This window comes from Methylobacterium goesingense, assembly GCF_022179225.1.
GTDB classification, from domain to species: domain Bacteria; phylum Pseudomonadota; class Alphaproteobacteria; order Rhizobiales; family Beijerinckiaceae; genus Methylobacterium; species Methylobacterium goesingense.
Genome location: NZ_BPQL01000117.1, coordinates 1 through 45,072, shown reverse-complemented (window position 1 = coordinate 45,072; position 45,072 = coordinate 1). Strand labels below are relative to the sequence as shown.

At 67.2% G+C, this 45,072-nt stretch carries 32 protein-coding genes; 14 read left to right on the top strand and 18 right to left on the bottom strand.

Annotated elements, in window-relative coordinates:
• Positions 1–44: 44 nt before the first annotated feature.
• Positions 45–1,550 carry a glycogen synthase GlgA gene (gene glgA / locus MFF30_RS19360; RefSeq protein WP_238281227.1) on the bottom strand — a complete coding sequence of 502 codons (1,506 nt, stop codon included), beginning with the start codon at positions 1,548–1,550 and terminating at the stop codon, positions 45–47.
• 158 nt (positions 1,551–1,708) lie between these two features.
• A complete protein-coding gene (locus MFF30_RS19355) occupies positions 1,709–3,307 on the bottom strand; it encodes an alpha-amylase family glycosyl hydrolase (protein ID WP_238281225.1) in 1,599 nt (532 codons plus the stop codon).
• A gap of 475 nt (positions 3,308–3,782) precedes the next feature.
• Here MFF30_RS19355 and MFF30_RS19350 point away from each other — a divergent pair, with 475 nt between their 5' ends.
• On the top strand, positions 3,783–6,341 hold the full coding sequence (locus tag MFF30_RS19350; protein WP_238281222.1) for a glycogen/starch/alpha-glucan phosphorylase: 2,559 nt from the start codon (positions 3,783–3,785) through the stop codon (positions 6,339–6,341).
• 108 nt (positions 6,342–6,449) lie between these two features.
• Here the strand turns inward: MFF30_RS19350 and MFF30_RS19345 are convergent, their stop codons facing one another.
• The 14 genes from MFF30_RS19345 to coxB form a co-directional block, all read right to left on the bottom strand.
• A complete protein-coding gene (locus MFF30_RS19345; RefSeq protein ID WP_238281220.1) occupies positions 6,450–7,394 on the bottom strand; it encodes a ferredoxin reductase domain-containing protein in 945 nt (314 codons plus the stop codon).
• A 64-nt stretch (positions 7,395–7,458) separates the two neighbouring features.
• Positions 7,459–7,800, bottom strand: coding sequence for a hypothetical protein (locus tag MFF30_RS19340; protein ID WP_238281218.1), 342 nt, complete (start codon positions 7,798–7,800; stop codon positions 7,459–7,461).
• 133 nt (positions 7,801–7,933) lie between these two features.
• Positions 7,934–10,753 carry an EAL domain-containing protein gene (locus MFF30_RS19335; RefSeq protein WP_238281234.1) on the bottom strand — a complete coding sequence of 940 codons (2,820 nt, stop codon included), beginning with the start codon at positions 10,751–10,753 and terminating at the stop codon, positions 7,934–7,936.
• A gap of 407 nt (positions 10,754–11,160) precedes the next feature.
• Complete coding sequence (locus MFF30_RS19330; protein WP_238281216.1) at positions 11,161–12,456, bottom strand: M16 family metallopeptidase; 1,296 nt, start codon at positions 12,454–12,456, stop codon at positions 11,161–11,163.
• 6 nt (positions 12,457–12,462) lie between these two features.
• On the bottom strand, positions 12,463–13,875 hold the full coding sequence (thrC, locus tag MFF30_RS19325) for a threonine synthase (protein ID WP_238281214.1): 1,413 nt from the start codon (positions 13,873–13,875) through the stop codon (positions 12,463–12,465).
• A 66-nt stretch (positions 13,876–13,941) separates the two neighbouring features.
• Positions 13,942–14,355: a DUF4864 domain-containing protein gene (locus MFF30_RS19320; RefSeq protein WP_238281213.1), complete on the bottom strand. Its 414-nt coding sequence runs from the start codon at positions 14,353–14,355 to the stop codon at positions 13,942–13,944.
• An 82-nt stretch (positions 14,356–14,437) separates the two neighbouring features.
• Entirely contained in the window at positions 14,438–15,226 is a 789-nt protein-coding gene (locus tag MFF30_RS19315) for an SURF1 family protein (RefSeq protein WP_238281211.1), read from the bottom strand.
• A gap of 2 nt (positions 15,227–15,228) precedes the next feature.
• Positions 15,229–15,597, bottom strand: coding sequence for a DUF983 domain-containing protein (locus MFF30_RS19310; protein WP_238281209.1), 369 nt, complete (start codon positions 15,595–15,597; stop codon positions 15,229–15,231).
• A 135-nt stretch (positions 15,598–15,732) separates the two neighbouring features.
• Entirely contained in the window at positions 15,733–16,590 is an 858-nt protein-coding gene (locus MFF30_RS19305) for a cytochrome c oxidase subunit 3 (protein WP_238281207.1), read from the bottom strand.
• Between the two features lie 137 nt (positions 16,591–16,727).
• The gene (locus tag MFF30_RS19300; protein WP_238281184.1) at positions 16,728–17,381 is read right to left on the bottom strand and encodes a cytochrome c oxidase assembly protein; all 654 of its coding nucleotides are present in this window, start codon (positions 17,379–17,381) and stop codon (positions 16,728–16,730) included.
• Between the two features lie 27 nt (positions 17,382–17,408).
• Positions 17,409–17,573 (bottom strand): cytochrome c oxidase system small membrane protein, encoded by a 165-nt coding sequence (locus MFF30_RS19295; protein ID WP_238281171.1) that lies wholly within the window; start codon positions 17,571–17,573, stop codon positions 17,409–17,411.
• Positions 17,570–18,520, bottom strand: a complete 951-nt coding sequence (locus tag MFF30_RS19290) for a heme o synthase (protein WP_238281169.1) — start codon at positions 18,518–18,520, stop codon at positions 17,570–17,572. The genes MFF30_RS19295 and MFF30_RS19290 overlap by 4 nt, the downstream gene beginning before the upstream one ends.
• Positions 18,521–18,687: 167 nt before the next feature.
• Entirely contained in the window at positions 18,688–20,319 is a 1,632-nt protein-coding gene (ctaD, locus tag MFF30_RS19285) for a cytochrome c oxidase subunit I (RefSeq protein ID WP_238281156.1), read from the bottom strand.
• Between the two features lie 90 nt (positions 20,320–20,409).
• Positions 20,410–21,249, bottom strand: coding sequence for a cytochrome c oxidase subunit II (coxB, locus tag MFF30_RS19280; RefSeq protein ID WP_238281145.1), 840 nt, complete (start codon positions 21,247–21,249; stop codon positions 20,410–20,412).
• Positions 21,250–21,572: 323 nt separating this feature from the next.
• On the opposite strand from coxB, the gene MFF30_RS19275 reads away from it, so the two are divergent.
• The 6 genes from MFF30_RS19275 (at position 21,573) to MFF30_RS19250 (ending at position 28,743) form a co-directional block, all read left to right on the top strand.
• On the top strand, positions 21,573–22,481 hold the full coding sequence (locus MFF30_RS19275) for a LysR family transcriptional regulator (RefSeq protein WP_238281134.1): 909 nt from the start codon (positions 21,573–21,575) through the stop codon (positions 22,479–22,481).
• Positions 22,482–22,648: 167 nt separating this feature from the next.
• Positions 22,649–23,122 (top strand): formate dehydrogenase subunit gamma, encoded by a 474-nt coding sequence (locus MFF30_RS19270; protein ID WP_238281132.1) that lies wholly within the window; start codon positions 22,649–22,651, stop codon positions 23,120–23,122.
• Positions 23,119–24,678 (top strand): formate dehydrogenase beta subunit, encoded by a 1,560-nt coding sequence (locus tag MFF30_RS19265; RefSeq protein WP_238281130.1) that lies wholly within the window; start codon positions 23,119–23,121, stop codon positions 24,676–24,678. Before MFF30_RS19270 ends, MFF30_RS19265 begins: the two co-directional genes overlap by 4 nt.
• A 13-nt stretch (positions 24,679–24,691) precedes the next feature.
• Complete coding sequence (gene fdhF / locus MFF30_RS19260; protein ID WP_238281128.1) at positions 24,692–27,553, top strand: formate dehydrogenase subunit alpha; 2,862 nt, start codon at positions 24,692–24,694, stop codon at positions 27,551–27,553.
• Positions 27,540–28,409 (top strand): formate dehydrogenase accessory sulfurtransferase FdhD, encoded by an 870-nt coding sequence (fdhD, locus tag MFF30_RS19255; RefSeq protein ID WP_238281126.1) that lies wholly within the window; start codon positions 27,540–27,542, stop codon positions 28,407–28,409. The genes fdhF and fdhD overlap by 14 nt, the downstream gene beginning before the upstream one ends.
• A gap of 43 nt (positions 28,410–28,452) precedes the next feature.
• A complete protein-coding gene (locus MFF30_RS19250; RefSeq protein WP_238281116.1) occupies positions 28,453–28,743 on the top strand; it encodes a formate dehydrogenase subunit delta in 291 nt (96 codons plus the stop codon).
• An 80-nt stretch (positions 28,744–28,823) separates the two neighbouring features.
• On the opposite strand, the gene MFF30_RS19245 is transcribed toward MFF30_RS19250, so the two are convergent.
• The gene (locus MFF30_RS19245) at positions 28,824–29,753 is read right to left on the bottom strand and encodes a hypothetical protein (RefSeq protein ID WP_238281114.1); all 930 of its coding nucleotides are present in this window, start codon (positions 29,751–29,753) and stop codon (positions 28,824–28,826) included.
• 722 nt (positions 29,754–30,475) lie between these two features.
• Between MFF30_RS19245 and gltB the strand changes: the two genes are divergently transcribed.
• The 5 genes from gltB to MFF30_RS19220 all read left to right on the top strand — a co-directional run bounded on the left by gltB (position 30,476) and on the right by MFF30_RS19220 (position 41,037).
• Positions 30,476–35,092 carry a glutamate synthase large subunit gene (gene gltB / locus MFF30_RS19240; RefSeq protein ID WP_238281232.1) on the top strand — a complete coding sequence of 1,539 codons (4,617 nt, stop codon included), beginning with the start codon at positions 30,476–30,478 and terminating at the stop codon, positions 35,090–35,092.
• 126 nt (positions 35,093–35,218) lie between these two features.
• Positions 35,219–36,649, top strand: a complete 1,431-nt coding sequence (locus MFF30_RS19235; protein WP_238281112.1) for a glutamate synthase subunit beta — start codon at positions 35,219–35,221, stop codon at positions 36,647–36,649.
• A gap of 115 nt (positions 36,650–36,764) precedes the next feature.
• Positions 36,765–39,068, top strand: coding sequence for an FdhF/YdeP family oxidoreductase (locus MFF30_RS19230; protein ID WP_238281230.1), 2,304 nt, complete (start codon positions 36,765–36,767; stop codon positions 39,066–39,068).
• 64 nt (positions 39,069–39,132) lie between these two features.
• A complete protein-coding gene (locus MFF30_RS19225; protein ID WP_238281110.1) occupies positions 39,133–39,453 on the top strand; it encodes an RNA polymerase sigma factor region1.1 domain-containing protein in 321 nt (106 codons plus the stop codon).
• A gap of 201 nt (positions 39,454–39,654) precedes the next feature.
• Positions 39,655–41,037, top strand: a complete 1,383-nt coding sequence (locus tag MFF30_RS19220) for a class II 3-deoxy-7-phosphoheptulonate synthase (RefSeq protein ID WP_238281108.1) — start codon at positions 39,655–39,657, stop codon at positions 41,035–41,037.
• Positions 41,038–41,100: 63 nt separating this feature from the next.
• Here MFF30_RS19220 and MFF30_RS19215 read toward each other — a convergent pair whose 3' ends face one another.
• Positions 41,101–42,156 (bottom strand): HD-GYP domain-containing protein, encoded by a 1,056-nt coding sequence (locus tag MFF30_RS19215; RefSeq protein WP_373320944.1) that lies wholly within the window; start codon positions 42,154–42,156, stop codon positions 41,101–41,103.
• A gap of 1,092 nt (positions 42,157–43,248) precedes the next feature.
• On the opposite strand from MFF30_RS19215, the gene MFF30_RS19210 reads away from it, so the two are divergent.
• Both MFF30_RS19210 and MFF30_RS19205 read left to right on the top strand, forming a co-directional pair.
• Positions 43,249–44,331 (top strand): glycosyltransferase family 4 protein, encoded by a 1,083-nt coding sequence (locus MFF30_RS19210; RefSeq protein ID WP_306424594.1) that lies wholly within the window; start codon positions 43,249–43,251, stop codon positions 44,329–44,331.
• Positions 44,324–45,072: glycosyltransferase family 2 protein (locus MFF30_RS19205; RefSeq protein ID WP_238281091.1), on the top strand; the 749-nt coding region annotated here is incomplete at its 3' end. The genes MFF30_RS19210 and MFF30_RS19205, both read left to right, overlap by 8 nt.

The window sequence follows — 45,072 nt, the reverse complement described above, 5'->3', positions numbered from 1 at the left end:
CGCGCCGGCGTCTTTCGTTTGCGCACAAATGTCGTCGCCTGGGTTCAGGCGGCACGCATCCGGAGGCCGGGCATGTTGCCGAAGGCGCGGGCGTAGAGAGCGGAGTAGTTCAGGGCCGCTTCGTTCCAGCCGAAGTTCCGCGACATCGCGTGGCGCCGCATGGCGTTCAGGCGCTTCTTCTGGCCGAAGGTCTCGAAGGCCCGGCGGATCGCTTGGGAAAAGCCGCGGGGCGAAGCCTCGCCGAACGTGAAACCGGTGACGCCATCCTCCACCGTGTCCGCGAGACCGCCGGTCCGGTGGACGATCGGCAGGGAGCCGAAGCGCTGGGCATACATTTGCGCGAGGCCGCAGGGCTCGAAGCGCGAGGGCATCAGCAGGAAGTCGCTGCCCGCGAACATCCGTCGGGCATCCTTCTCCTCGAAGCCCACATGGACGCCGATGGAGGCGGGGTTGCGCCGTGCGAGGTCGCGCAGGGCCCCCTCGAAGCGACCCTCGCCCCGGCCGATCACCACGAGTTGCCCCCCCTCGGCCACGATCGTTTCGGCGGCACCGATGCTCAGATCGATGCCCTTTTGGTGGACGAGGCGAGAGACGATGGCGAAGAGCGGGCCGCGCGAGACCGCGAGGCCGAACTGGCGCCGCACCGTCTCGGCATTGGCACGCTTGCCCTTCCAATCGTCGATCTCGAAGCGCGCGGCGAGGTGCGCGTCCGTGCTGGGGTCCCAGCTCTCGTCGATGCCGTTGAGAATACCGGCGAGGCGCCCTTGGGCCGCCCGGGTGCGCAGCAAACCGTCGAGGCCGCAGCCGGCTTCCGGCGTCGTGATCTCGCGCGCGTAGGTTTCGCTGACCGTCGTGACGTGCGAGGCGTAGTACAGACCCGCCTTCAGGAACGACATCTGGCCGTAGAACTCGACGCCGTCCATCTGGAAAGCATCCTCCGGCACGCCAAGATGGCCGAGGGATTCGCGCGGAAACACCCCCTGATAGGCGAGGTTGTGAACCGTGAGGATGCTCGGCACCCGCAGGCCGCTCCAAGCAAGGTAGGCCGGCGCCAGAGCCGCCTGCCAGTCGTTGAGATGCAGCAGGTCGGCGCTCCAGGCCGGATCGATGCCACAGGCGATCTCCGCTGCGGCGAGGCTGAGGCGGGCGAAGCGGATGTCGTTGTCGCCGAAATCACCCTGGGCGTTGCCGTAGGGGGTCCCGTCGCGCTGATACAGCTCCGCGTTCAGGATCACGTAGACCTGAAGGCCGTCGCTGAGTTCGACGAGCCCCAAGTCGCACGGGGGTACACCGGCCTTGCCGGCGAATTGTGCGACGACCGGGATGTGGTCGAACTGCTCGACCACTTGCCGGTAACCCGGGATCAGGATGCGAACGTCGTAGTGCCTGCGCAGGGCCCGGGGGAGGGAGGCGGCTACCTCGCCGAGACCACCGGTCTTGACGAAGTCCGCCATCTCGGGGGTTGCGAAAAGAACGCGGGGCTGAAGAGTGTGACGGGATCGAAAGGTGTGCGGCGCGTCGAGGTGATCGGTCTGATCCGCCAGGCTCATGAAATCGTCCCCACGTCGCGCGAGGGGCAGGGACGGGAAACGTTGGCCCAGCATCGACGTCGACATCGTGAACGCCTTAGTTCAATCGCGGTTCCTTTGCGACGCACAATCCAAGCCACGCTCACGAAGATTTTGGCGTGTTGCCGATTTTTCGCGGATCAGGTGGGCAGCCGGAGCAGAATCACGCCCTCATCGGACAAGAGGACGAACGATTCGCCGATTTGCGCCCCCTGTCGCTCCGGATGTGTCGAGAGAAGTACAGACCACGACCAGCCTTCCTGCCCGCCCATCCGGATGTCTTGTTGCACTGCGCTGAAATTCAGCACGACGCGGAGCGTCGCGTCGGCATCGTGCCGTTCGTAGGCCAGGACCGCTTCCGGGCAACCCGGCCAGACGCGATAGGCACCGATCGACAGGGCCGCGTAGTCGCGCCGGAGACGCAACAGGCGACGATAGAGCGTGAGAAGCGAGGTCGCGTCGTCGCATAAGGCCTCGACGTTTCGGGTCGCCGCGTCCGCGCTGACCGGCAGCCAGGGCTCGGCGGTGCTGAAGCCGGCATGGACGGTCTCGTCCCACTGCATGGGCGTCCGCTCCGGGTCGCGGCCATGGCCGGGTTCGTTGCGCTCCCAGGGGTCCTGGACCCGCTCGGGCGGGATGGGTACTTGGGCAAGCCCGATCTCGTCGCCGTAATAGAGGGTCGGCGTGCCACGCAGGGTCAGCAGCAGGATCGCCGCCACGGCTGCCTGCCGAGCGCCGACACGGGCCGCGATGCGCGGCTGGTCGTGGTTGCCCAGCACCCAGTTCGGCCAGCCCCCCGGCGGCAGCGCCTCCTCGTAGGCATCGACGAGGTCGCCCACCGAGCGGGCGTTCCAGGGGGTCTGGATGAGCTGGAAGTTGAAGGGGAGATCGACGCCGTTACGATCGGGACCGTAATAGGCGACCAGCCGCTCAACCGGCAGGTAGATCTCCCCGATCAGCACGCGCTCGGGGTAAGGTGCCAGCACGGCCCGCAACTCCGCGATGATATCGAACACCTCAGGACGGTCGGCCGAATAGACCTGGGCGAAGCGGTTGATCTCCGGCTGTCCGGACGCGAAGGCCGGATTCTCCGGGTTGTCGCGAAAGCCCTCGTCCTTGATCAGGTGCCAGATCACGTCGACGCGAAATCCGTCCACGCCCCGGTCGAGCCAGAAGCGCAGGGCGTCGTGCATCGCCGCGCGGACCTCGGGGTTGCGCCAGTTCAGGTCCGGCTGCTCCCGCAGGAAGGCGTGGTAGTAGTACTGGCCGCTCTCCGCGTCGCGGGTCCAGGCCGGGCCGCCGAAATTGCTGATCCAATTGTTGGGCGGACCACCGTCGGGGGCGGGATCGCGCCAGATGTACCAGTCCCGCTTCGGGCTGGTGCGCGAAGAGCGACTCTCCGCGAACCAGGGGTGCGCGATCGAGGTGTGATTCGGGACGAAATCCAGGATGACCTTGAGCCGGCGGAAATGGGCTTCCGCCACGAGGGCGTCGAAATCCGCCAGCGTGCCGAAGAGCGGGTCGACGCCGCAATAATCGGCGACGTCGTAGCCGAAATCCGCCATCGGCGACGGATAGAACGGCGAGATCCAGACCGCGTCGACGCCGAGCCAGGCGAGATAGTCCAGGCGCCGCGTGATCCCCGCCAAGTCGCCGATGCCGTCGCCGTCGCTGTCCTGGAACGAGCGGGGATAGACCTGATAGACGGTGCCGCGCTTCCACCAGACCGTATCCGCCATACAATGCCCTCCACGGCCCGCTCCGCTCGGCCGGGGCGGACCCTAGCGGGAGAACGCGCGCTCCGCGACCCGCCGATGACCGTCTGCGTTCAGACAATATTCCAACGTCATGCGGTCTCATTCCCGTGCACTTTGGTCCACACGGACCGTCAGTGTGACGCGGCACGCATGATTGTGCAGTGCAGCGTTGCCGTGGAGGGCATGCTCGGGCAAGCAACCGCGCGCAATGCTCATTGTCTGGATTGGCCGGTGGGCGGGTTCGCGGCGACACCGCGGCGGGTGTGCTGACCGGGTCGAACGATGCATTGCTTGATAGAGAGTCTTAACGAATCCGATCTCCTGAGAGTGATTGAATAGCGCGACCAAGATGGCTGGACCGAACGAAGAACAGGAATGCTGCACTGGACGGACCCGGCGGGTCGACGGTCCGGTTCGCGTATCCAGGTTCCGCGGTTGAGAAGGGGGGACTTGAGACGTGTTGAACGAAAAACTGATCAGACGGGATGGGCGCGATGAGGCTTCCGCAGCGACGGGTCCGGACATGACGGCGCAGCGTGACGCGAGCGCCGCGCCCGCGCAGGTCCGCCAGGGCCGGGTGAGCCCGGAACGGACGATTTCGGGCAATGCCGTCGCCGAACTGCGCGAGGCGATCGTCGCCAAGCTCGCCTACGCGATCGGACGAACCCCCGCTAATGCCCGCGAGCGCGATTGGTTCGCCGCGACCGCGCTGGCCTTGCGCGACCGGATCGTGGACGCCTGCATGGACAGCGAGCGCTCCATACCCAACAAGCGGGTCTACTACCTGTCCCTCGAGTTTTTGATCGGACGGCTCCTTTCCGACGCCATGAACAACCTCGGGCTCGTCGAGACGACGCGCGCGGCCCTGCGCGAACTCGGCGTCGACCTTGGTGACGTGGAGGCCGCCGAGCCGGACGCCGCCCTCGGGAACGGCGGCCTCGGCCGCCTCGCCGCCTGCTTCATGGAAAGCATGGCGAGCCTGTCGATCCCGGCCATCGGCTACGGCATCCGATACGATCACGGCCTGTTCCGGCAATCGCTGGAAGACGGCTGGCAGAAAGAAGCGCCGGAGACCTGGCTCGCCGAGGGGAATCCCTGGGAGTTCGTCCGGCCCGAGGCCACCTACAGCGTCGGCTTCGGCGGGCACGTCACCATGTCGTCCGTGTCCGAGGGCGTCATCCGCCGCCACTGGCATCCGGCCGAGACGGTACGGGCCGTCGCGCACGACGTGCCGGTGGTCGGCTGGCGCGGGCGCCACGTCAACACCCTGCGCCTGTGGAAGGCGGAGGCCGAGGCCCCCGTCGATCTGGCGCGCTTCAACGGCGGCGACCATGTCGGGGCCCTCGCGGGCCGGGCCCGGGCCGAGGCGATCTCGCGGGTGCTCTACCCGAGCGACTCGTCGGCCGAGGGCCAGGAGCTGCGCCTGCGGCAGGAATACTTCTTCACCTCCGCCTCGCTTCAGGACCTCGTGCGGCGCCACATGGCCGAGCGCGGCGACCTGCGCTCCCTGGCCGACCACGCCGCGATTCAGCTCAACGACACCCATCCGGCCATCGCGGTCCCGGAGCTGATGCGCCTCCTGCTGGAGGATCACGGCCTGAACTGGGAGGATGCCTGGCACATCACCACCAACACCCTCGGCTACACCAACCACACGCTCCTGCCCGAGGCGCTGGAGACCTGGCCGGTGGAGCTGATGGAGCGGGTGCTCCCCCGCCACATGCAGATCATCTACCTGATCAACTGGATGCACCTGGAGGAGCAGGGCAAGCACGGGCGGGGCAATGCCGCCCAGCTCGCCTCCGTCTCCCTGATCGACGAGAGCCACGGCAAGCGGGTGCGCATGGGGCATCTCGCCTTCCTGGGCGCGCGGCGCGTCAATGGCGTCTCGGCCCTGCACACCGATCTCATGCGCTCGACGGTGTTCAAGGACCTGCACGCCCTCGACACCGACAAGATCGTCAACAAGACCAACGGCATCACCTTCCGGCGCTGGCTTCACAACGCGAATCCGGAACTCACCGCGCTCGCCATCGAGGCGGTGGGACCCGAGGTGCTGGATACGCCGGAGCTCCTCACCGGCCTCGCCGATGTGGCCTCGGACCCGAACTTCCAGTCGCGCTACGCCGCCATGCGGCGCTCCCGCAAGGCGGCGCTGGCCAACGTCGTGACCGAGCGGACCGGCATCGCGATCGACCCCTCCGCCCTGTTCGACGTGCAAATCAAGCGCATCCACGAGTACAAGCGCCAGCTTCTCAATGTCATCGAGACGGTGGCGCTTTATCAGGCGATCAAGGCGGACCCGAAGCGGGACTGGACGCCCCGCGTCAAGATCTTTGGCGGCAAGGCGGCGCCGAGCTACGTGCAGGCCAAGCTCATCATCAAGCTCGCTTGCGACGTCGCCAAGGTGGTCAATGCCGATCCGGACGTCGCCGGGCGCCTGACCGTGGCCTTCCTGCCGAACTATTCGGTCAGTCTGGCCGAGGCGATCATCCCGGCCGCCGACCTCTCGGAGCAGATTTCCACGGCCGGCATGGAGGCGTCGGGTACCGGCAATATGAAGCTCGCCCTTAACGGCGCGCTGACCATCGGCACCCTGGACGGCGCGAATATCGAGATCCGCGACCATGTCGGCCCGGAGAACATCTTCATCTTCGGCCTGGATGCCGCCGGGGTGCAGGCCCGGATGGCGGAGCCCAACTACGCCGAGGCCGCCATTGCCGCCTCGCCGCGCCTGAAGGCCGCCCTCGATCTCATCGAATCTGGCCGGTTCTCGCCGGAGGAGCCCGGGCGCTTCCGGCCTATCGTCGACGACCTGCGCCACAACGACCGCTACCTGCTCACCGTCGATTTCGACGATTACTGGCGCGCCCAGCGCGCGGTCGATGCCGCCTGGAACGACCCGACGGCATGGTGGCGCGCGGCGATCCTCAACACGGCGCGGATGGCGTGGTTCTCGTCGGACCGCTCGATGCGCGAATACGCCGAGGAGATCTGGCGGGTCCGCGTCGGCTGACGTCAGGAGCGCCCGGCCCCGAGGGGCCGGGCCTCACCGGGACGGCAAACAATTTGCGGCGCGTCCCTACCGGGGACGCGCCGCAAATCGTTCGCACGGGTGGATCGTTCAGATCCCGGGCTCGATCAGCACCGGATAGCAGCGGGCGCCGGACGCGGCGGCCAGGACCTCCACGGCGCCGACCGTCGAGGCGTCGCCCGCCACATGGACCACGTCGGTGCTGCGCAGCGAGGGCAGATGCGCCGTCAGCGGACCCGGGCGGACCTCGGGGGGGCGCTGACGGGTACGGTCGGAGACCATGACGATGCGTGTCACGCCGGTGGCGCGCAGCCAGTCAAGGGCGGGGCGCATGTAGAGGTCGAGGGGATCGCGCGCGCCGACCATCAGGGTGACCTCGCGGGCCGGATCGATGTAGCGGGCGGCCCGGGCGATCGACCAGATCGGCGCGAAGCCGGTCTCGGCCGCGAGCAGAACGAGACGTCCGCCCCCCGGCCGGTAGAAGCCGCGGCCGACCGGACCCTTCACTTTGACGGGATGATCGAGATCGATCGCCTCGCCGAGGGCATGCCCGAGCCCACGTCCATCGGAGCTCAGGCGCAGGTGGAAGACGAGTTCGTTGAGTTCGGCCGAGCCGTCGACCCGCAGGGTCGGGCTGAGGGTCACAGGCTCGAACCCCTCGAAGGTCGCCACGACCTGATGACCGGGTTCCAGCACCAAGCGGCGGGTCAGCGTCACCACCACCTCGACTGTATGCGGTCCGAGCGGACTGATCTCCGTCACGGTCCCGGTCCGCTTCTGGGTTGCGGCGTTCCGGGCGGGGAGGGGATGGGGGCGGGGCGCTTCGATGCTGGCCGGGCGCGGCAGAGCGAGCTTCACCGACTCGCTGCGATGCGAACGGCTCTGGGCGCGGCGCGGGGCCGGCGCAGACCCCTGTCCGTTCAATCCGGTGGCGGGGGTGATCATCCCATCGGCGAGGGCGGCCTCCAGCGGGGTATCGCCGGTGGAGATGCGCACGGACTTGCCGTTGACGACGAGCGAGCAGCGGGCGCTCATGGTCGTCCTTCGAATGGTGGGGAGGCGGGAAAGGATGAGTAGGCCGCGACGCGATTTCGGCGCGTCAGCGCGGGCCGTCGAGGATCATGTCGACCAAGGCCGCCCAGCGGTCGCGGACGATCCGCGCCTCGGGCGTCAGCGTCTCGGGGACTTCCATCCGGGTCAGGCAGTCCCGCAGGCGTTCCGTCTCGCGGCGCTCGGCGCCGAGGACCGCCTTCATCACCTGGATTTCCGCGCGAAGGCGGGACACCTCGGCATTCGTCTGATCGGGGCGGGCCTGCACGGGCGCCGGTTCCTCACTCACCGGAACCGGGGCGGGAACGACGTGGAGCGGCCGCGCCATCAGGCGCCGGACGATGCTGGTGTCGATCTCGTCGTCTGCGATCCGCAACGCGGCCTGCGCCATCACACCATCTCCTGCCGGCCGGCGCTCACGCCCGCCGCTCGCACCCGTTCTGAGGTTGAACGATGCAGGATCATGGTTAAGGGAAGTTTAAACCGATCGTCAGGACTCCGGTGGATCGGTTCGGCGTTTCGCCTCAAGCTGCCTCGGGGGCTGCCCCGAGAAGTTGCCGAGCCTGCAGCATCGACATCGGTTCGCCGAAAGCAAATCCTTGCGCATAATCGCAGCCGAGCTCGAAGAGAGCCTGGGTATCGCCCTCGGATTCTGCGCCCTCGGCGATGATCGACAGTCCGAGTTCCTGGGCCATCTTCACGATGGACCGCAGGATCGCGGTTTGGCCCGTCCCGATCTGGCGCACGAAGGAGCGGTCGATCTTGATCGCGTCGAAGGGGAAGCGCTGCAGATAGGACAGGGCCGAGTAGCCGGTGCCGAAATTGTCGAGGGAGAGTCCGGCGCCGAGATCACGGATGCGGTGGAGCATCTGCGCGGCGTATTCCGGGTTCTCCATCACGAGGCTCTCGCTCATCTCGAGCTTGAGCGAACCCGGGATCACGCCGGAGCGCGCCAGGATCGTCTTCACGTCGTGCAGCAGGTCGTGCCGCAGGAGCTGGCGCGAGGACACGTTGACGGAGGCGAAGATCGGCGGATCGACGTCGAGGGAGCGCTGCCAGGCGGCGAGTTCCAGGGCGGTGCGCTCCAAGGCGAAGATGCCCAGGTTGACGATAAATCCGCTCTCCTCCGCGATGGGCAGGAAGGTCGACGGGGTGATGCGGCCGAGTTTCGGATGGTCCCAGCGCAGCAGCGTCTCGAAGCCCGCCACGGTGCGGTCCTCCAGGCGGACGATGGGCTGGAACAGGACCTTCATCTCGTTGCGCTCGATAGACCGGCGCAGGTCCGCCTCCAGCATCAGCCGGTCGCCGCGCTCGTTGCGCATGGTGACGCGGAAAACCTCGATGCGATCGCCGCCGCCGCGCTTGGCCTGGATCATGGCCATCTCGGCGTTCTTGAAGACCTCGTCCCGCTTCAAGGCCGTGCCGCCCTCGTGCAGGGTGATGCCGATGGAGACGGTGAGGAAGATCTCGCGGTCCGCGTAGGTGATCGGCGTGGCGATCGCCTTGCGGATCATCTCTGCGAAAGCGAGGATCCGGTCGGGCTCGCGCTCCGAGAGAAGGATCAGGGCGAACTCGTCGCCCGCCACCCGGGCCAGGGTGTCCTGCGGCCGCAGGAGCCGGCCGAGGCGCCGCGACAGGGTCAGCAGGATGGAATCGCCCGCCGAGAGGCCGATGACCTCGTTGATCCCCTTGAAGCGGTCGATGTCGAGGACGATCGTCGTGGGCTTCAGGCGCGGATCCTGGCTGGCGAAGGCCAGGGCGGCATCGAGGCGGTCGTAGAAGAGCTCGCGGTTCGGCAGGCCGGTCAGACTGTCGTGGACCGCGTCGTGCAGCAGGCGCTCCTCGGCGGTCTTCACCTCCGTGACATCGCTGATCGTGCCGACGACGCGGATCACCTCGCCGTCCGAGCCGATGACCGGGCGCGCCTTCAGGCGATACCAGAAATACGGTCCCACCGTGGAGCGAAGGCGGAAATCGTGGACGATGCGACCGCGCCGCTCCTCGATCACGGTATCGAGTGCGGCCGAGTATCGCTCGACGTCGAAGGGATGGAGGAGGGCGAGCCAGTTCGCCGCTGGCCCTTCAAGGGTGCCGCGCTTGAGGCCGAGCTGGCTCTCGATCTCCTGGCCCGCGAAGACCCGGTCGCCGGGCACGTCCCAGTCGAACACCACGTCTCCGGCCCCCGTCAGAGCGAGTGCCCGCCGCTCGGTGTCCGACACGAGGGCGTGGGTGAGGCCACCGCCCGCGAAGGCATGCTGCATCACCGTGAAACCGATCAGCATGACGATGAGCACGAGGCCGCCGATCAGCGCCGGCTGGACGAGGTCGCTGCCGATCTGGCCGGTAATGGCGAAGCCCGCCGCCACAACCCAGACCAGGAGCAGGCACCAGGTCGGGACCAGCAGGATGGCGCGGTCGTAACCGTTATGGGCCGCGAGGTAGACGATCAGCAGGAGGCCGACCCCCGCCACCGCCGCCACGGAGATGCGCGCCACGCCCGCCGCCACCGGCGGATCGAATACCGCGAGTCCGACGAGGCAGGCGAGGAACAGGAGCCAGATGATGGCCACGTGGCTGTAGCGGACGTGCCAGCGGCTGAGATTGAGATAGGCGAACAGGAAGACGAGGAGCGTCGCTCCCAGAACCGCCTCTGTGGAGGCACGGTAGACCCGTTCGGCCACTTCGGTGATCGGGAAGATGCGCTGCAGGAAGCCGAAGTCGATGCACGCATAGGCCAGGACCGCCCAGGCGAGGGAGGCGGCTGCCGGGAAGATGATCGCGCCCTTGACCACGAAGATGATCGTCAGGAACAGCGCCAGCAGGCCCGCGATGCCGATGATGATGCCTTTGTAGAGCGTCAGCCCGGTCGACTTCTTGCGATAGGCTTCCTGGTCCCAGAGATAGACCTGCGGAATGTTCGGGCCGCGCAGCTCGGCCACGTAGGTGACGGTGGCACCCGGATCGAGGGTGATGACGAACTGGTCGGAATCCGGGTTCTCATCGCGCTCGGGACGGATGCCCTGGCTCGCCGTGATGGCGGCGATCCGCGAGCCGCCGAGGTCGGGCCAGATCACGCCCGAGCCGACGAGGCGGAAATGCGGGGCGACGAGGACGCGGTCGACCTGCTCGTCGGTATCGTTGGTGAGCGCGAAAACCATCCAGTCGGGCCGGGCCCCAGCATCGCGGGCCTTGACCACGATGCGGCGGACGATGCCGTCCTTGCCCGGGGCGGTCGAGATCTGGATGAGATCGCCGTCCGAGCGATACCGCTCGATCATCGGGGTCAGGTCGATCGCCGGAGCATCGAGCGTGACTCGCACGGCCTCGACGGCCCGGGCCGGCATGCTTCCGGCCAGGATGCCAAGCAGCGTGGCGACGAGGGCCGACAGGACGACGGCGATGACGGGGGCGATTCTGCGCAACGGGCGAGTGTTCCGGCCGGGCGGGGCGTCGTCGGAGAGAAGGGGTCGAGAAGATACGTCTGAGCCGGCGGCTCAGTCGTATCGGCGGGTTCCTCCGCGAGCAAGGCGGGCGGACGCCGCGCGGACGGGCATTCACCGTTTCCTAACCGTGGCGCGGAGGCGCCTCGATCGCCCGCCTTTGCGGCCAAAACAAGCCGGGCGGTACCGGGCCTTACCGGATCCGGCGGATCCCCTCCGGGGATCCCGGCGGGATCGCGGATCGTGGCTTCGCTCGGACGCCGCGCGGGCTCGACCGATACGGGCTTCGCGGCGGTCGCGCGGAGGCGATATCAGGCGGCGCGGAGGGTCGCGGCGATCCGGTCGAGGCCCGGCAACTTCTTGATCGGCCCGATCGCCGCCAGGGTGGGCGCGCCGGAAAGCAGGCGCTTACCGGCGGCGCGGACGTGGTCCACCGTGACGGCATCGACCTTGGCGATGACTTCGCTCGCCGGGATGACGCGGCCCCAGGCCAGGATCTGGCGGGCGTTGCGCTCGATGCGTCCACCCGGCGTCTCCAGGGCGGAGAGCAGCGCCACCTTCAGCTGCGCCTTGGCGCGGGCGACCTCCACCGTGTCGGCGTCCGCCGCCGCCCGGATCGTCGCCTCCAGGGTCACATCCATCAGTTCTGCGAGATCCCCACCGGACGTGCCGGCGCCGATACCGAACAGGCCGCAATCGTGGAACGACCAGTGGAAGGACTGGATCTCGTAGGCGAGACCGCGGGTCTCGCGCACCTCGTGCCAGAGGCGAGAGGTCAGGCCGCCCCCGAGAACCTGCGCGAAGATGTGCAGGGCGTAGTAATTCTCGTCGCGGAACGAGAGGCCCGGCAGGCCGAGCACGACGTTCGCCTGTTCGAGCTTCTTGGGCAGGCGCTTCTCGCCGCCACCATAGAGGCCCGGGACCGTCTCGGGCGCCTGCACGGGCGCGAGGCCGCCGAAGTGCCGGGTCGCGGAGGCGACGATGCGCTCGTGCTCGATGGCGCCGGCGGCAGCCAGCACGATGCGATCCGGGGTGTATTCCCGCGCGATATAGGCCTGGATGGCGTCGCGGTCGAAGCTGTTGATGGTCTGCGGCGTTCCGATGATTGGCCGGCCCATGGGCTGGTTCGGGAAGGCCGCCTCGGTGAAGGCCTCATAGACGACGTCGTCGGGCGTATCCTCGATGGCCGCGTGCTCCTGCAGGATCACGCTCTTCTCGCGGGCGAGCTCACCGGCATCGAAGACCGAATCCGTGAGGATGTCGCCGATCACGTCCAGGGCGATTCCCGCGTCCTCGCCCAGCACCCGCGCCGTGTAGCTCGTGCCCTCGGCGCTGGTGGCGGCGTTGATGTCGCCGCCGACATTCTCGATGTCCTCCGCGATGCGGCGCGCCGAGCGTGTCTTCGTGCCCTTGAAGGCCATGTGCTCGATGAGGTGGCTGAGGCCGCCTTCGTCCGCGCGCTCGTGGCGCGAGCCCGCTCCGACCCAGACTCCGAGGGTCGCCGTCGCCACGCCCGGCATGGCCTCACTGACCACGGTGACCCCGTTGTCGAGCTTGGTGATCTTCAGGTCGGGGGAGGCCCCGTGAGTCGCGAAATGCTGGTTCATGGGCGCTCACGCTCCCCTGGTGATGCGGGCGCGCTCGCGGATGAAGGTCTCGACGGCCGCCTGGTCGTTGGCGACCCGCGAGAAGGTCTCGGGCCGGTCCATCAGGTCGGCGAGGTGCGGCGGCAGTTCCGGACGCCGCCCGCCGATCGCCTTCGCCACCGCGTCCGGGAACTTGGCCGCGTGCGCGGTGGCGAGCGCCACCACGGGCGTGTGCGGGTCCTTGGCGAGCAGCTTGCGGGCCGCATGCACGCCGATGGCGCTGTGGGGATCGATGACGTGCCCGGTCTCGGCGTGGGTGCGGGCGATCTCCGCAACGACCTCGGGCTCGGAGACCGCGGTGGCGTCGAACTCGGAGCGCACGGTGTCGAGCACGGCGGCGTCGAGGTGGAAGCCCCCCGACTGCTTCAGGCCCGCCATCAGGCGGCCGAGGCTGGTGGCGTCGCGGCCGAGGGCCTCGAACAGCAGGCGCTCGAAGTTCGAGGAGATCTGGATGTCCATGGATGGTGAGGTGGTGGGCTGCACGCCGCGCACCTCGTAGGCCCCGTGCTCCAGGGTGCGGGCCAGGATGTCGTTGGCGTTGGTGCCGATCATCAGGCGCTCGATCGGCAGCCCCATGCGCTTGGCGACCCAGCCGGCCAGGATGTCGCCGAAATTGCCGGTCGGCACCGCGAAGGAGACCGGGCGATGCGGGGCGCCGAGCGCCACGGCCGCGGTGAAGTAGTAGACCGCCTGGGCGGCGACGCGGGCCCAGTTGATGGAATTGACGCCGGAGAGGCGCACGTCGTCGGCGAAGTCCGCGTGCTGGAACAGCGCTTTGACGATGTTCTGGCAATCGTCGAAATTGCCGTCGATGGCGATGGCGTGGACGTTGTGCGCCCCCACCGAGGTCATCTGCCGGCGCTGCACCTCGGAGACCCGGCCTTCCGGGAACAGGATGAAGATGTCGACCTGATCGAGGCCCCGGAAGGCCTCGACCGCCGCGCTCCCGGTGTCGCCCGAGGTGGCGCCCACGATGGTGGCCCGGGCGCCGCGCGCCCGCAGGACGTGGTCCATCAGGCGCCCGAGGAGCTGCATCGCCACGTCCTTGAACGCGAGCGTCGGACCGTGGAAGAGCTCGAGCAGGAACAGGTTGTCGTCGAGCTGGGTGAGCGGGCAGACCGCCGGGTGCCGGAACGTGGCGTAAGCCTCCTCGATCATCCGATCGAGGTCCGCATCGGCGATCTCCCCGTCGATGAGGGGGCGCAGCACGGTCTTGGCGGCGTCGGCATAGCGCAGGCCCGCGAGGTTCGCGATGGCGGGTTTCGCGATCTGCGGCCAGGTCTCGGGCACGTAGAGGCCGCCGTCGCGGGCAAGGCCGGCGAGCAGGGCATCGGAAAAGCTGAGGGGCGCCGCGGCGCCGCGGGTCGAAACGTGAAGCAAGGGGGCCTCCGGGAAGGCGCTCCGTCTACACGATGTCGGCGGGCGTGTCGAAAGGTGCGGCTCCGGTCAGGCACTGCTCCCCGGCGCCTTCACGAGGCGGCATCCGCTGATGCGCCAGGCGCCGTCGGGCTGGCGCTCCAGGCTGTACAGAGCGGCCCAGTCGGTGCCGGCCTCGTCCTGAAGGGTGACACCGAGGGCGAGGCCGTCGTCGCCGGCCTCCTCGATGCGGTCCACGCTGTAGCGCCGGGCGCGGTAGACGGCCGCATAGCCCTCCCGCACCATCGCCAGGAAGGTGTCGGGGGAGGGGAACATGTTCTGGATGGCCGGGGCCGCCTGGGCGTAGGCGGTGGCCGCGTCGTCACGCCGGAACGCTTCGATCTGGCGCTCCACCGTGGCCCGGGCCGCGTCGCGCGCCGCAGTGTCGGCCGCCATCGCCGGGGCGGCGAAGAGGATTGCGAGGAACAGGAGAACCGCCCGCATGGTGCCGACTCCGTGACGTGACCGAGCCGGGAAGCCTACGCCGATCACGCCAAGCCGCAATGCAAGTTTCCGGCCGGCGGCCTCACGAACGCGCGGGCGCGGGCTCCGGTGCCTCGTGCAGGCGTCGCCAGGCGAAAACGCCGAAGACCGCGATGAGGCAGCCGGCAATGCCGAACCAGGTGAAGGCGTACTGGAGATGGTTGTTCGGCAGGTCGACCCGAAGCTGGCCGCCCTTCGGCCATCCCCCGGGATTGGGTGTCCCGTCGGCCTCGACGAGGTAGGGGCGCGGATCGGCGATGCCACGGGTAGCACTGATTCCGCCGATGTCGCGATTGAACCACTCGTTGCGGACGGGGTCCGGCGCGGGGACGAACATCGTGCGCGGCTCCGAGCCGCGCAGGATCCCCGTGACCGTGGTCGGCCCCTCGACCTGCCCGGACGCGCGCGCGGCCGGCGCCTTCAACTCGGTCGGCACGAAGCCGCGATTGACCAGCACGGTGCCGCCATCCTCCAGCCGGAAGGGGGTCAGCACGTAGTAGCCCTGGAGTGCCCGGCCCGGAACCTCGCCGGCCGCGAGGCCGTGCACCAGCGTCTCCGCCTCGTGCCGGAAGATCCCGGCGATTCGGACCCGGCGGAACTCATCCCGCGCCGGGTCCCAGCTCTGGACCGGCGGCAGCGGGGCCGGCGGCTCGACTTTGGAGCGCGCCAGGATGCGGCCGATCAAGGCTTCCTTCTCACCCTTGCGCTCCAGCTGCCAGAACCCGAGTCCGAGCAGGATGCCGAGACAGACCAGCGAGACGAGGCCGGGCGCCAGGATGCTGCGCCAGGCACCGGGACGAAGATGGCTGCCGGAGCGAAGGGTCGAAGCCATGATCAGCGAAAGCGTCCCTGCTCGGCCTTGTTGGTGAATTGGAGGGCGGCCAGAACCCCCTTGAGGGGACGCACCAGGGCAAGGCTCAACCCGATCGAGAGCGATCCGGCCACGAGGGCGTGGACCCAGATCGGCGGTTCGTAGGTAATCTCCATCCAGAGGGCGAGGCCAACCACGAGGATGCCCACGATGGACATCACGAAGAAGGCCGGACCGTCACCGGAATTGAAGCTCTCGTAATCGAGGCCGCAAACCTCGCAGGATGGGCGAAAAGTGAGGAAGCCGTCGAACATGTGCCCCTCGCCGCAGCGCGGGCAGCGCCCGCGCAGGCCGGCGGAAATCGGTGGGGGCTTCGGCCGCGAAACGTCCAAGATGAAAAACTCCTCGGCCGGCGTGGCGCCGACGGACACGATATGGGGATCGGCGGACCGACCTTCACGCGGCACCCACGAAAAAGGGCGGCTCGCGCCGCCCCCTTCAACTCTGTCATGCGGTCGGTGACGCACTCAGTGCGCGCCGTGGCCCACGCCGGCGCCCCAGACGTAGATGGAGGCGAACAGGAACAGCCAAACCACGTCCACGAAGTGCCAGTACCAAGCCGCGAACTCGAAGCCGAGATGCTGACGCACGGTGAACTGGCCCAGATAGGTGCGGTACAGGCAGATCGCGAGGAAGATCGTGCCGATGATGACGTGGAAGCCATGGAAGCCCGTCGCCATGAAGAAGGTCGACGAGTAGATGCTGCCCGAGAAGCCGAAATGGGCGTGAGCGTACTCGTAGGCCTGGCAGGCGGAGAACAGCACGCCGAGGATGATCGTCAGCCACAGGCCGTACTTCAGGCCCTTCCGGTCGTCGTTCAGAAGGGCGTGGTGGGCCCAGGTGATCGTGGTGCCGGAGGTGAGCAGGATCAGGGTGTTGAGAAGCGGCAGGTGCCAGGGATCGAAGGCCTCGATGCCCTTCGGCGGCCAGGTCCCGCCGGTGAAGTCCACGCGCGAGGCCTGGATCGGGTCGGCGGTGTAGAGGGCGGCCTCGAAATAGGCCCAGAACCAGGCGACGAAGAACATCACCTCGGAGGCGATGAACATGATCATCCCGTAGCGGTGGTGAAGCTGCACCACGCGGGTGTGATCGCCGGTCTCGGCCTCGTGGACCACGTCCTTCCACCAGGCGAACATGGTGTAGAGCACGCCGATGGTCCCGGCGCCGAAGATGTAGGGGCCGGGGGTGAGGGTGCCGATCTGCAGGCTCTTCATCCAGAACACGGCGCCGAAGGCCATCAGGAAGCCCGAGAACGCGCCGATGAGCGGCCACGGACTCGGGGCCAGAATATGGAAGTCGTGATTTTTGGCGCCTGCCTCGGCCATTGAACTTTTCTCCTACCCCCGACCTCCAGGCCGTTTCCGACCCGCGATCAATTGCATTGCCGATCTCGACCGGGTTGCCCCGGATTGTTGTGACGAACCCTTATCCAGGGTCACGCGCTGTTGTCACGCTTGAGCGATCAAAAATTCGATTTCGTCCCCGTGCCACCCGTTGTCGCAAGCGCGGCCGTGGGCTGGCCGTTCTTCGAGGCGAAGTAGGTGTACGACAGGGTCATCTCCGAGAGATGCGCGGTGTTCGAGTCCTTTCGCACGTCCGGGTCGATGTAGAACACCACCGGGAAGTCCATGGTCTCGCCGGGCTTCAGCGTCTGCTCGTTGAAGCAGAAGCACTCGACCTTCACGAAGAAGCCGCCCATCAGAGCCGGCTGCACGTTGAAGGTTGCGATGCCGGTGGAGGGGGTGGTACCGGTGTTCTTCACGCGGAAGAACACCGTCCTGGTCTCGCCGAGCCGCGCCTCGACCCTGGGCGATTCGGCTTGGAACCGCCAGGGCAGGTTCGCCGAGACGTTGGTGTCGAAGCGGACCAGCATGGTATCGTCGACGGCCGCACGCGTCGGCGCAAGGCCGGTGCGCGGCGTGCCGTCGAACCCCGTCGCCTTGCAGAACATGTCGTAGAGCGGCACCGACGCGAAGGCGAGGCCGATCATCCCGAAGGCGAGGCCCGCGCAGGCGAAGGCGGTGACGCCGGCCCGGTTCGACCGCGCAGGCGGCGTGGTGGCCTGCGGGACCCCGAACGGCGTGCCCTCGGGCTGATCGTCTCTGCGGTCGGTCATGGGGCTCCGTCGCGGCTGGGGCGAGCGTCAGATCGGCCGGTTCAGGACCTGCGGCCCGAGCTTGGCGATCGTGAGCACGTAGAAAATGGTCACCAGCGCGAACAGCACGGCCGCGATGGCGATGGAACGCTTGCGCCGGCGCTGGGCCTCTTCCGGCGTCAGCGGACGCGGCGCCACCGGGCGCTCGCTCACGCGAACACCGGGCGGAACAGGCCGAGGCTCTGCTCGGCCAGCAGGGCCGAGAACATCAGGAACAGATGCAGGATCGAGAACCCGAACATGCCCATGGCGGCCTTGCGCTCGGGCTCGCCCTCGCGGTTGCGGAAGACATGGACGCTGAAGGCCAGCATGGCGAGGCCGCCGACGAAGGCCGTCACGGCGTAGAGCCAGCCGCCGAAGCCGAGGAAGACGGGGGCGAGGCCCACGGGGAAGAGCAGCGCCGAGTAGGCGATGATCTGGCGGCGGGTCGATTGCGGCCCCGCGACGTTCGGCATCATGGGGATGCCGGCCTTCGCGTAATCCGCCGACTTGATGAGCGCCAAGGCCCAGAAATGCGGCGGCGTCCAGATGAAGATGATCATGAACAGGACGAACGACTCGATGCCGAGGCTACCCGTGACGGCGGCCTGACCGACCATCGGGGGGAGGGCGCCGGCCGCACCGCCGATGACGATGTTCTGCGGCGTGGCCCGCTTCAGCCACATCGAATAGACCACCGCGTAGAACACGATGGTGAAGGCCAGCAGGCCGGCGGCGAGCCAGTTCGAGGCGAGGCCGAGCACCAGCACCGAGCCGACCGACAAAACGACGCCGAAGGCCAGGGCCTCGTCCGGGCGGATGCGGCCGTCCGGAATCGGGCGCTTGGCGGTGCGGGTCATCACCGCATCGATATCGGCGTCCCACCACATGTTGAGACAACCCGAGGCGCCGGCGCCCACCGCGATCATCAGCAGGGAAATCGAGCCGACCACAGGCTGGATGTGGACGTTCGAGACCAGCATGCCGACGAGGGCGGTGAAGATGACGAGCACCATCACGCGGGGCTTCAGCAGGGCGAAGAAGTCCGACACCTCGCCGCCGACCGGCGACAGAATTTGCGGCTCGGCGCCAGCGGATAGGCTGTTCGACAGGCTCGTCATGGATTCCTGATACGGTTCTCGTGTCCGGAGGGGTTTGGATCGCGCCGCGGGGCGCCGCCCTTTGCGGGAAGCCTCGAAACCGCTCGCATGAGCTGGGCCGGGGCTTCCGGGAAAGAGCGAGGACCGCTCGCGCGGTCCTCGCAATCCTCAAAACGCTGCGTGGCGTCTCAGTGGTGGCCCGGCTCGTCGACGATCCGGGGGAGCGTCTCGAACTGGTGGAAGGGCGGGGGAGAGGACAGCGTCCACTCGAGGGTGGTCGCACCCTCACCCCACGGATTGTCCGCGGCGCGGCGGCTGGAGCGGAAGGCCAGGACGACGCCGATGAAGAACACCACCATGCCGAGGGCGAAGATGTGTCCGCCCCAGGTAGAGACCTTGTGCCAGCCGGCGAAGGCCTCCGGATAGTCGGCGTAGCGACGCGGCATGCCGGCGAGACCGAGGAAGTGCATCGGGAAGAACAGGACGTTCGCGCCGATGAAGGCCAGCCAGAAGTGCAGCTTGCCAGCCCACTCGGGGATGATGTGGCCGGTCATCTTGGGGAACCAGTAGTAGACGCCCGCGAAGATGATGAACACGGCACCGAGCGAGAGCACGTAGTGGAAGTGCGCCACCACATAGTAGGTGTCGTGCAGGTACTTATCGACCGCAGAGTTCGCCAGCACCACGCCGGTGACGCCGCCGACGGTGAACAGGAAGATGAAGCCGACCGCCCAGTGCATGGCGGCGGTGAAGCGGATCGAGCCGCCCCACATCGTGGCGATCCAGGAGAAGATCTTCACGCCGGTGGGCACCGCGATGACCATCGTGGCGAAGACGAAGTAGGACTGGGTCTGGAGGCTGAGGCCGACGGTGTACATGTGGTGGGCCCACACGACGAAGCCGACGACGCCGATGGCGACCATGGCGTAGGCCATCGCGAGGTAGCCGAAGACGGGCTTGCGCGAAAAGGTCGAGATGATGTGGCTGACGATGCCGAAGGCCGGCAGGATCATGATGTACACTTCGGGGTGACCGAAGAACCAGAACAGGTGCTGGTAGAGCACCGGGTCACCGCCGCCGGCCGGATCGAAGAAGGTCGTGCCGAAGTTGCGGTCGGTCAGCAGCATGGTGATCGCGCCGGCGAGCACCGGGAGCGACAGGAGCAGCAGGAAGGCGGTCACCAGCATCGACCAGGCGAACAGCGGCATCTTGTGCAGGGTCATGCCCGGCGCGCGCATGTTCAGGATGGTGGTGATGAAGTTGATGGCGCCGAGGATCGAGCCGGCTCCGGAGAGGTGGAGCGCGAAGATCGCGAAATCGACGGCCGGGCCGGGATGGCCGGACGAGGACAGCGGCGGATACACGGTCCAGCCGGTGCCGGCGCCGGACGCGCCCGGAGCGCCCTCGACGAACAGCGAGCAGACGAGGCTGAAGAAGCCCGCCACCGTGAGCCAGAACGAGACGTTGTTCATGCGCGGGAACGCCATGTCGGGCGCACCGATCATGAGGGGCACGAACCAGTTGCCGAAGCCGCCGATCAGTGCCGGCATCACCATGAAGAACACCATGATGAGGCCGTGTCCGGTCACGAACACGTTGTAGGTGCCGGGATTGGCGAAGTACTGGAGGCCGGGCTCTTCCATCTCCATGCGGATGCCGAAGGAGAGGAACGCGCCCATGATGCCCGCGCAGAAGGCGAACAGCAGGTAGAGGGTGCCGATGTCCTTGTGGTTCGTCGACAGGAACCAGCGGGAGAAGAAGGACGGCATGTGGTGGTCGTGGGCGTCGTGGTGCCCCGTATGTGCAGCGGCGTTCGCCATGGATTAAGACCTTAGTCCAGGTTTCTCGTAATCATCGCGGTGGGCGGGACCGGGCGCCGCTCAAGGGCCCGATCCCAGGAATCCGCGCCCTTACCGGGCGTCGGCGAACTTCGCGGGGTCGTCGATGCGGGCGAACTTGGTCTTACCCTCGGCGAGCCACTTGGCGTAGGCCTCCTCGCTCACGACCTGCACGGTGATCGGCATGTAGGCGTGACGGGCGCCGCAGAGCTCGGAGCACTGACCGTGGTAGGTGCCCTCGCGCTCGGCCTTGAACCAGAACTGGTTCAGGCGGCCCGGCACGGCGTCGATCTTGAAGCCGAAGGACGGCATCGCCCAGGAGTGCATGACGTCGGCGGCGGTGACCTGGATCTTAACGATCTTGTTCACCGGCACGACCATGTCGTTGTCGGTGCCGAGCAGCTTCGGCTGTTTGTCCTCGTCGAGGTTGGCGTCGAAGGCAAAGCCGCCGCCGTTCTCCACGGCCGGGTACTCATAGGACCAGTACCAGGCGTGGCCGATAACCTTCACCAGCACGTCGGCCTTCGGGTCCGAGAGCTGCGTGCGCAGCAGGCGGAACGATGGGATCGCGACGGCCACCAGGATCAGAACCGGGACGATGGTCCAGGCCACCTCGATCATGGTGTTGTGGGTGGTCTTCGACGGCGTCGGGTTCGCCTTCTCGCTGAATCGGAAGACGCAGTAGAGAATCAGGCCGAGCACGAACAGCGAGATGCCGAACGACAGCCAGTGCATGCCGTGCTCGAACGAATGGATGTCCCGCGCGTTCTCAGTGACGGCGACCTGACGGTCCATCTGCCACGGCACGGGCTGGCCGATGCCGGCGGCGAGCGCCGACGACGATGAGACGAGGAACGCGCCGAGCGCGGCAAGCCCCCATGATGACCGGTGTTGCGCCTGCGTCGTCCGCATGTGCCTCTCTTGGCTCCCCGTGATTGTAATCGGCGATGCCGCGCGTCTTGCTGGCTTTGAACGAATTCGCAAGTGCATTTCGCGGACCGCGCGCCGTTCGCGGGTATGAACCCACGTCTGGCCGATTGGCGCTTCAGACCACATGGCCGAAGGGTGCGCAACCGCAACAGCGTCGCATCATGCAGCTTGATGCACCGTGGCGGTCTCGACTCGCGCCGTCGACCGACTATCGAAGGGTGGCAGGCCGCATTCATACATCCACAGGTATTTAGAATACCAATGGGGCGCGATACCGGAATGCACCGCCAAGCCGAGGTCCGCGCGTGATCGATCGACTGGAATTCATCCTGGCGCTGGCCCGCGAACGCCATTTCGGGCGCGCGGCCCAGGCCTGCAACGTCTCGCAGCAGACCCTATCGGCGGGTGTCAAACAGCTCGAGGAACGGCTTGGCGTCCTCCTCGTCCAGCGCGGCTCCCGATTCCAAGGCTTCACGCCTGAGGGGGAGCGGGTTCTGGAATGGGCGCGCCGTATCGTCGGAGACGCCCGCGCCATGCGCGAGGAAGTGTCGAGCCTCCGGCGCGGCCTCTCCGGCACCCTTCGGCTCGCGGCAATTCCGACGGCGACTCCGATCGTCGCCGCCCTGACCACACCCTTCCGCGCCCGGCATCCGAACGTGCGATTCTCCGTGCATTCCACGACCTCGGGCGAGATCGGACGTCTGATCGCCGATCTCGAGATCGACGCCGGCATCACTTATCTGGAAAACGAGCCCCTCGGCCGGCTCACCGCCGTCCCGCTCTATCGGGAGCGCTACCGTCTGCTGACGGCCATCGACGGCGTGTTCGGGGGCCGGGACGCCGTCACCTGGGACGAGGTGGCCAGCCTGCCGCTCTGCCTGTTGACGCCCGACATGCAGAACCGGCGCATCATCGACCGCCAGCTTCTGAAGGCCGGCACCGAGTCCGCGCCGCTCCTCGAATCGAACTCGATGATCGTGCTCCTGACGCATGTGCGCACGGCCAAATGGGCCAGCGTCATGCCGGCGGTGCTCGCCGATACCTTCCGGTTGAACGACCGCATCCGCGCGGTGCCGATCATCGATCCCGACCTGAGCCACTCCGTCGGTCTCGTGGTTCCGGAGCGCGAACCGATGACGCCGCTCTGCGCGGGGCTCATCGTGGAAGCGCGCAACGCGGCGCCGGCGATCGCCGAGATGATCGACCTCCTTTGAGAAAAATTTGAGCCGGCCTCAAAACAACACGGCGTCGCTTACAATTTTTGCGTTGCGAAATCCTCGTTTGACAAAAATCCGTTGTCAGACGACGGAACTGCACGATTGATCATCCCGCACCGAGATCCCACCCTGGAACCAGAACAAGATGAGTCTGGGTAGGAACAATGGTGCCGAACGAGCCCTGGAGCGAGCCCCGCGCCGCCGGGATCATCGCCGAACACGTCCACCTTGAGGGCGCGACCCTGCCGATCCTGCACGCCCTGCAGGATACCTTCGGCTACGTCGACGAGGGTGCCGTTCCGCTGATCGCGGACGCACTCAATCTGTCGCGAGCCGAAGTCCACGGCTGCATCACCTTCTACCACGATTTCCGCCGCGCCCCGGCCGGCCGCCATCAAGTCAAGCTTTGCCGCGCCGAAGCATGCCAGGCCATGGGATCGGACGCCCTGCATGCGCAGATCCTCGCGCGGCTCGGCGTCGACTGGCACGGAACGACCGCCGACGGCGAGGTCACCGTCGAGCCCGTCTACTGTCTCGGCCTCTGCGCGAATGGCCCGGGCGCCCTCGTGAACGACGAGCCCTTGGCCCGGCTGACCGCCGATTCCCTCGAAGCCGCCCTGACGGAGAAGATGTCGTGAGCATCACGATCACCGTTCCGCGCGACGCCGTCGCCCTGGGCCTCGGCGCGAACCGCGTCGCCCGCGCGCTGTTCGCAGGCGCCGAGCGCCGTGGCCTCGACGTCACCATCGTGCGGACCGGCTCCCGCGGGATGCTCTGGCTGGAGCCGATGATCGAGGTCGCGACGCCGGAAGGCCGCATCGCCTACGGTCCGGTGACGCCGGCCGATGTCGACGGCTTGCTCGATGCGGGCCTCCTCGAGGGCGGCGCGCATCCCCTGCGCCTCGGCCCCCCGGAAGAGATCCCGTACCTCGCCCGCCAGCATCGGCTGACCTTCCAGCGCTGCGGCGTGGTCGATCCGGTCTCGGTGGCGGATTACCGGGCCCATGGCGGCTACAGGGGCCTCGAGGCCGCACTGAAGCTGGATGCCGCCGGCATCGTCGCGGAGGTGCGCGAGTCCGGTCTGCGCGGACGCGGCGGCGCGGGCTTTCCCGCCGGCATCAAGTGGAACACCGTGATGCTCGCTCAGGCTGAGCAGAAATACGTTGTCTGCAACGCCGACGAGGGTGATTCCGGTACATTCGCCGACCGCATGATGATGGAGGGCGACCCCTTCAACCTCATCGAGGGCATGACCATCGCGGGGATCGCGACGGGCGCCACGCGCGGCTACATCTACCTGCGCTCGGAATACCCGCAGGCCTTCGCAACCCTGAAGGAGGCCATCGCCAACGGCGTCAAGGCCGGCGTCCTCGGCCCGGACGTGATGGGTTCGGGCAAGGCCTTCCATCTCGAGGTCCGCCTCGGGGCGGGGGCTTACATCTGCGGCGAGGAGACCTCGCTCCTGGAAAGCCTGGAGGGCCGTCGCGGCATCGTTCGCGCCAAGCCGCCGATCCCGGCCCTGAAGGGCTTCCTCGGCCAGCCGACCCTGGTCAACAACGTCATGACCTTCACTGCCGTGCCCTACATCCTGGAGCACGGCGCCAAGGCCTATGCCGAGTACGGTATGGGCCGCTCCCTCGGCACCCTGGCGATTCAGCTCGCCGGCAACATCAAGCGCGGCGGCCTGATCGAGTACGCCTTCGGCATCACGCTGCGCGAGATCATCGAGGATTTCGGTGGCGGCACGCAGAGCGGGCGTCCGGTGCGCGCGGTACAGGTCGGCGGCCCGCTCGGCGCCTATTTTCCCGACCACCTCCTCGATACGCCGCTCGATTACGAGGCGATGGCGGCCAACAAGGGCCTCGTCGGCCACGGCGGCATCGTGGTGTTCGACGACACCGTGGATATGGCCAAGCAGGCCCGCTTCGCCTTCGAGTTCTGCGCCGTGGAATCCTGCGGCAAGTGCACACCTTGCCGCATCGGCGCGACCCGCGGCGTCGAGACCATGGACAAGGTCATCGCGGGTATCCGCCCCACCGAGAACCTGGCCGTCGTCGCAGACCTCTGCGACGTGATGACGGACGGCTCGCTCTGCGCGATGGGCGGCCTGACGCCGATGCCCGTGATGAGCGCGATCACCCACTTCCCCGAGGATTTCCAGCAGCGCGGGCCGATGTCCGTCGCGGCCGAGTAAGGAGGCGCGATCCATGGCCCTCATCAAAGAGATCGACTACGGCACCCCCATCCGGTTGAGCGAGCAGACCGTCACGCTCACCATCGACGGCATGAGCGTCACCGTCCCGGCCGGCACCTCCGTGATGGCGGCCGCCATGCATGCCGGCACCGCGATTCCCAAGCTCTGCGCCACCGACTCGCTCGAAGCCTTTGGCTCCTGCCGCCTCTGCCTCGTGGAGATCGAGGGCCGGCGCGGTACGCCCGCCTCCTGCACCACGCCGGCCGAGAACGGGATGGTGGTCTCGACCCAGACGGACAAGCTCGCCAAGCTCCGCAAGGGCGTGATGGAGCTCTACATCTCCGACCACCCCCTCGACTGCCTGACCTGCGCCGCCAACGGCGACTGCGAATTGCAGGACATGGCCGGCGCGGTGGGCCTGCGCGATGTGCGCTACGGTTACGACGGGGCCAACCACGTCAAGCCGACTTCCGAGCAGTACCTGCCCAAGGACACCTCGAACCCGTACTTCACCTACGATCCCTCGAAGTGCATCGTCTGCAACCGTTGCGTGCGCGCCTGCGAGGAGACGCAGGGCACCTTCGCGCTGACGATCTCGGGGCGCGGCTTCGACAGCCGCGTGGCCGCCGGGCCAACAGACTTCATGAACTCGGAATGCGTCTCCTGTGGTGCCTGCGTGCAGGCATGCCCGACCGCGACGCTTCAGGAAAAGTCGATCATCGAGCACGGCCAGCCGGACCATTCCGAGATCACCACCTGCGCCTATTGCGGCGTCGGCTGCTCGTTCAAGGCCGAGATGCAGGGCACCCGCATCGTCCGCATGGTCCCCTACAAGGGCGGCAAAGCGAACGAGGGCCATTCCTGCGTGAAGGGCCGCTTCGCCTACGGCTACGCCACCCACAAGGACCGCATCACCAAGCCGATGATCCGCGACAAGATCACGGACCCCTGGCAGGAAGTCTCGTGGGAGGTGGCCATCGATCGGGCGGCCAGCGAGTTCAAGCGCATCCAGGCGAAGTACGGCAAGGATTCCGTCGGCGGGATCACCTCGTCCCGCTGCACCAACGAGGAGGCCTACCTCGTCCAGAAGCTGGTGCGCGCGGCTTTCGGCAACAACAACGTCGACACCTGCGCCCGCGTCTGCCATTCGCCCACCGGCTACGGCCTGATGTCGACGCTCGGTACTTCGGCCGGCACGCAGGACTTCGCCTCCGTGGCGCATTCCGACGTGATCCTGGTCATCGGCGCCAACCCCACCGATGGCCACCCGGTCTTCGCCTCGCGCATGAAGAAGCGCCTGCGCGAGGGCGCCAAACTCATCGTCGCCGATCCGCGCAAGATCGACCTCGTGAAGTCGCCCCACATCAAGGCCGATCACCACCTGCCGCTGAAGCCCGGCTCGAACGTCGCCTTCATCAACTCGATGGCGCACGTCATCGTCACCGAAGGTCTCGTCGACGAGGCGTACGTGCGCGAGCGCTGCGACCTCGGTGACTTCGAGGCCTGGGCCCGCTTCGTGGCCGACGAGCGCCACTCCCCCGAGGCACAGGCGACCTATACGGGCATCGATCCGCTCGAGCTTCGCGCCGCCGCGCGTCTCTATGCCAAGGGTGGCGCCGCCGGCATCTATTACGGTCTCGGCGTCACCGAGCACAGCCAGGGCTCGACCATGGTCATGGGCATGGCCAACATCGCCATGGCCACGGGCAACATCGGCATGCTGGGCGCCGGCGTGAACCCGCTGCGTGGTCAGAACAACGTCCAGGGCTCCTGCGACATGGGCTCGTTCCCGCACGAGCTGCCGGGCTACCGCCACGTCTCGGACGACGCCACCCGCGAGACCTTCGAATCGCTCTGGGGCGTCTCCCTCGACCAGCATCCGGGCCTGCGCATCACCAACATGCTGGACGAAGCCGTCGATGGCGCCTTCAAGGGCATGTACATCCAGGGCGAGGACATCGCCCAGTCCGACCCGGACACGCACCACGTCACCGCCGGCCTGATGGCGATGGAATGCATCGTCATCCAGGACATCTTCCTCAACGAGACCGCGAAGTACGCCCACGTCTTCCTGCCGGGCGCGTCGTTCCTGGAGAAGGACGGCACCTTCACCAACGCTGAGCGCCGCATCTCCCGCGTGCGCAAGGTGATGCCGCCGCTTTCCGGCGTCGGCGACTGGGAGGGCACGATGCTGCTCTCGAACGCCCTCGGTTATCCGATGAACTACAGCCACCCCAGCGAGATCATGGACGAGATCGCGTCCCTGACCCCGAGCTTCGCGGGCGTCAGCTTCGCCAAGCTCGACGAACTCGGCTCGATCCAGTGGCCGTGCAACGAGGCTGCGCCACGCGGTACCCCGATGATGCACGTGGACCGCTTCGTGCGGGGCCTCGGCAAGTTCATGATCACCGAGTACGTGCCCACCGAGGAGCGCACCGGCCCGCGCTTCCCGCTCATCCTCACCACCGGCCGCATCCTGTCGCAGTACAATGTCGGCGCGCAGACCCGCCGCACGGAGAACTCGCGCTGGCACGAGGAGGACGTGCTGGAGATCCACCCCTTCGACGCCGAGGTACGCGGTATCGTGGACGGCGATCTCGTCGCCCTGGAGAGCCGCTCGGGCGACATCGCCCTGAAGGCCATCGTGTCCGAGCGCATGCAGCCCGGCGTGGTGTATACGACCTTCCACCACGCCAAGACCGGCGCCAACGTGATCACCACCGACTACTCGGATTGGGCCACCAACTGCCCCGAGTACAAGGTCACGGCGGTGCAGGTCCGGCGGACGAACCGCCCCTCCGACTGGCAGGCGCGGTTCTTCGAGGAGGATTTCTCGTTGACCCGGATTGCGACCCAGCTGAATGCGGCCGAATGATCAAGACAGCCTGACGGCAGAAACAGGAGACGCGACGGTCGAAACCGCCCGGCGCGTCCCCACCCTGGTCGTCGCCTACGATGATCCGCAGCCCCGGGACGGTACACGCCCCCTGGCCGTCGAGATGCCGGTCAACCTCGTCTACGGCACCGTGCCCTACGCGGTGATGATGACGACGCCGGCCGACCTCGTGGACTTCGCGTACGGTTTCAGCCTGACGGAGGGCATCGTCGCCTCGGCCGACGAGATCCGTTCGGTCGAGGTCGAGGCGGACGCGGCGGAGGGGGGTATGCGCCTCCTCGTCGACCTCGTGCCCGGACGTCTGCGCGAGCACCTGGCGCGTAAGCGGGCCATGTCGGGCCGCACCGGCTGCGGGGTCTGTGGGATCGACGATCTCGCCGCCTTGCCGAAGGCGGAGGCGCCCCTGCACGGGGCGAAGCGGGTCACCATCGCGGCGATCCAGCGGGCATTACTCGCCATGGGCGACGCACAGGTCCTGAATGCCGAGACCCGAGCGGTCCATGCCGCGGCCTGGGCGGACCTCGACGGGAGCCTGGTGGCGCTGCGCGAGGATGTCGGGCGCCATAATGGCCTCGACAAGCTGATCGGCGCCCTGATCCGGCGCGGCACCGACCCGGCGGACGGCTTCGTCGTCATCACCAGTCGCTGCTCGTTCGAGATGGTCGAGAAGGCCGCGAGCCTCGGCGCCACGGTGCTGGTGGCAATCTCGGCCCCGACCTCGCTCGCCATCGACCGGGCTCGCCTGCACGGCATGACGCTCTGCGCCATCGCCCGCTCGGATACCCTCACGGTCTTCACCGGCCGCGAACGTCTCGATCTACCGGCGCATGCCTAGCCCCCGCGCGAGACCCGTCCCCGCCAAAGAGATATTCGAATCCATGAGCGCCCTGACGTCCGACGAGAAGCTGGTTCGCATGGCCAACCAGATCGCCACCTTTTTCCGCTCCTATCCGGAAGAGGAAGCTGTGGCCGGCATTCACAAGCACATCGTCGCGTTCTGGACACCGAAGATGCGCGCCGCCCTGGAGGCCTATGGCCCGAACCCGGTGAGCGGTCTCGATCCCCTCGCGCTCCGGGCTGTCCAGGATGCACCACAGGCCGACAGCCCCGTTCGTGCCGGCACGCGCGACCCGCACCTGCAGGGCGCCGGCGCCAGCGACGCCGGCTGAGGCATCGGCTCGGGCTAAAAAAGACCGAGGGCCCGCTCGGTGGTCCGCGCGGGCCTTCGATCCATTCAAGCGTCGGACGTTCAGTCCTTGTCGGCGTCCTTCGCGGTCGTGCCGGGCACGATCGTGGCGCCGCCGATCACCCGGACGGGACGCTTGGCGTCCGCCGGTACGTCCTTCCAGTTCTGGGCCGCCTTATCCGGCGGTGGCTGCACGGCGGCCGGCGTCGTAGTCGTGCCGGACGTGGCCGGCGTCATCGCCTGGGGCGGCGGCGCCGCAGCACTGGCTGCCCCGGGCTTCGCCTCGGGAGAAGGGGCGACTGCGGGCACGTCGGAAAGCTTGGGGGCCTCCGGCGTCGCCGGGGGGGCCGCGGGCTTCGGCGGCGGATTCAGGCGCACCACCTTGCGGGGCGTCTCGGACTTCGGGCGCGCCTCCGGGGTCCGGGCGTCCGGATTGAGGCCCATCGGATTTCGGTCGGCCGGCTCGGCCCGGGAGGGCGTCGCCGCGCGCGGCACCAGATCAGGCCGCGCGGCCAGATCGGACCGCCCGGCGAAATCGGCGGGAGGACGGCGGGGCTGAGTCTGCGGAAACGGAATGTCGGCGGGCGGAACGATGCGCTCGGCCTCGCGGATCGGCCTCCGGGGCGCCTCATCCTCCTCGGTCCAGCCATAGCCGGGCGCGCGCCGTACGACGCGGGCGCGCATCTCGGGGGGCGGCGCGTCGAGGCGCTGGCGCCCGAGAATGCGGCCATCGCGGGCGTCGACGAACAGCCGCACCCGCTCACCGTAGGGGTTGGAGGCTTCGACGATGTAGGCCTGACCGTCGAAGCGAGGCCGCGTGACCTCGGTGAACCCGCGTTCGTTCAGGCGCCAGACGACGGCGCGCGGCGGCATGAACAGGCCGGGCTCGTAAGCAAACTGCGCCTGCGCCGTGCCGGGACCGAGGGCAGTCAGGCAGAGGAGAAGCGCCAGGGAGCCTGCAGTTGAGGCACGGCGTGACGGGAATGCGCGCATCAGCGTCCTGCGACACAAAGCCATGGATGACGGGTTCCGAAAGTGGGTTCGGTCCGGGGGCCAGCTGTTGGCGCGGGTCCCCCGGTCACGATCCGCCGGGTTTTGTCGACCCCGCATGCCGCTTGTGCTCGGCAGTATCGATAGAGCGTGGGAATGGGGCAAGATTGCGGGCCGGACGTGGCGGAATTGGCGGGCGGACCGACCGCGCGGATTTCCGCTCGCGGAGGGGCTGCGGCAACATCGCGTTCGTTCGATGGGGCGAGGCGCTGGAAAACCGCAATGTGCGTCCCGGCACACCCTTGCTGGAACGATTAGAATCTGTCACTTTCCACCGGTAGGACAGCAAGGCTGTCCCATTTCCGGCAGGACGCCTGCGCGGATGGCTGTGGGGATCTCGCTCAGGTGACGTTGCCGGCGACCAAACGAGATTCGAAGCCGGTCGCCAATATGGCGATCCGGGCCCGCACGGCTTAAACCCAAGCCGGCGTCGAGCCCGCGAGGAGCGGGCGCTTCTGACCGAAGAACCCGCTTAGAGCCGACGCTGTCGAGAGACGCGAAACCCGGTGGCCCCTTGGCCCCTGGGCATGAAACATGCTCGCATGCGGGCAGGTCGAAGGCGAAGGATGGTGGACGTGGTCGCATTGTCTGAGTTCGGGGCGCTCCAGGCGTCGGTTCCCGCCACCCGCGACGGCACCGCGCCGCTGATCGTGCGCGATGTGGCTATGCCCAAAGCCCAGGGCCTCTACGACCCGGCCCGCGAGAGCGATGCCTGCGGCGTCGGCTTCGTCGCCGACATGCACGACCGCCGCACCCACGCCATCGTCCAGCAGGGTCTCCAGATCCTGAAGAACCTCGACCATCGTGGCGCCGTCGGCGCCGATCCGAAGATGGGCGACGGCTGCGGCATCCTCGTTCAGATCCCGCACGCCTTCTTCAAGGCAGAGTGCGAGGCCCTCGGCATCACCCTGCCGGAGCCCGGCCATTACGGCGTCGGCCAGTTCTTCATGCCGAAGGACGCAGAGGGCCGCCGCCTTGTCGAGGATATCGTGGAGAAGGCGCTGGCTGACGAAGGCCTGCCCTTCCTTGGCTGGCGCGACGTGCCGGTCGATCCGAGCGACCTCGGGGTGATGGTCAAAGAGACCGAGCCGTGCCATCGGCAGATCTTCATCGGCCGTCCCACCAGCGTGGCGGACGAGGACGCTTTCGAGCGTCGGCTGTTCACCGCCCGCAAGGTCATCTCGAACAAGGTCTACGGTCTCAAGGACGAGCGCACGGGCACCTATTATCCGGTCTCCCTCTCGACCCGGACCATCGTCTACAAGGGCATGGTCCTGGTCGATCAGCTCGGCGAATACTATCGCGACCTGCAGGACGAGCGCTTCGTTTCGGGGTTGGCCCTGGTTCACCAGCGCTTTGCCACCAACACCTTCCCGACCTGGCGCCTGTCGCACCCCTACCGGATGGTCGCGCATAACGGCGAGATCAACACCCTGCGGGGCAACGTCAACTGGATGGCAGCCCGTCAGGCGAGCGTCGATTCCGAGCTGTTCGGCAACGACATCTCGAAGCTCTGGCCGATCTCCTACGAGGGCCAGTCCGACACCGCCTGCTTCGACAACGCCCTCGAGTTCCTCGTGCAGGGCGGCTACTCGCTCGCCCACGCGATGATGATGCTCATCCCCGAGGCCTGGGCCGGCAATCCGCTGATGAGCGAGGAGCGCCGCGCCTTCTACGAATACCACGCCGCGCTGATGGAGCCGTGGGACGGCCCGGCCGCCGTTTGCTTCACCGACGGGCGCCAGATTGGCGCGACCCTCGATCGCAACGGCCTGCGCCCCGCACGCTACCTCGTCACCGACGACGGCCTCGTGGTGCTGGCCTCAGAGATGGGCGTGCTGCCGATCCCCGACGAGAAGATCGTCGAGTCCTGGCGCCTCCAGCCGGGCCGCATGCTGCTCATCGACCTAGAGAAGGGGCGGATCGTCTCCGACGAGGAGATCAAGAGCGAGCTTGCCGCCGCGCATCCCTATGCCGAATGGGTCAAGAACACCCAGATCGTGCTGGAGTACCTGAAGCCCGTCATCCCGCGCGCCTCGCGCTCGGACGTGTCGCTCCTCGATCGCCAGCAGGCCTTCGGCTACAGCCAGGAAGACCTCAAGCTGCTGATGGCGCCGATGGCCGTCACCGGCCAGGAAGCGGTCGGCTCCATGGGCACCGACACGCCGCTCTCGGCGCTCTCGGACAAGCCGAAGTCGCTCTATTCCTACTTCAAGCAGAACTTCGCACAGGTCACGAACCCGCCGATCGATCCGATCCGCGAGGAGGCCGTGATGAGCCTCGTCTCGTTCATCGGGCCGCGCCCGAACCTGCTCGACATGGAGGGGGCGTCGCGCAAGAAGCGCCTCGAAGTCCGCCAGCCGATCCTGACCAACGGCGATCTCGAGAAGATCCGCTCGATCTCCCACTTCGAGGACCGCTTCGACACCAAGACCCTGGACATGACCTTCCCGGCCGAGACGGGTGCGGCGGCCATGGAGGGCGCGGTCGACCGTCTCTGTGACCGGGCCGAGGTCGCGGTGCGCGGCGGCTACAACATCATCATCCTGTCGGACCGCGGCGTCGGCCCGGATCGCATCGCGATTCCGGCGTTGCTGGCGACGGCCGCCGTTCACAACTACCTGATCCGCAAGGGCCTGCGCACCTCGGTCGGCCTCGTGGTCGAGTCGGGCGAGCCCCGCGAGGTGCATCACTTCGCGTGTCTGGCCGGCTACGGCGCCGAGGCGATCAACCCCTATCTCGCCTTCGAGACCCTCATCGCGATGAAGGACGAGTTCCCGCCGGACCTGACGCCGGACGAGATCGTCTACCGCTACATCAAGTCGATCGATAAGGGCCTGCTGAAGGTCATGTCCAAGATGGGCATCTCGACCTATCAGTCCTATTGCGGCGCGCAGATCTTCGACGCCATCGGCCTGAATTCGTCCTTCGTCGCACGTGACTTCTTCGGCACGGCCACGACCATCGAGGGCATCGGCATGGCCGAGGTCGCGCAGGAGACCGCACGGCGTCACGCCGACGCCTTCGGCGACGCGCCGATCTACCGGACCGCCCTCGACGTCGGCGGCGAGTACGCCTACCGCCTGCGCGGCGAGAGTCACACCTGGACGCCGGATTCGGTGGCGACGCTGCAGCACGCGGTTCGCCTCGGCCTGCCCGACCGCTACCGCGAATACGCCCGGCTGGTGAACCAGCAGGAAAACCACCTCAAGACCATCCGGGGCCTGTTCCGCATCAAGCAGGCGGAAGAACTCGGCCGTGCGCCGGTGACGATCGATGAGGTCGAGCCGGCGGCCGACATCGTTAAGCGCTTCGCCACGGGCGCCATGTCCTACGGCTCAATCTCGAAGGAAGCGCACGAGACGCTGGCCATCGCGGTCAACTCGTTCGGCGGCCGTTCGAACTCGGGCGAGGGCGGCGAGGAGGTCGAGCGCTTCAAGCCGATGGCGGACGGGCGCTCGCGTCGGTCGGCCATCAAGCAGGTTGCGTCAGGCCGCTTCGGCGTGACGACGGAGTACCTCGTCAATTCCGACATGATGCAGATCAAGGTCGCGCAGGGCGCCAAGCCCGGCGAGGGCGGCCAGCTACCCGGCCACAAGGTCGACGCCAAGATCGCCAAGGTCCGCTACGCCACCCCGGGCGTCGGTCTGATCTCGCCGCCGCCGCACCACGACATCTACTCGATCGAAGATCTGGCTCAGCTGATCTTCGACCTGAAGAACGTGAATCCCGAAGCCGACGTCTCGGTGAAGCTCGTCTCCGAGGTCGGGGTCGGCACGGTTGCGACGGGCGTCGCCAAGGCACGGGCCGACCACATCACGATCTCGGGCTTCGACGGCGGCACGGGTGCCGCGCCGCTGACCTCGATCAAGCACGCGGGCGGCCCCTGGGAGACGGGTCTCGCCGAGACCCAGCAAACCCTTGTGCTGAGCCACCTGCGCGGGCGCGTCGTGCTCCAGGCCGATGGCGGCATCCGCACGGGTCGCGACGTGCTCGTGGCGGCGCTGCTCGGGGCCGACCAGTTCGGTTTCTCCACCGCGCCGCTGATCGCGGCCGGCTGCATCATGATGCGCAAGTGCCACTTGAACACATGCCCGGTGGGTGTGGCGACCCAGGACCCCGTCCTGCGCAAGCGCTTCAAGGGCACGCCCGAGCACGTAATCAACTACTTCTTCTTCGTCGCCGAGGAGCTGCGCGAACTGATGGCGTCGATGGGCTTCACCAAGCTCGAAGACCTCATCGGCCGGGCCGACTTCCTCGACACGTTGGAGGTGATCAACCACTGGAAGGCGCGCGGCCTCGACTTCTCGAAGCTGTTCCACCGTCCGGAGGTGCCCGCGCACGTCGCGATCCGCCACACCGAGAAGCAGAAGCACCCGATCGACACGGTCCTCGACCGTCGCCTGATCGCCGGCGCGCAGTCGGCCCTCGACGGCGGCGAGCCGGTCGTGCTGCAGGACGTGATCAAGAACTCGGATCGCACGGCGGGCGCCATGCTGTCCGGAGCCGTGGCCAAGCGCTACGGCCACGAGGGTTTGCCCGACGACACCATCCGGGTCGAACTCTCCGGCACCGCCGGCCAGAGCTTCGGCGCTTGGCTTGCGGCGGGCGTCACCCTGGCGCTGACGGGCCATGCCAACGATTACGTCGGCAAGGGCCTCTCGGGCGGCAAGCTGATCATCCGCCCGTCCGACGCTCTCAAGGCTCCCGGATCGCACACGATCATGGCCGGCAACACCGTGCTGTACGGGGCCATCGCGGGCGAGGCCTATATCCGCGGTTCTGCCGGCGAGCGCTTCGCGGTGCGCAATTCCGGCGCCATCGCGGTGGTCGAAGGCATGGGCGACCACGGTTGCGAGTACATGACCGGCGGCGTCGTCGTGTCGATCGGCGAGACCGGACGCAACTTCGCGGCCGGCATGTCGGGCGGCATCGCGTACGTGCTCGACGAGGACGGCTCGTTCTCGGCCCGCTGCAACCTCTCCATGGTCGATCTCGAACCCGTCGAGGAGGAGGACGATCTGATGCGCCGCTTCCATCAGGACGGCGACCTGGAAACGAAGGGCCGTGTCGACATCCTGGCCGACATGTCGGGCCACGACGAGGAGCGCCTGTCCCAGCTCATCACCAATCACCTGAAGTACACGGGTTCCCCGCGTGCCAAGGCGATCCTGGACGACTGGGCCGGCTACCGCACCAAGTTCGTCAAGGTGATGCCGGTAGAGTACCGCCGGGCCCTGCGCGAGATGGAGATGGCGCGGATGCCGGTGGCGGCGGAATAGAGCCTGCGACACTGACGGAAGTGGCGGATCGGCGAAGATGCCGGTCCGCTGGATGAGAGCGGAACAGGCCGATCCGGCCGCCATCCGCGCGACGGATCAGACAGACTCGCGAAAGACGATCAGACGATGGGCAAGGTTACGGGCTTCCTCGAATTCGACCGGCAGGAGCAGAAGTATCAGCTTGCCGCCGATCGCGTGCGGCACTTCCGCGAGTTCACGCTGCCGCTCGACGAGCATGACCTGAAGAAGCAGGCGGCCCGCTGCATGGATTGCGGCATTCCGTTCTGCCACGGCGATACCGGCTGCCCGGTTCACAACCAGATCCCGGATTGGAACGAACTCGTCTACCAGTCGGACTGGCAGGAGGCCGCGCGCAACCTGCACTCCACCAACAACTTTCCGGAATTCACCGGCCGCATCTGCCCCGCGCCCTGCGAGGAGGCCTGCACGCTGAATCTTGAGAACCAGCCGGTGGCGATCAAGACCATCGAGCAGGCCATCGCGGACCGGGCCTGGAACAACGGCTGGGTCAAGCCCGAGCCGGCCGAGCACAAGACCGGCAAGAAGGTCGCGGTGATCGGCTCCGGCCCGGCCGGCATGGCGGCGGCGCAGCAGCTCGCCCGCGTCGGTCACGAGGTCCACGTGTTCGAGCGCGAGCCGAAAGCCGGCGGCCTGCTGCGCTACGGCATCCCCGACTTCAAGATGGAGAAGCGCCACATCGACCGGCGCGTGAAGCAGATGGAAGCCGAGGGCGTCCGCTTCCACTACGGCGTCAATGTCGGGGTGACCAAGCCGCTCGATGAACTCACCGCCGAGTTCGACGCGGTGCTGTTCGCGGGCGGCGCCGAGGACCCGCGCAACCCGCAGCTTCCCGGCCAGGATCTGGTCGGCGTGCACTACGCCATGCCGTTCCTCGTGCAGTCGAACCGTCGGGTCGGCGCCGAGCCGATGCCGGGCAACGGCGAGGCGCCGATCCTGGCCACCGCCAAGAACGTGGTTGTCATCGGCGGCGGCGACACCGCCTCGGATTGCGTCGGGACCTCGTTCCGCCAGGGCGCCCTGTCGGTGACGCAGCTCGACATCCGCCCGCGCCCGCCGGAGCGCGAGGACAAGCTCTCGGTCTGGCCGTACTGGCCTACCAAGATGCGGACCTCCTCCAGCCAAGCCGAGGGTGCCGAGCGCGAGTTCCAGGCGGCCACCCTTCGGCTTGAGGGCAAGAAGGGCAAGCTGACAGGCGTGGTCTGCACCCGCGTCGACGAGAAGCGCCAGCCGATCCCAGGCGGCGAGTTCGTCCTGCCGGCCGACCTCGTGTTCCTGGCGATCGGCTTCGCGGGTTCGGTGCGCAAGGGCCTCCTCGAAGAGTCCGGTGTCACCATGGACAAGCGCGGCAACGTCACGGCCAACGAGCTCGACTACCGCACCTCGAACGAGAAGATCTACGCGGCCGGCGACATGCGCCGGGGCCAGTCCCTCGTGGTCTGGGCCATCCGCGAGGGCCGGCAGGCGGCGCGCTCCATCGACGAAGCCCTGATGGGCGCGAGCATCCTGCCGCGCTGACGCGACGTCCGCCCGGACTGCGACTGCCGCGCGGTCGCAGTCCGGAACACGCCGGCCCCGCGCATGATTGCCGTCCTGACACGACTCACGTCTGGACCCGCGCATGACCAAGCCGATGGCCGAACCCAAGATCGAACCCTATGAGGGCCCGGCGGGGGGCTGGGGTTCGGCAGGCTCCCTGGCCGAGATCCTGACGCGAGAGCAGATTCCGGTCTCGGGCGCGGCCCTGCTGTTGAAGCAGAACAAGCCCGACGGCTTCATGTGCACGTCCTGCGCCTGGTCGAAGCCGGCCAAGCCCAATACCTTCGAATATTGCGAGAACGGCGCCAAGGCGACCGTCTGGGAGCAGACTGCCAAGCGCGTCGGGCCGGATTTCTTCGCCCGCCATTCGGTGACCGAACTTCTCACCTGGACGGACTACGCCCTCGAAGAGAAGGGCCGGCTGACCCACCCGCTCCGCTACGACCCGGCCAGCGACCGCTACATGCCGGTGACGTGGGAAGACGCGTTCGCCGAGATCGGCCGCGAGTTGCGCGCCCTCGATCCGAATGCGGTGGTCTACTACACGTCGGGCCGTGCTTCCCTGGAGACATCGTACATGTACGCGCTGATGGCGCGCATGCACGGCACCAACAACCTGCCCGATTCCTCGAACATGTGCCACGAGCCGACCTCGGTCGGCCTCAAATCGTCGATCGGGTCGCCGGTCGGCACCACGATCCTGGAGGACTTCGAGTCCACCGATCTGATCCTGTTCTTCGGCCAGAATGTCGGATCGAACGCCCCCCGCATGCTCCACCCCCTGCAGGAGGCACGGAAGCGGCGCGTTCCGATCATCACCTTCAACCCGCTGCGGGAGCGCGGCCTCGAGCGCTTCACCAACCCGCAATCGCCGACCGAGATGCTGACGCGGACCTCGACCGAGATCTCGACGCAGTACCATCAGGTCAAGGCGGGCGGAGACCTCGCGGCGATCACCGGGATGTGCAAGGTCCTGATCGCCGCCGACCGCGAGGCCATGGAGGTCGGGCGCCCGCGCATCCTCGACGTCGATTTCATCGCGGAGCACACGCACGGCTTCCGCGAGTTCGTCGCCTTCTGCGATTCCCAGGGCTGGGCGGAGATCGAGGCGCGCTCGGGGCTGACCCGCGAAGCGCTGGAAGCGGCCGCCACCGTCTATGGGCGCGCTCGTTCGGTGATCGCGGTTTACGGCATGGGCCTCACGCAGCACCGCCGTGGCACCGAGGGCGTGCAGATGCTCGTCAACCTCATGCTCCTGCGCGGCAATGTCGGCCGCCCTGGGGCCGGCCTCTGCCCGGTGCGCGGGCATTCCAACGTGCAGGGTCAGCGCACCGTCGGCATCACGGAGAAGCCGGAACTGGCGCCGCTGGACAAGTTGAAGGAACTCTACGGGTTCGAGCCGCCGCGAGAGAAGGGCCACAACACCGTCGAGGCCTGCGAGGGCATCATCTCCCGCGATGTGAAGGCGTTCATCGGTCTCGGGGGCAATTTCGTCCGTGCCGTGCCCGATACGGTCCGCATGGAGGAGGCTTGGCGCGCCTTACGCCTCTCGGTGCAGATCTCGACCAAGCTCAACCGCTCGCATCTCGTCCATGGCGCGGTCTCTTACATCCTCCCTTGCCTCGGACGCATCGAGGTCGACGTGCAGGCGAGCGGACCACAGGCGGTCTCGATGGAGGATTCGACCTCCTGCTTCCACGGCTCGCGTGGCCAGACCAAGCCCGTCAGCGACGGGGTGCGGTCGGAGCCCTGGATCGTCGCCGAAATGGCCAAGGCCCTGCTGCCGCCGAACCCGAAGGTGGATTGGGACGGCTGGGTCGGGGACTACGCCCGTGTCCGCGACGCGATCGAAGCGACCTATCCGGACGTGTTCCACGATCTGAACGGACGGATGTTCCAGCCCGGCGGCCTGCACAAGCCCCTCGCGGCCCGCGACCGCAAGTGGGATACGGAGACCGGCAAAGCCAATTTCACCGTCCCGGGCGGGCTGGAGGCCGACCCGGACATGCGCAGCAATCGCCGCGACGTGCTCGACCTGATCACGCTGCGCTCCAACGACCAGTTCAACACCACCGTCTACGGCTACGACGATCGCTTCCGTGGCGTGAAGGGCACCCGGATGGTGCTGTTCATGAACGTCAACGACGTGGAGCGGCTCGGGCTCAGCGATGGCGAGACCGTGGATCTCTCCGCCGAGGCCGACGACGAATTCGTGCGGGAGGTCAGCGGCCTGCGGGTGATCCAGTACAACATTCCCGAGGGTAATGTCGGCGGCTACTACCCCGAACTCAACGCCTTGATTCCGCTCTGGCATTACGACGCGCAGGCCATGACGCCGGCCGCCAAGGCAATCCCGGTGCGTATCCGGAAGGGGACGCCGATCGCCGTCGCCGATTGACGCCGGCGCGGTTTTCCGGAGCCACTCCCCTCGACGGCCGGCGCCACCGACCCATAATCGGAGCATGGAACGCTCCGACGACGCCCATGACCGCGACGCCCATGAGCGCCGCCAGGCCATCATCGACCGGATGCTCGCGCAAGCGCTGCATCCGGTCTCGAACGATCGGAGCCCGAGCCACGACGGGCTGCCCGACGACATGCGCCTGGTGGTGGACGTACTTCTGGCCAAGGCCGAGGCGCAGCGGCAGCGTCGCCTGACCTACGAGGACCTGGAGGAGGCGCTGCCCCCGCGTGACGTGACCGCCGAGGACCTGGAGGCGATCTTCTGGATCCTCTCCGAGCATGGCATCGCCATCGAGGACGGAGATCCCGCCGGAGACTGAACGCATCCACGCGGGACTTCGTAGCGTGTGGAGTTGGGATCGCCGGTCGATCCAGCCAAGGCGGGATGCCGAGCGTCGCGCGAATGCCTGTCAGCTTCCGGCCCTCTCTCGCATCCGCCAGAGAACCGCTCTATAAGCCGCCCTTCTCCGTGGGGCCTTCCGCCTGCGCGGAGCCGACCGAAAGGCGGAACGGAGACGACCATGGCCGAGCGTTGGACACCGAAGACCTGGCGAAACCTGCCGATCCAGCAGGTGCCCGCCTATCCGGATCCCGCCGCCCTTGAATCGGTCGAGTCGCAGCTCGCGAGCTTTCCGCCGCTGGTTTTTGCAGGTGAGGCGCGCAAGCTGAAGTCGGCGCTGGCCCGTGTCTCTACCGGCGACGCCTTCCTCCTTCAGGGCGGAGACTGCGCCGAGAGCTTCGACGAGCATTCGGCCGACAACATCCGCGATTTCTTCCGCGTGTTCCTGCAGATGGCGCTCGTTCTCACCTTCGCGGGCGGTTCGCCCGTGGTGAAGGTCGGCCGCATCGCCGGACAGTTCGCCAAGCCGCGTTCCTCGCCCACCGAATCGATTGGGGGCGTGACGCTGCCGAGCTACCGCGGCGACATCGTCAACGGGCTTACCTTCACGGAAGAGGCGCGGGTGCCCGATCCGCGCCGTCAGCTCGAGGCGTACCGCCAATCGGCGGCGACGCTCAACCTCCTGCGCGCCTTCGCCACCGGCGGCTACGCCAACCTGGAGAACTCGCACCGCTGGATGCTCGGCTTCGTGAAGGATTCGCCCCAATCCTCGCATTACGCCGACTGCGCCGAGCGGATGACCGAGACGCTCGACTTCATGCGGGCCATCGGCATCAACCCGGAGACGCACCAGGAAGTCCGAACGACGGATTTCTACACGAGCCACGAGGCCCTGCTGCTCGGCTACGAGGAGGCGCTCACCCGCGTCGATTCGACGAGCGGCGACTGGTACGCCACCTCGGGCCACATGCTGTGGATCGGCGACCGCACGCGGCAGCCGGACCACGCCCACGTGGAATATGCTCGCGGGATCAAGAACCCGATCGGCCTCAAATGCGGACCGTCGATGTCCGCCGAGGGCCTGATCCGGCTCGTGGATCAGCTCAATCCGGCCAACGAGGCCGGGCGGCTGACGCTGATCTGCCGGTTCGGCGCCGACAAGGTCGGCGACCACCTGCCGGGGCTGATTCGTGCCGTCGAGCGCGAGGGACGCAACGTGGTCTGGGTCTGCGATCCCATGCACGGCAACACGATCTCGGCCGGCGGCTACAAGACGCGACCGTTCGAGCGCGTGATGCAGGAGATCGAGGGCTTCTTCGGTGTTCACCGCGCCGAGGGTACGGTCGCAGGCGGCATCCATCTGGAAATGACCGGCAAGGACGTCACCGAATGCACCGGCGGCGCCCGGGCACTCTCGGCCGAGGACCTGCAGGACCGCTACCACACCTACTGCGATCCCAGGCTCAACGCGGAGCAGGCCCTCGAAGTGGCGTTCCTCACCGCCGAACTGGTCAAGCGCGAGCGCACCGCGGTCGAGCGCCCGCGCCTCGACGCCGCCGAGTAAGATCCGGGCGCATCGGGTCGGTGCCACGGCACCGATTCGATGCGCCCCGCGATCGCGCGGATGTCAGGCGGCGATCATCGCGTCGCCAAAGTGGCGGACCAGTCCCATCTCAAGCTTGCCGGTCATGCCTTCCAGGATCGCGATAGCGTCCCGGGCCGGCATAGGGGGCTTGTAGGAACGGCGCTCGGTCAACGCCGCGTAGATGTCGCAGATCGTCAGCAGGCGGACGGTGTCGCTGATTTCCGCGCCGACGAGCCCATCCGGATAGCCCGAGCCGTCCAGCATCTCGTGATGGTGGCGGACGGCGCCGAGGGTGGCGACATCACAGCCGCTTTCCTTCAGGATATCGTACCCGATGACCGGGTGGCGCCGCATGATCGCGGTCTCGTCCGCGTCGAGCCGCCCCGGCTTGTTCAGAATCTCGCGGGGGATGCGCGCCTTACCGACATCGTGCAGGAGGGCGGCGCGCACGAAATGCTCGCGATCCTCCGCGCGAAAGCCGAGGTGCAGCACGAACTGCGCCGCCACGCCGGCCACGAGCAGGCAATGCTGATAGGTCGCGTCGTCGTGGGTCCAGACCGTCTCGAGCCAGCGCGTCAACCCGCCCTCGCGCACGGCGGACAGGATCGGGTCGAGCCCCGCATCGACGCTTGGCAGGTCAATCGTGCCGCCGTCGCGAACGCCGTCGAACAGGCCGGTGAGGACCTCGGTCGCCTGAGAGATGCCGCGAAGCACCGGCTCGGCCACCGAATCGGACTCAGGCGAGGCGATCTGATCGAGGAGCGCCTGAACGACGATGTGCGGCGCCGTATAGGCCGGGAAGCAGACGGTCGCGCCGAGATCGCGCGCCATACGGAGGTCCTGGTCGGAGGTCGAGCGCAGCAGGCAGAGGAGCGGGATCGTGGCGGCCTTTCCGTGAGGCACGAGCGCGCGCACGCGATTCACGGCCTCGCGCCGGCTCAGAGTCAGATCGGAAACGACGGCACGGGGCGCAGCGCGAACAGCCCGGTCCTCGCCGGTCGCGAACACCTCGCAGGGTCCGATCGTCCTGATCAACGTTTCCAGCGCGGCGCTTCGATCCGGTCGGTCCGTCAGCAGAAAGATGGCGCTCTGTTGCATGAAGCCACGGTACCTCCCCACGCGATACGTACGCCTCAATTGAAAACAAGTCGTTTATTGAGACCAATCCTCGGATGGCGGATTGATAAGGGCGTGGCAATAATTGAGCAGTGATAAGAAATAGACCAAACATGATAAGATCCGGTATTAGTATAATAAAATTAATTGCCGCAAAATTCATGCGCTCGGATAAATGAAGTGCAGAAAATATGTGATACCAGATAACATAAAAATGAATTTTGTTGAATATGAAAAAATCAGTTAAACAAGCACGCGGCCTTCACATTCGGCTCTGACGCAAATGCATTAATTCAGTCAAACCATGCAAGTGCAGCGGAAATGCCACATCATTCCTGCGTTCGGTAATTTTTCACAAAATCAATTATTCGTGATCTTCTGGGAAGCCAGGGAGTTCCTTCCTCTCTGCCTCACAACATTGGTTCAGGAAGTTTTTCGACTCGAAACCATCTAGCTACGCGCACCTTTAGAGTCAGGAGCCTTCAGCTTGGCGATGGACAAGCCGGTGCCGATCGAACCGGCCTCGACCGTCGACCCGTCATGCTTCTACCGGCAATCGGCAGTGCCGCCGAGAGTGGGGGACTGCGATGGATAGGGAGCCCGACGGGAAAAGGCCGAGTAGATCTGTCAGACTTCTCAGGTGAGCCTGTAGCCTTATAAATCCGATGATTGTCCAGTCGTATCGTTAGAATACGCTTGTCAGTCCGTACGCAATATTTACCATCACTTAAGCCTCGCATCCGCGTGATGGCGAAAGCCTCCCACGTCGAGCGCCGCCGTTCCTTTGGAGATCATGAGGAACGACACGTGCTCCACAGCGGCGTCACTATGAACACGGAAGCATCGCACCGCGTGAGGCTGACCGCGGTGAACACGACACAAACTTCGTTTCTCGTCGTGGCGAAGTTTGGTTCGTGATACACCAAGACGCAGAAGCCACGCATTTGTTCACGTTACGTTGTGGATTGAGATGGCCTCGTGACTGCGTCGATGCTCCCTGGCATCGGCGCTCGCCGCTGGGTCTTCGAACTGCCCGGCGCCTCCCTCTTCTCGAACGTCCGTGATCCGTATCCCGTGAAGATCGCCATCATCGCGCATCTCAAGTTCCCGATCGCTCAACCGTTCTCGGGAGGGTTGGAGATGCATACGCATTTGCTCGCATCCGCACTTCAGGCTCGAGGCCACGCGGTCACGCTCTACGCCTCGGAGGGCTCTGGCGGGGAATTCGATCTGGTTTCGGTCTGCGCCCCCACTGGCTGCGCCTTCGACGACGTATCCGAGGCTCGGATCGACGCCGCCGAGCACGCGGCCTATGTGCGGATCATGGATGCGGTCGCTGCCGGCGGCTACGATTTCGTGCACAACAACAGCTTGCACTATCTGCCGCTGCTCCGGGCCGGCGAACTCGCGGTGCCGATGGTGACCGCACTGCATACACCTCCCTTCGAGCCCTTCGTGAGGGGCGTCCGGGCCAGAGCCCGCGACATGACCTTCGCGGCCGTGTCGCCCTCCCTGGCGCGGGAGTGGCGTGATCTGATTGGCGAGCCGCAGGTGATCGGCAACGGCATCGACCTCGACGCCTTCGCGTATTCCGCACGGCCGGTGGGCGCCCCCCACGCCATCTGGATGGGGCGCCTCGTGCCGGAGAAGGGGCCGCACCTCGCCATCGATGCCGCACGCGCCGCCGGGTTGCCCCTGAAGTTTGCCGGACCACGCTCGAACCCGGCCTACTGGGACAGCGAAATCGCGCCCCGCCTCGGCGACGACATCACCTATCTCGGGCATCTCGGGCATGACGATCTCGCCCGGCGGGTCGGCGAAGCGCATGTCGCCCTGTGCACGCCGCGCTGGGAGGAGCCCTTCGGCCTCGTGCTTGCCGAGTTTCTCGCTTGCGGAACGCCCGTTGCCGCCTTCCGGCGCGGTGCCATTCCCGACATCCTGGATGCGTCCTCCGGCGTGCTGGCGGAGGCCGACGACGTGGCCGATCTCGGGCGGGCGGTAACCCGCGCCATCCGCCTGAACCGAGCCGATTGCCGACGCCGGGCCGAGCACCTCTTCGACGCCAGCACCATGACGGACCGCTACGAGGACCTCTACGAAATCGAGTTGCAGCGCGCCGCCCGCGCGGCCATCGCGGCCCGTGTCAGCAATGCGTGAGCCGGACCTGTCCTTCGGCCGGGCCGTCGTCTGCGTGCCCGTCCGCAACGAGGCCGAGGCGCTGCCGCATCTGATCCGCTCCCTCGCCGCGCAGATCGGGGACGGCGACGGCACCCGCCTGCGGGTCGTCGTGCTCGCCAACAACTGCACTGATGCGACGGTGGCGGTACTCGCCGGCATGGTGCGCGAAGGCGTCACCGAGAGCCTGGAACTCCGGGTGATCGAGGCCGCCATCCCGGCGCCCGAGGCCCATGTCGGGACTGCGCGCCGGCGCTCCCTCGACGAGGGTGTCGCGTGGCTCGCCAGGGAAGGCGTCACGGACGGTGTCCTTCTCAGCACGGATGCGGACGCGGTCGCGCCGCCGGACTGGGTACGGGCCAACCTGCGCGCCCTGCGCAACGCCGAAATGGTAGGCGGACGGCTCGTGCTCCAGGCGGACTCACCGAGTCAGGACCCAGCCCTGCGCATGCTGCACCTGAGAATCGAGGAATACTGGTCGTCCGTCCGCGCACTCGAGGATCAGCTCGATCCCCCGGCCCATGATCCGGCGCCGCGGCACGGCGACCACGTCGCAGCGAGCCTGTGCCTGCGGGCGGACCTCTACCGTGCCGTGGGTGGGCTGCCCGCCATCGCCTGCGGCGAGGATAATGCCCTGGTCTCGCGGGTCAGGGCGCATGGTGGCCGGGTGCGCCACTGCCCGCAGGTCTCCATCGCGGTCGGAAACCGCGATGGAGACCTGCG

Bases quoted from the DNA above. Each gene is read 5' to 3' on its own strand.
- MFF30_RS19225 (WP_238281110.1), top strand. From the start codon at position 39,133: ATGGAACGCTCCGACGACGCCCATGACCGCGACGCCCATGAGCGCCGC.
- gltB (WP_238281232.1), top strand. From the start codon at position 30,476: ATGCCCAAAGCCCAGGGCCTCTACGACCCGGCCCGCGAGAGCGATGCC.
- MFF30_RS19315 (WP_238281211.1), bottom strand. From the start codon at position 15,226: ATGGCTTCGACCCTTCGCTCCGGCAGCCATCTTCGTCCCGGTGCCTGG.
- MFF30_RS19290 (WP_238281169.1), bottom strand. From the start codon at position 18,520: ATGACGAGCCTGTCGAACAGCCTATCCGCTGGCGCCGAGCCGCAAATT.
- MFF30_RS19335 (WP_238281234.1), bottom strand. From the start codon at position 10,753: ATGCCGGCCCGGGCCGTCGAGGCCGTGCGAGTCACGCTCGATGCTCCG.
- MFF30_RS19330 (WP_238281216.1), bottom strand. From the start codon at position 12,456: ATGAACCAGCATTTCGCGACTCACGGGGCCTCCCCCGACCTGAAGATC.
- ctaD (WP_238281156.1), bottom strand. From the start codon at position 20,319: ATGGCGAACGCCGCTGCACATACGGGGCACCACGACGCCCACGACCAC.
- MFF30_RS19235 (WP_238281112.1), top strand. From the start codon at position 35,219: ATGGGCAAGGTTACGGGCTTCCTCGAATTCGACCGGCAGGAGCAGAAG.
- MFF30_RS19355 (WP_238281225.1), bottom strand. From the start codon at position 3,307: ATGGCGGATACGGTCTGGTGGAAGCGCGGCACCGTCTATCAGGTCTAT.
- fdhD (WP_238281126.1), top strand. From the start codon at position 27,540: ATGCGGCCGAATGATCAAGACAGCCTGACGGCAGAAACAGGAGACGCG.
- MFF30_RS19340 (WP_238281218.1), bottom strand. From the start codon at position 7,800: ATGGCGCAGGCCGCGTTGCGGATCGCAGACGACGAGATCGACACCAGC.
- MFF30_RS19230 (WP_238281230.1), top strand. From the start codon at position 36,765: ATGGCCGAACCCAAGATCGAACCCTATGAGGGCCCGGCGGGGGGCTGG.
- coxB (WP_238281145.1), bottom strand. From the start codon at position 21,249: ATGCGGACGACGCAGGCGCAACACCGGTCATCATGGGGGCTTGCCGCG.
- fdhF (WP_238281128.1), top strand. From the start codon at position 24,692: ATGGCCCTCATCAAAGAGATCGACTACGGCACCCCCATCCGGTTGAGC.
- MFF30_RS19245 (WP_238281114.1), bottom strand. From the start codon at position 29,753: ATGCGCGCATTCCCGTCACGCCGTGCCTCAACTGCAGGCTCCCTGGCG.
- MFF30_RS19345 (WP_238281220.1), bottom strand. From the start codon at position 7,394: ATGAGCGCCCGCTGCTCGCTCGTCGTCAACGGCAAGTCCGTGCGCATC.
- MFF30_RS19250 (WP_238281116.1), top strand. From the start codon at position 28,453: ATGAGCGCCCTGACGTCCGACGAGAAGCTGGTTCGCATGGCCAACCAG.
- MFF30_RS19270 (WP_238281132.1), top strand. From the start codon at position 22,649: ATGGTGCCGAACGAGCCCTGGAGCGAGCCCCGCGCCGCCGGGATCATC.
- MFF30_RS19320 (WP_238281213.1), bottom strand. From the start codon at position 14,355: ATGCGGGCGGTTCTCCTGTTCCTCGCAATCCTCTTCGCCGCCCCGGCG.
- MFF30_RS19220 (WP_238281108.1), top strand. From the start codon at position 39,655: ATGGCCGAGCGTTGGACACCGAAGACCTGGCGAAACCTGCCGATCCAG.
- MFF30_RS19300 (WP_238281184.1), bottom strand. From the start codon at position 17,381: ATGACCGACCGCAGAGACGATCAGCCCGAGGGCACGCCGTTCGGGGTC.
- MFF30_RS19305 (WP_238281207.1), bottom strand. From the start codon at position 16,590: ATGGCCGAGGCAGGCGCCAAAAATCACGACTTCCATATTCTGGCCCCG.
- MFF30_RS19215 (WP_373320944.1), bottom strand. From the start codon at position 42,156: ATGCAACAGAGCGCCATCTTTCTGCTGACGGACCGACCGGATCGAAGC.
- glgA (WP_238281227.1), bottom strand. From the start codon at position 1,550: ATGAGCCTGGCGGATCAGACCGATCACCTCGACGCGCCGCACACCTTT.